Raw genomic sequence first — 55397 nt, 5'->3', positions numbered from 1 at the left:
ATATCGGTTTTTTCTCGTCATTACTGGACTGCGCCTTATCGGTGCTAACGCTCGCCCGTGCTGGTGGGCGGGGTAGCGTCTCTGAGCTGCCTCGGGCTTGCATATCAAGCCCCAGCATGCCGGCAACCTGTTCCGCTGCCGCCGTGACTGTCACGCCGCTGGCCCGCGCCAACAAGTCTAGGCCGTCGCCATGATTCGGTGTGTCGCATTGGCGGCAGTGCCACTCACCACCGTCGTGGTCGTCGATAAAGTGGAATCTGTCGGTGCCACCGCAAATAGGGCATGGCCCATGCTTACCGCGTTGAGGCGTAGTTACACCACACGAGGGGAGCAAGGTTGACCAGGAGCCAGCAGCACAGCGCTTCACCTCACGGATTAAATCGATATTACGCATACTCTCCCCTTAGTGCGCTGTTGGTGCTGGTGGTAAACCTTCATCATTCAACTGCAGGATAAAACCATCGTGCAAATCGGTTAGCAGCTCACGTCCTAGCGGTGAAAGCTCACCGCTAATGCCCAGCATGGCGGTATACATGAGTACGGCGTTATCGGTACCTTTCTCTTGGCCGTACTGCTCTATCAGTGCGCCCTCAATGTTATTTGCCATAGCAAAGCGCAAGGCATCTGGATAAACCGTCATACTGCCGTTCTTGCCGCGATAGATAACAGCCCGTTTTGTCCCACCTTCCGGTTGAACTACCTCGGCAAACCCATTGGCAGACGCTTGTTCGATAAGAAACGCCTGGGCAACATTCTGGCGCCAGCAAATCAGCAGCTCTCCAATAGTTGGCGAGTGGTAGCCGAGATCCATTCCCTCAGCCATTGCTCTAAAAATCCATGAGCCTAACGGGTTATCGTCTAGTTCCCCTACTTCCAATCGCGTTATGAGTTCGGCATAGCCCACCAACTCTTTGCTTTCATATTTTCCAGCACGGTTCATCAACCAGAATTTCACTCCCTCTGGTGCTGCTTCTATGTACTGCTTGCCGGAGTTCTCCGGCTGGTTAAGAGTGAAAATATTGTTCACGCGATGGCCTCCATTGTTCTGGCAACCACATCCTCAACAAGGCCTAGAAGCTCTGCTCGCATTTCTGTTTCTTCTTCCGTTGATGTTAGATGTTGGGCGGCAGACAGCAGGATTTGCACCTTACGCATGGCATCTCTGGCGTCGTTAAGTTTTTGCCGCTCGGTGCGCTGAGCCATTCCGTGTAACATTGGCTTATCCATGCGTCCCCTCCCGCAGTTGCTGTTCTTCCAATAACCAACACGCAGGTTCTCCCGACAAATCCAGCGCTAACGTGAGAAGTGTGTTTAATTCAACCGAACCGAGGTCACCGCCAGAGTGAACGATGAGATGCAGAAGTGAGCAAAGCTGATCCGCCTTCTTGGTTGCTTTTTTCAGGCCCTGTGCATGGCTCATGGTTTACCTCCGTCATAGGATTTTCCTTCCAGCTCGGCCAAATGGCAGCAAACTGGCTCGGCCAGATCGCTACACAGCGCAATCAGCTCTTGTACTTCAGTATCCTCCATGCTTGGCACAGCAATCTTCATAGCCACCAGCAGCGCACAAAGTCGTTCGCATTTTTCTAGCGCTTCGAAAGTTTCGTTATTGATCATCTCGTTCAGCCTCTATGCGGGTACTCATTGCAGGGTTGCTTGCTGATTGGTTCAGCGCATGAATAGGCAGGCGGCCAGCGAACAAAAGAATAAAATCAGATGCGAGCGCCTTCCGGGCTTCCCTTTCAGAAAATGCAGAGACATGGCGCATTTCCGGAGCTATTTCTGTCGAATTCCTGCGAATAGCTGCGAAGATAAAAACAAAGCGCTGGTGGCTTTGAGCATGTTGCTGGATGTGCGTATTCCGCCCAGCAATGGGTGTGGTATGATTTGACATAGCTACCTCGATACTTCTTCTATCGTTGGTGGTAAGGCGCCTCGGTAGTGTTACAGCACTCTGGGGCGTCGCTATTTTGTGCGTTTGTTGTGCCTTATCTGTGGATAAGGTGTTTAAATACCTTATCTCATGATGTTTAAACACGTCAATCAATTTATGTTTAAACACTTCACTTGTTTTTATCCTTCCTGTATTGTCACAAGAAATGGACATTACATAGGTTGACACTATGGCTACAGGACATAAAAACAATAGATCCTCGTACAAAGGCATACGATTTCCGCACGAGCTGCTCGACGAAATAGACGCAAGCGTAGAACGCGAGAAACCAGATAACCCCGGTGCTAACTTCTCCGCATGGGTGCTAGATGCTTGCGGGCGCAAGCTAAAAGCAGAACAGCGCAAGAAAGCCAAAAACTCATCCGAGGATGAAACAGAGTGACTGATAGCCGCCATGTTTTTCCACACAACGCCGGCGTTGCGTAATTGCTCTACACCACTATCTTTCCAGTTTGAAAGTTTCTGATTTTCCTCTCCATAAACAGGGCCACTATCATTGGCTCTGTTGCCAACGTCAGATAGCCACCAGCCTGCCAACGGAAAGGCTTCTTTCTGGCCGGCAGCGAAGTTATACATGGCTCACCCCCAATCGTTTAGCGAGCCAGCGTTGTGATAGGCGCGTCAATTCATTCTTGCGCTGGTGGTAGTCCTGCCCCAACTCAATCAGCGTGATGTTGGTTTGCTCCAGGTAAGAAAAGTGCTCCAGTTGCTCGGCGCTCATGCTATCGCGTGGATCACCATCAGTGCCGCTAGCCTGCGCCCACTGCTTGGCTGTTAGTCCGCACAGCACAATCCTGGCTATCATGTTGCTCTCGGTGGTGTAGTGGTGTGCCAGTGTCTTTTTACCCTGCTCAGTGCGTGCAAGAGCCAGAGCCTCGCACATCGGCTTAAAGTGACTGGCCGCGGTAATGCGTGCTTTAAGTTCCCGGCGAAATTTTGCAGAAACCTTTGGTGCGATGCGTTGTAATTCCGCCTCACAGGCAATGAAGTAACGGCGAATAGCACGACCTTGCGGGGTACGTTCCGCCATGCCTAATTCTTTGCCCATGTCGGCAGTGATCTGATAATCATATTCGACCTGCTGGCGAGATTTTGAGGACACCCGTTTGGGTGCGCTCAAATTTTCTACACGTACATAATCCACACCTTCGATAAAACCATACTGAGCTACTCGAGCATTAAACCAACTCGTAAATACGCGCCCAACGCCAAGTGCTTTATGGAATGATCGCGCACTCGCAACACCAGTTTCACGCTCACCAATTTGGCCCGGAATAATTGGCACAATTGCCGCGAAACCTGTGTGATCAATACTACTCTGGCTGTTTTCAGGCTGAGCGAATCCCTGCCCCTGTTCGGGCATACGTTTCTGCTTCATATTTCTGGCTCCGTTAAACTGCTTTGAAGGCGTCTGGATATAGGGTTAGGATTTCATTAACTTCCGACGGAGATAGGCCACAGTAACTACCAGCCTGGGCCGAGCTATTGACCAGTTGAATCACGCGTAAAACGTCAGCGCGGCAAGTGAAGCGGTAGCGGAAATGCCCTCCGATTCCATCAGGGTTCTTTTCTTCAATACGCTCAAGGTGGATATCTAGCCGGCGCTCCAGCTCTGAGGCATAGTTACGCCCCGACGATAGACGGCAATAACGGAGAATGTCGTTTTCCGTCCAACCTTCAATGCCAGTGCGCATCATATAAACACGGGCGCGATGCTTTTTAGGGGATGGTTTGTTTGCTGACGTAGCAGTATCATTAGAGGTGCCAACCTGTTCGATACCGCCCGCCTCAGTGCGGGTTTTGTTTTGCATTATGCAACCTCCCCGCGAGACTCGGCTATACGCTGACTAATCCAAGTGTCGACTTCGCTTTCAACGAAAGCAATTGCACGAGCACCTATTTTTACTGATGCAGGGAAACGCCCCTGGGACATAAGGCGATAAATCCAAGCTTTGCTATAACCAGTGCGACGTTGCACGTCCGCGATTCGAATAAATGTTTGTGACATCCTGTTGTTCTCCTGTGGGTGTGTAAGGTCTACAGGCAGGATGTTGCAGTTTTGATGATTTGATTTGGGTAATATTGCAAATTAGCAATGCAATATTTCAATTCTCAGAATGATGGGCATGGTAGCAAAAAACCGGCAGACAGCCTTACTGTTGCTCACCTAGTCCACATCGGAAAGCCAGTTTTCAACAGTAACCCCGCTCGGGCAGTGAAGCCCCTTAGCCTCCAGCTCGGTTCTAATCTGGGCAAGCTTACCGTCAATATGTTTTCTTGGGTTACTGGCTACATCTTCATCATACATAAGAGTCAGAAGGCTCTTGATAAACTTGGCCTGGGCATTCTCAGTTTTCTTTGACTGCTTGGGCTTGTTCGTTACTGGGGTGGAATTAAGCATGTCCACAAGCTTATCTAGGTTCGCCGTTCTCGCAACAAAATACACATCACTAGGGAAGGTGGGGACGGGTATGTATCTTTGGTGGGCATCAGGATCCCACATACTGATAGATTGAATGCTCTTGAACATAGAGATTATGTTTTGAAACGCGGGATGATTAACATCGCCGGTAACTGCCGCTGATTTGTAAAGATTCTCTAGCTCATAATCCACATCAATAAAACGTTGCAATTGGAACAATCCGGCTGGGCCGGCGTCAATCATTACGCCGCGAATTATATCCTGCTTCCTGGACGGTTTTGGTAAGCCCAGGCAAGCGCAGTATTGTTCTTCTGCGAATAGACGCTCAATGCCCAGCAGTGGGGTATCTTGGACGCCGCTCAAACTGGTAAGATCATTTCCTACAGGCGAAGCGAAATCTATCAATCTATTTGGGGAAAATGATTCTCCAATGTATACCCCCCAATTATCACGAACGTACACTTCTCTATGGGTGGCCGTGTCTCCCATTTTTAGTTTTTTTATCTCAACCTTTTTTGCTATTTTTGGCGACTGCAAGTTCACAGATAAAGTTAAATGCCCATCAAGCGCAAATCGCAGAACGTCAGTAACAGCCACCTGCTCTTCTATCTTCCTTTCAAGATATTTTGCTGACTCCTCAATACTGAGCCATTTCCTTAAGCAGTTTAATTTTGACAAAGGCACTCCCCAGCAGCCTCCCCCATATCTACGTGCTAGCACCAACCGATGGGGTATCGGCTTTCGGGAGCTACCCTAGGTGCTAGCTTATAGAGTATAACACGTCACAACTGTATTTATGTCCAGCACTAAGCAAGGTTGGCAAACTTCCCATGGATTACGTTACCGCGCCCCTCCAGGCTATCCATGTAATCCGCGTACCACTGGAGCATATCCCGGCGCCCATCCAGATACTGGGCATGGTTGTAGGTTCCACGAATACTGTTCTTATCGACGTGGGCTAGCTGCGTTTCAATCCAGGCAGTGTTATAGCCTTGTTCATGCAGAATGGTACTCATGGTATGTCGGAATCCGTGGCCCGTTACACGGCCTGCATAACCAATGCGTCGAACCAGCACATTCATAGCCATTTCACTTATTGGCTTGCTGTGGTGAATCCTGCCAGGAAACACGTAGCTGTAATGACCGGTCAGCGGTTTAAGCTGTTCCAGAATGTTGATAGCCTGCTCAGACAGAGGGACGCAATGAGGACGGCGTTTTTTCATGCGCTCCGGCGGTACTTCCCAAAGCCGGCTATCAAAATCAAACTCCGACCATTCAGCCTTTCGCAGCTCTCCCGGCCTTGTCCCTGTGATAATAAGCAAACGCATTGCCAGCTTAACGATCTGGCTGCCGGTATATGTGTTAAAGATGCGGAAAAACTCGGGCAACTCGGCAACTGACAAGAACGCATAGTGCTCTTTCTTATGCGGTGAGAACGCACTAGCGAGATCCGGGGCTGGGTTATATTCAGCCCTACCGGTGACGATGGCATATTTCCATACCTCTCCACACCGCTGGCGCACCTTGCGCAATTTCTCTGTTGCGCCGCGTTCATCCAGTTTGGAAAGCACCCCCATAAGCTCCATTGGCTTTATCTCGGCAATTGGACGATGGCCTATGTATGGAAAAACATCGCTCTCAAACGTTTTTATCATTTCTTCTGCATATGACTCTGACCAGCGATCACGCCGCTTGCCATACCACTCTCGCGCTATCCCCTCAAAGGTATTGCCAGCAACATCTTGCCGAGCTCGTTTCTGCTGTTTCCTGGCTTCGCTGGGGTTGATGCCCGATACCACCAGCTTTTTAGCTTCATCACGCTTCTGCCTTGCCTCAGTGAGTGAAACTGTGGGGTATGTACCGAGGGAAAGCATTTTGGGTTTGCCATCGAAACGGTAGCGAAAACGCCAACCCTTGGAGCCGTTCGGCTCAATGAGTATAGAGAGCCCACCGCCATCACTGAGTGTATAGGGCTTTTCTTGCGGCTTGGAGCGCCGTAGCTCAAGGTCTGTGAGGGGCATTGTGTATAGCTCCGAGATAAATCAAACGTCCTATACTCATTACTATACACATGGATGTATAGATTTGGGTAGATGTGCGTAGACGTTGGGATAACCAGATTTTACCGGGATACTTGTCGTTACTGGGTTTAGTAGGCTTTGGTAGACGTTGAGAGAAGTGTGTTTGGAGCGGGTGAAGGGAATCGAACCCTCGTATGCAGCTTGGGAAGCTGCCGTTCTACCATTGAACTACACCCGCATCGGTGTGCGACAGGCATTATAACCGGTTATCGGCGACGGGCAAGCGGAGATGGCGCGTAACTGTCGATGTTTTAAGCGGTTAAGTCCCGTAGACGAAAAAAAACCGGCGCAGTTGCCTGCACCGGTTGTTGCACGCTAAACGGGATTATTTCTGTGGGCGCATTGCCGGGAACAGAATCACGTCGCGGATGGTGTGGCTGTTGGTGAACAGCATCACCATGCGGTCGATGCCGATGCCCAGACCGGCGGTCGGCGGCAGGCCGTGCTCCAGCGCGGTGACGTAGTCTTCGTCGTAGAACATCGCTTCGTCGTCGCCGGCGTCTTTGGCGTTCACCTGGTCGGCGAAGCGTTGCGCCTGGTCTTCGGCGTCGTTCAGCTCGGAGAAGCCGTTGCCGATTTCACGGCCGCCGATGAAGAACTCGAAGCGGTCGGTGATTTCCGGGTTCACGTCGTTGCGGCGCGCCAGCGGCGACACTTCAGCCGGGTACTCGGTGATGAAGGTCGGCTGAATCAGATGGCTTTCCGCCACTTCTTCGAAGATCTCGGTCACGACGCGGCCCAGGCCCCAGCTCTTCTCAACCTTGATGCCGATGGATTCAGCGATGGCCACCGCTTTGCCCATGTCGGCCAGGTCAGCCAGATCGGTTTCCGGACGGTATTTCTTGATCGCCTCGGTCATGGTCAACTTCTCGAACGGCTTGCCGAAGTCGAACACTTCGTCGCCGTACTGCACCTGAGAGGTGCCCAGCACTTTCTCGGTCAGGGTGCGGAACAGGGTCTCGGTCAGCTCGATCAGATCTTTGTAATCCGCGTAAGCCATGTAGAGTTCCATCATGGTGAACTCTGGGTTATGACGCGGAGAAACGCCTTCGTTGCGGAAGTTGCGGTTGATTTCGAACACGCGCTCGAAGCCGCCGACCACCAGACGCTTCAGATACAGTTCCGGCGCGATGCGCAGGTACATGTCGATATCCAGCGCATTGTGGTGGGTGATGAACGGACGCGCGGACGCGCCGCCCGGGATCACCTGCATCATCGGGGTTTCGACTTCCATGAAGCCGCGTTCCACCATGAAGTTACGGATAGCGGACATCACCTGCGAACGCACCTTGAAGGTGTTGCGCGATTCTTCGTTGGCGATCAGATCCAGGTAACGCTGGCGGTAACGGGTTTCCTGATCCGCCAGGCCGTGGAATTTGTCCGGCAGCGGGCGCAGCGCTTTGGTCAGCAGACGCAGTTCGGTGCAGTGGATAGACAGTTCGCCGGTCTTGGTTTTGAACAGCTTGCCGCGCGCGCCGAGGATATCGCCCAGGTCCCACTTCTTGAACTGCTCGTTGTACACGCCTTCAGCCAGATCGTCGCGCGCGACGTACAGCTGAATGCGGCCGCCCACGTCCTGCAGCGTAACGAAGGATGCCTTGCCCATAATGCGGCGGGTCATCATGCGGCCGGCGACGGTCACTTCGACGCCCAGCGCTTCCAACTCTTCGTTGTCTTTATCGCCGTACGCGGCGTGCAGTTTGTCGGAGGTGGAGTCGCGACGGAAGTCGTTCGGGAACGCAATGCCGTTCTCACGCAGGCCGGCCAGTTTCTCGCGGCGGGACTGCAGTTCGTTATTGAGATCCAGCGCCTGATCGGCGCCCTGTACTTGTTGTTCAGACATTTCTATTCCTCATAACCCGGCTTTCAAACTTGCCTCAATGAATTTATCCAGGTCGCCATCCAGTACGGCCTGCGTGTTACGCGTTTCGACGTTGGTGCGCAAATCCTTGATGCGGGAGTCATCCAGCACGTAAGAACGGATTTGGCTGCCCCAGCCGATGTCGGACTTGTTGTCTTCCATCGTCTGCTTATCAGCATTTTTCTTTTGCATCTCAAACTCGTACAGCTTGGCTCGCAGCTGTTTAAACGCTTGATCCTTGTTCTTATGCTGAGAACGATCGTTCTGGCACTGCACCACGATGTTGGTTGGCAGGTGAGTAATACGTACGGCGGATTCGGTTTTGTTGACGTGCTGACCGCCCGCACCGGAGGCGCGGTACACGTCGATACGCAGATCCGCCGGGTTGATTTCGATATCGATATCGTCGTCGACTTCCGGGTAGATGAACACCGAGCTGAACGAGGTGTGGCGACGGCCGCCGGAGTCGAACGGGCTCTTGCGCACCAGGCGATGCACGCCGGTTTCAGTGCGCAACCAGCCGAACGCGTAGTCGCCGATGATCTTGATGGTGGCCGATTTCAGGCCCGCGACGTCGCCGTCGGACTCTTCGATCACTTCGGTCTTGAAGCCCTTGGCTTCAGCCCAACGCAGGTACATGCGCAGCAGCATGCTGGCCCAGTCCTGCGCTTCGGTGCCGCCGGAGCCGGCCTGGATATCCAGGTAGCAGTCGGCGCTGTCGTATTCGCCGGAGAACATGCGGCGGAATTCCAACTGATCCAGCTTGCTCATCAGTTGATCCAGCTCGGCGACCGCTTCGTTGAAGGTCTCTTCATCGTCGGCTTCTACCGCCAGTTCCAGCAGCCCGCCGACGTCTTCGCCGCCCTGCTCCAGCTGATCGATGGTTTCAACGATGGCTTCCAGCGCGGCGCGCTCTTTGCCGAGCGCCTGTGCGCGCTCCGGCTCGTTCCAGACGTCCGGCTGCTCCAGCTCGGCGTTGACTTCTTCTAGGCGTTCCTTCTTGGCATCATAGTCAAAGATACCCCCTAAGAACCGCAGTCCGCTCGGACAGGTCCTGAATTCGGTTTTTTACCGGGTTAATTTCAAACATGGTTTCGTTCTTTTACGTTGATGGCGTCGATGGCGGAATGCCATTGGAACCGCTAATTCTAACGGATCCGGGCGGCAGTTTATAGCGAGTTGGTCAGTTTTTGTGGCGATCGGGAAGGATGCCGGGGATTGGAGAGCCCAATCCCCGAATTGTGTTCAATTTCACTTCAGCGCGGCCAAAGATGCTGGATCAGCAGTTGCACGTTGCGGTTGCCGCGAAACTCGTTGACGTCGAGCTTGTAGGCCAGTTCCACTTCGCGCACGCTGCTGTCCGGCCACAGAGTGGTGTCCACGTTGAACGCGATGCCGTCGAGCAGCGGGCCGCCGCCGAGCGGTTCCACCATCAGCTTCAGGTGTTTCTCGCCCACCAGCCGCTGCTGCAGAATGCGGAACTTGCCGTCGAAGGTCGGTTCCGGGAACGCCTGGCCCCACGGGCCGCCCTCGCGCAGCAGCTCCGCCGTGGTCAGCGACAGCTCCTGCATCGCCAGTTCGCCGTCGGACCAGATAACCCCTTCCAGCATCGCCGGATCGAGCCATTCCCCCACCAGCTCGCCGAAACGCTGGCGGAACTCGTCGAATTTGGCCTCTTCCAGCGACAGCCCGGCCGCCATCGCGTGGCCGCCGAACTTCATCATCAGCCCGGGGTTCAGCATATCCAGCCGCTCCAGCGCGTCGCGCATGTGCAGGCCGGGCACCGAACGGCCGGAGCCCTTCAGGATGCCGTCGCCCGCCGGCGCGAACGCGATCACCGGGCGGTGGAAACGCTCTTTGATGCGCGAAGCGAGGATGCCCACCACGCCCTGGTGCCATTCCGGGTGATACATCGCCAACCCATAAGGCAGCTCGGTGCTGGTGCGCTCCAGCTGATCGCACAGCTGCAGGGCCTCCACCTGCATGCCCTGCTCTATCTCGCGGCGCGTCTGGTTCAGCGCATCGAGATCGTTGGCCAGCATGCGCGCCTGCGCAATGTCGTCGCTCAGCAGCAGCGCCACGCCGATCGACATGTCGTCCAGCCGGCCGGCGGCGTTGAGGCGCGGGCCGAGGGCGAAACCGAGATCGTTGGCCGCCAGCTGGCGGGCATCGCGGTTGGCCACCTCAAGCAGCGCGCGGATGCCCGGTCGGCATTTGCCGGCGCGAATACGGTTTAACCCCTGATACACCAGAATGCGGTTGTTGGCGTCCAGCGGCACCACGTCGGCCACGGTGCCGAGTGCCACCAAGTCCAGCAGTTCCGCCAGATTGGGCATCGCCAGCGCGCGCTGCTCGAACCAGCCGCTGTCCCGCAGGCGGGCGCGCAGCGCCAGCATCAGGTAGAACGCCACGCCTACCCCCGCCAGCGATTTGGACGGGAAGGCGCAGCCGCGCAGGTTGGGATTGACGATCGCTTCAGCCGCCGGCAGGGTCTCACCCGGCAGGTGGTGATCGGTCACCAGCACCTGCATGCCTTTGGCGTGCGCCACATCGACGCCGGCGTGGGAGGAGATGCCGTTATCGACGGTGACAATGAGTTCTGCGCCGCGCGCCGCCGCCTGCTCCACCACTTCAGGGCTCAGGCCGTAGCCGTCTTCGAAGCGGTTTGGCACCAGATAATCGACGGCTGCGCCGCCCATGCTGCGCAGCGCCAACACCGTCAGCGCGGTGCTGGTGGCGCCATCGGCGTCGAAATCGCCCACCACCATGATGCGGCGGCCGTCGGCCAGCGCCTGTTGCAGCAGGCTGACGGCGTCGTCGATACCGTCCAGCTGTTGCCAGGGCAGCATGCCCTTGACGCTGCGTTCCAGCTCTTGCTCAGCCTGCACGCCGCGCAGGGCGTAAAGCCGGCGCAGCAGCGGCGGCAAACTGGCGGGCAGATGCGTGTCGTCCGCCGCCGGGCGGCGGCGTAGTTGCGTTTTGATACTCACCGGCGATTAACCACCGGCTTTGGTGGCGGCCTGGTGCGCATCCAGCATGGCGGCCATCTCTTTCGGCCCCTGATAGCCCGGGATCATCATGCCGTTTTCCAGGATGATGGCCGGCGTGCCCTGAATGCCGAACTGTACGCCCAGCTCGTAATGCTTGCTGATGTCGGTTTTACAGGTCGCCGGAGAAACGGCGTCACCCTTCATGGCGGCGTCGAACGCCTTGGCCTTGTCGGCGGTGCACCAGATCGACTGCATGTCTTTTTCAGCCTGGGATGCCAGCCCCTGGCGCGGGAATGCCAGGTAACGCACGGTAATACCCAGATCGTTGTACTCTTTCATCTGCTGATGCAGCTTGTGACAGTAACCGCAGGTGATGTCGGTGAACACGGTGATCACGTGTTTCTCTTTCGGCGCCTTGTACACGATCATCTGATCTTTCAGCGCGTCCATCTTGCTGCTCAGCAGTTGGTTGGTCACGTTGACCGGCTCTTTGCCGCTGACGTCGAACAGCGGGCCCTGCAGGATGTGCTTGCCGTCTTCGGAGGCGTACAGCACGCCGCTGTCGGTCAGCACGGTTTTCAGGCCGTTGACCGGTGAAGGCTGCACGTCCGCCTGCTGGATGCCCAGGCTGGCGAGCGCTTTTTTGATCGCCGCGTCATCGGCATGGGCGGCGCCGGCCACCGAGGCCACCAGCAGTGAAAGCAGCATTAAACCTTTTTTCATTATTCCAATCCTTTCGAACCCGCCGCTCAGGCGCGCGGGTGATGCTGTTGATGTAGCTGTTTCAGTCGTTCGGTCGCTACATGAGTATAAATTTGCGTGGTCGAGAGATCGCTGTGCCCTAACAACATCTGTACGACACGGAGATCGGCCCCATGGTTCAGCAAATGGGTAGCGAACGCGTGCCGCAACACGTGCGGCGACAGACGCTCGCTGTCGATGCCCGCAAGGATGGCATAGTGTTTGATGCGATGCCAGAACGTCTGTCGGGTCATTTGCTGGCAGCGGGTGCTGGGGAACAGCACATCCAGCGTCTGGCCGTTGACCAGCCATGGGCGGCCGTGCTCCAGATAGTTTTCGATCCAGTAGACCGCCTCTTCGCCCAGCGGCACCAGCCGCTCCTTGTTGCCCTTGCCGATCACCCGCACCACGCCCTGACGCAGGCTGACGTCGCTGATGTTCAGCCCCACCAGCTCGGAAACCCGCAGCCCGGTGGCGTACAACACTTCGAGCATCGCCTTGTCGCGCAGCTCCAGCGGTTGATCGACGCAGGGCGCCTGCAGCAACGCATCGACCTGCGCCTCGCTCAGATCCTTCGGCAAGCGCTGCGGCAGTTTGGGAGACGCCAGCTGCGCGGTGGGATCGTCGGCGCGCAGCTTTTCGCGGTACAGATATTGAAACAGGCGCCTCATGGCGCTCAACAAACGCGCGGAGCTGGTGGCCTTGTAACCGCCATCCACCCGCTCGGCGAGAAACGCCTGCAGATCCAGCGCCTGCGCCTGCAGCAAATCGGTCTTCTGCTGGCCAAGCCAGGCGCCCAGGGCCTGCAAATCCAGCCGATAGGAGGCCAGCGTATTTTCCGCCAGATTACGCTCAAGCCACAGCGCATCCAGGAATTGTTCAATCAGCGCATTGTCTTGCTGTTGCACGCGGTCCTCTCTTTGTTGCATTTCCACCCGCGCCATTATGCCTTAAGCCGGCGCAAATCAGGTATACTCGCTGCAATTCTCTAAACAGCAACGTAACGGTTTACACATGAAGATTGGTCTGTTTTACGGCTCCAGCACCTGCTACACCGAAATGGCGGCAGAAAAAATCCGTGAGATTCTGGGTGAAGACCTGGTCGACCTGCACAACCTGAAAGACGTCTCGCCCAAGCTGATGGAGGACTATTCCATTCTGATCCTCGGCATCCCGACCTGGGATTTCGGCGAACTGCAGGAAGATTGGGAAGCGATCTGGCCGCAGCTGGCGGCGCTGGATCTGAAAGGCAAAATCGTCGCCATGTACGGCATGGGCGATCAGCTCGGTTACGGTGAGTGGTTCCTCGACGCGCTGGGCATGCTGCACGCTCACATCGCGCCGTTGGGCGTACAGTTCATCGGCTTCTGGCCCACTGAGGGCTTCGAGTTCACCAGCCCCAAACCGCTGAGCGCCGACGGCAAACACTTCGTCGGCCTGGCGCTCGATGAGGTCAACCAATACGATCTGAGCGAAGAGCGCCTGCAGCAATGGTGCGAACAGATCCTGTTGGAAATGGAGCCGCTGCTGTAGCCGCTATCGGGCGTTCCTCCCCAAACGCCGAGCGCCGGCGGCATGATTCGCGCCGGCGCCCCCTATCAACCTTGTTCGCCGTCACCCGCCGGCGGATACAGCAACAGCTGCCGCAGGTGGCGCCATTCCTCTTTGCTCATGCAGTCGGAAGCCAGCCACAGCCGGCGGCGCTTTTTGCCCTCCATAGGCTGTAGCGTCAACAGCATGCCGTAACCCGGCATCCACGGTTTTTTCGCCAGTCGCCACTCGCGGCCGTGCCAGCTGAAACGCCGATCCGCCAGCAGCCGCAGCTCGCCCTGCACCGCGGCGATGCGCTTCTGGCTGCGAATGCACTGAAACACCACCAGCGTCAGCAGCACCAGCCAGAGTGGGCCAAAGCCTTCCGGCCAGGGCGAAATCAGGATCAGCAGGATCAGAACACCGTGGGTTAACAGTGAAAACAGCTGGGTGCGCCAGGAAATGCGGATATCACATCGCCACTGGGCCACGGTCTTTATTTCGCGTTTGGATCAGGGTCACCATTCTTTGCAGCTCGCCGTCCTGCGGCGCGCCATGATTCATCAGCCAGTTGAACAAATCGGGATCGTCGCACTCCAGCAGGCGGATAAACAGCGCCTTGTCCGCGTCATTCAGGCTGTCGTATTCGTATTCGAAGAACGGCATGATGGAGATGTCCAGCTCGCGCATGCCACGGCGGCAAGCCCAGTGAATACGTGCTTTGTTGTTAATATCCATGTTGTTATGACTCACCTCTTTTCAGCGCGGCAGCGCCAGCGCAGGGTTCAAATGACACACTGTATGGCAACGCCGTCGCAATATAATTCCATCAGCCGGGGGTCTGTGTGCAAGTGTGCCCTGGCCGCAAGTCTATAGAGTAACAATTTGACATACACGCCGGGAAGGCGCTTTGTGGCGGAAAACGCAATAAAGCGCAAAATGCCAAAAAAAGCGCCCCCCGGCGCCGCGGCGCGAATAACAGTTTGCAAAGCCCGCCGCCTCTTTTACCATGGGTCCAATACCCTTCAGGTAAGCTAAACGTTGAGCAGGAACTTACTATGGCGCATAACATTCCATTCCCACCCCGTCAGCCCTCCGCTTCCACCCATCTGCCCCTGACGCTGATCTCGCTGGAAGATTGGGCGCTGGTGACGCTGAACGGGCCGGACACGGTGAAATATCTCCAGGGCCAGGTGACGGCGGACATCGACGCGCTGGCGGCCGATCAACACGTGCTGTGCGCCCACTGCGACGCCAAGGGCAAAATGTGGAGCAACCTGCGTCTGTTCCACCGCGGCGAAGGCTTCGCCTATCTGGAACGCCGCAGCGTGCTGGACAGCCAACTGGCGGAAATCAAAAAATATGCGGTGTTCTCCAAAGTCACCATCGCCGCCGATAATGACGCGGTATTGCTGGGCGTCGCCGGTTTCCAGGCGCGCGCCGCGCTGGCGGGCCTGTTCGCCACGCTGCCGAGCGCCGAGCACCCGGTGGTGCAGGACGGCGAGACCACGATTCTGCACTTCAATGCGCCGGCGGAACGTTTTCTGCTGGTGACACGCCCCGCCGTGGCCGAACAGCTGATCGGCAAACTGCATGACCAGGCGGAACGGAATGACAGCAGCCAGTGGCTGGCGCTGGAGATCGAAGCCGGTTATCCGGTTATCGACGCCGCCAACAGCGCGCAGCTGATCCCGCAGGCCACCAACCTCCAGGCGCTGGAAGGCATCAGTTTCAGCAAGGGCTGCTATACCGGTCAGGAGATGGTGGCACGCGCCAAGTTCCGCGGCGCCAACAAACGTGCGCTCTACTGGCTGGAAGGTAAAGCGGCTCGCGCCCCGCAGGCGGCGGAAGATCTGGAGCTGCAGCTGGGGGAAAACTGGCGTCGCACCGGCACCGTACTGGCGTCGAGCCAGTTAGCCGACGGTACGCTGTGGGTGCAGGTGGTGATGAACAACGATCTGGATGCCGACAGCAAGCTGCGGGTGCGCGACGATGCCGCCAGCCAGCTGGCGATCAAACCGTTGCCCTACTCGCTGGCCGAAGAGAAATAATCCGTCGGCCGCAGGCCCCCTGCCTGCGGCCATCTTCGTTACTCGTCCAACTCCCCGTCGCGCTGCACCAGATAGATCAGCACCAAGATGATGGTGACGAAGAAGCGAAACGCGCTCGGCACGCCGTTCCATTGCTGCGACATCCACATGCCGAACCACTCCCCTCCAATCGACATAAAACCGACCTGCCAGGTAAGGAAGCCCAACGTCAGCCCCGCTACCGCCCATTTTTTGCGGCCGTTGAAGGCGTTGGCGGGCAGTTTCAGGCCGCACAGCAGGCGCAGGCCACCAATCCAGCACAGCAGCGCGGTCAGACTCTCCAACGCAATGATGAAAATATAACCGGCGTGATGCAGCCACGGCGTCTGTATCGAGCGGTAGCCGATGGTGGCGTCGGGGAAAAGGGTATCCATCATAAAGACGTGGCGCACGAAGGCGAAATTGGAGCCGTAGTCGGTGAGGTTGCCGAAGGCGACCAGCGAAGCGAACAAGGCGATAGCGCAGACCAGCAGCGCTTTGGATAAGCGAACGATCATCTTGGTGAGTCCTGAACAGAGGTTAAAGAAACGGTATGCGGGCTCAGAAATGAAGGAACGGGCTTGCTGGATACCCGAAAGAAGCAAGCGCCTCTTTTTTAAAACAAAAGAGGCGCTAGTTCAATACGCATTCAGACGTAGCGGCAACGCTTAGACGTACAGGTAGATCGCCATGAAGTGGCAGGCGCTGCCGCCGAGCACGAAGCCGTGCCAGATGGCGTGGCCAAAGCGAATGCGCTTGGAGGCATAGAAAATCACGCCCAGGGTGTAGACCACCCCGCCGATCGCCAGCAGCGTGACGCCGCCGGCCTCCAGCCGCGTAACCAGCTGATAAATCACGATCAGCGACAGCCAGCCCATCGTCAGGTAGGTCACCAGCGACAGGGCTTCAAAACGGTGGGCGAAGGCCAGTTTGAACAGCACGCCGAGCAGCGCCAACCCCCAGATTACCGCCATCAGGCCCTTCGCCAGCGGCGAATCCAGCCCTACCAGCAAGAACGGCGTGTAAGTGCCGGCAATCAGGAGATAAATGGCGCAGTGGTCAAATTTTTTCAGCCAATGCTTGGCCTTTTGATGCGGGATCGCATGGTACAGCGTAGAAGCGAGAAACAGCAGGATCATGCTGCCGCCGTACAGGCTGTAACTGGTGATGGCCGTCGCATCGGCGCCGGTATTCACCGCCTGCACCAGCAGCAACACCAGGCCGACAATACCGAACACCAGCCCGATGCCGTGGCTGATGCTGTTGGCGATCTCTTCCGCCCACGGATAAGCCGCGGTGACAATCTTATTGTTCCCGGCTTTCACTACGTCCGTTTTCCCCATAACGCGCAACCCCTCAAAATGCCCTGCTTTGTGCGAAATTAACGCAAAGCAGCTTAACTGAGAATAATTCCAGTGTACACGTGTACGCTAAAATAAAAATGTGAACGCGTGTAACCATCGAAATCCCCCGCCCGCTGGTCTACAATCGTCAGGCTTCAACCCACCCACCTTGAGGTTTACACCATGTCATCCGCTGTACCCGCGTTAGATTTCGGTTCAATGACCCAGGCCATCCAGTTCCTGATGGAAATCGATAAGTTGAAAGGCGTGCAACGCCGCACCAAAGTGCTGGGCACCCAGCGCCAGGAAAACTCCGCCGAACACAGCTGGCATTTCGCCATCGCCGCCATGAGCCTGGCGCCCTACGCCGGTGATGACGTAGACATTCAGCGCGTGATCCAGATGGCGCTGCTGCATGACATCGTGGAAATCGACGCCGGCGACGTGCTGGTCTACGATCTGGCGGCCCGCGCGGCGATCCACGATCAGGAAGTGGCGGCGGCGCGCCGTCTGTTCGGCATGTTGCCGGAGGCTCAGCGCGAGTATTTCACCGCTTTATGGCAGGAATATGAAGACGGCGAAAGCGCCGATGCGCGCTTTGCCTTGCTGCTGGATCGCACCATGCCGATGCTGATGAATCTGCACAATGAAGGCCAGAGCTGGGTGGAAAACGGCATCAGCCTGGAGCAGGTGCTGGCGCGCAATGCGTCGATCGCCGACGTGCATCCCGAGCTGTGGCGCCATATGGAGCAACATCTGCGGGACGCGCAGCGCAAAGGCTGGTTGAAGTAAGGGAGCCGGGCTGCCGCCTCTGCGCCGCAGCCCGTCAACGTCAAGCGAACGCCTGCTGGCGTTCCAACGCCTCCTCATAACTCGGCATCGATCCCGCCGCCCCGGCGCGTTCCACGCAGACCGCCGCGTAGGCGGCGGCGAAGCGCGCCGCATCGGCTAACGGCACCTGATTCGCCAGCTGCGCCGCCAGAGCGCCGTTAAACGCATCCCCCGCGCCGGTGGTGTCTTTCGGCTGCGCCGGAAACGCCGGGATCAGCTCACTGTGTTCCCCGTCCGAGAACAACGCCCCCTGCGTGCCCAAGGTCACGATCAGCAAACGAATGCCCTTGGCGTGCAACACCTGCGCCGCCTGACGCGCCGAAGCCACATCCCGCACCGGCACGCCGGTCAGCAACGTGCATTCGGTGGCGTTGGGCGTCAGCAGATCGACCTGCGCCAGCAGGCTGTCCGGCACCGGCTGAAACGGCGCCGGGTTGAGAATGATGAACGTCCGCGCCTCGCGGGCGATGGCAATCACTTGTTCGATCGCCGGCAGGTTGTTCTCCAACTGGGTCAACAGAATATCCGCCGCGGCGATCGCCGGGCGGCACTGGCGCACCTCGTCCTCGCTGACCGTCAGGTTGGCGCCGGGATCGACGGCGATCATGTTCTCCGCATCCTCGCCGGCAACGTAGATAAGCGCATTGCCGGTCGGGCAATCGCCGGTCGAGAACAGCGTCACCGCATCGAAGCCGGCCGCGGCGAGATGACGCCGGGCGAAGGTACCGAAGTCGTCGCGCCCCACCTTGCCGATATAATGCACCCGCGCCCCGGCGCGCAGCGCGGCGGTGGCCTGGTTGGCGCCCTTGCCGCCCGCCCCCATCATACTGTTACGGGCGATCAGCGATTCGCCGGGCTGCGGAAAGCGCGCCATGCCGGCGACGATATCCAGGTTGAACGAACCGAACACGCAGACTTTGCCTTTCATTGCGGGTACTCCCTGCTCAATTGGAGGTGGCGCCGGGCTGCCAGACAGGCGCCTTTGCTGCCGGTTTCATCGGTCAGGCGGCTGATGGAGATCGCCAATCCCTGTGCCGGCTGGGGCCCGCGCAGATGACGGCGGATCTCTTGCTCCAGCCGCGCCAACGGAAAACCGCGCATGGCGATCACGCCGCCACCCAGGATCAGCCGTTGGGGGTCGATCACATTCATTTCGATGGCGATGGTCTGCGCCAATCGTTCAACGAAACGCCGCAAATCCGGATGATCGCCATGGCGTTCGAACAGCCGGTCGAACGGCGTTTGCGCCGCGTTGGCACGCGCCCAGCCGGTCAGCCAATGGCCGGAGGTCAAACTCTCGACGCAGCCCCGTTTGCCGCACGGGCACTCGCCCAGATGGCCCGGCCAGGGAATGTGCCCCAACTCGCCGGCGGCGCCATGCGCCCCGTGGTAAAAATCGCCGTTCAGCCACAGGCTGTTGCCCATGCCGGTGCCCAGATACAGCCCTACCGCCACCTGCGGCAGCGCCGGCAGCTGCTGCAAATCCCACCACAGCAGATGGTTGACGTCCTTGTCCATTCGCACCGGCAGCGCCAGCAAATCGGCCAACAGCGCCGCCACCGGCTGGGCATCCAGCGCCGGAATGAACGGCAGCGACAGCACCCGCGAGCGATCGCGGCTGAGGATCCCCGGCAGCCCCAGCATCACCTGCGCCACCTGACGATCCTCACAATGCCGGGCGATAAGATCGCCCAACGTCGCCAGCGGATCGGCCCGCTGCGCCCAATCGGCGGTCGCTATCTTGCGGTAACCGCTGAACTCGCCTTCATCATCCATCAACAGCAGACGGGTATTGGTGCCGCCGACGTCAACGCCAAGAAAATACCGCATCATATCCCCCGCCTCAGGCCGCCTGCCGCATCTGATCCAGCATCTTTTCCCACGCCGTTTCCAGATCCGGATCGAGGTTGAACAGCCCGGAACTGCCGACGATCAACACTTCCGCGCCGGCGCCCATCAGATCGCGGTAGGTGCGCTGGTTACAGGATCCATCTATTTCGATCAGATAGTTCAGATCCTGTTGGCGTTTCAGATCGCGCAACTGGCGGATCTTGTCCAGCATTTCGGGAATGAACGGCTGCCCGGCATAGCCCGGATCGACGGTCATGACGGTGACCTTGTCCAGCAGGTGAAGGTAGTGGCGAATAAACTCCACCGGCGTGGCCGGGTTCAGCACCACCCCCACTTTTTTGCCCAGCGCGCGGATTTGATTGATCACGCGGAACGCGTCGCGGTTGATGGTTTCGGCGTGCGGGCAGATAAAGTCCGCCCCGGCGCGGGCGATCGGCTCGATAAAATCGGTTGGGTTCTCCACCATCAAATGCACGTCCAGCAACAACGAGGTATGCGGGCGGATCTGTTCGATAAAGAACGGCGACAGCGTGATGTTTTTAACGTAGTGCCCGTCCATGATGTCGATATGCAGCATATCGGCGCGGCGATTCAGCACCGCCAATTGCTGCCGGATATCCATCAGGTTCATGCACATCAGTGAAGGTGAAATCTGGTATTTCATTAGCGTTATCCTGCGCAAAAGGGAAAAGGGATCAGTGGCCCGCCGCGATTCTGGCCTGGGCCGCGCTGCGGCGCATCGCCCGCCGCTGCTGATAGCGATGGCGGAAAAACTTCAGCGCCAGCACCGCGATCAGCACCGCGCCCCACATCGCCAGACTGAAATGCGGGCTGACGTTCATCAAGTTCAAACCGGTCGCGATCACCTGCAGCACGATCAGCGCCAACACCACGCCGCTGACCCGGCCAAAACCGCCGAACGGATCGGTGCCGCCCAGTATGATCGCCAGCACCGTGAGCAGCAGGTAGGAGTCGCCGTAACCCATGCGCGCCGAGTTGAAGCGCGCCATCATCACCAGCCCGGCAATGACGCACAGCAGGCTGGAGAGGGTGTAAATGGCGATCAACACCCGATGGGTATTCACGCCGCTGAAGTGGGTGGCGTTGATGTTGCTGCCGCTCATGTAGATGCATTTGCCGAGCCGGGTTTTCTGCAAGAACAGCGCCAGCAAGGCGGCGACCACCAGGAAGATCCACAGCGGTACCGGCACGCCCAGCACGCGCTCGGCGCCGATAAACCGCACGATCTCCGGCATGCCGCTCAGGGCCGCGCCGCGCGTCAGGTAAATGCCGATGCCGTTGACCGTCGTCATGGTGGCCAGCGTCACCAGAATCGGATGCGCGCCGACGTAGGTCACCAACGCGCCGGTCGCCGCGCCGATAAGCCCGGCCAACAGCATCGCCGCCGCCAGCGCCAACGCCAGCCACAGCGCCTGCAAGCCCAGCCCGGCATCCGCCGGCAGGTAGCTGATGAACAGCCAGGCCATCAGCAGGCTGGTCAGGTTGGCGCTGGCGATAATGCACAGGTTCAGGCCACCGCTGAGGATCGGGATGAACATCGCCAGCGTCAGCAGGCCCAGCTCCGGCAGCTGGAAGGCCACGCTGGTGAAGGTGGCGCCGCTGAAGAAGCGCCCCGGCATCAGCAGGCTAAAGCCCAGCACCACCGCCAGCAGCAATGCCAGCAGACCGACGGCGACCCCGTCCGGACGAAATTTCAGGTTGTTGCCCATCAGGCGCTCCTCAGGCGAAACCGACGTCGGTTTCTTTGCGTTTCTTGTAGTGAGTGACGGTGATCGCCGCGACGATCACCAGACCGATCACCACGTTCATGAAGTAGCTGGACACGCCGATCAGGTTGAGGCCGTTTTTCAGCACGCCGATCAGGAAGACGCCCATCAGCGTGCCGACCACGCTGCCCTTGCCGCCGTTCAGGCTGGCGCCGCCCAGCACCGCCGCCGCCAGCACGTCGAGCTCCCCGCCCACCAGCGCGTTGGGCACCACTTCCCCCATGCGGTACACCTGCACCAGGCCGCCGATCGCCGCCATCGCGCCCAGATAGCCATAGGCGAACAAATGCAGCAGGCCAACGCGGATGCCGATGCGCCGCGCCGATTCCGCATCACCGCCCACGGCAAACAGCTGGCGCCCGAGGTGCGTTTTGTTCAGCAGCAGCCAGGTCAGCAGCGCCACCGCCAGCATCACCAGCGTCGGCAAACCGAGCTGATAGCTCTGCTCACCCAGCTGGAACGGCAGCACGCTGCGCGGCAGCGTCCACCAGTCCGGCAATGCGTACAGGCTGCGGCCGTTGGTCAGCCACATCAGCATGCCGAACAACAACGCCTGCATGCTGATGGTGACGATGATCGAGACGATGCGCAGGCAGTAGATCAGCAGCGCATTGACCATGCCCAGCGCGGCACCGATCGCCAACGCCAGCAGAATGCTGCCCGCCGGGCTGGCCAGGCCGTAGTGGGTCGCCAGCGTGGCGATCAGGTACTGCACCACCGAGGCGACTGCGGCGAAGGAGATATCGATGCCGCCGGTCACCAGCACTACAAACAGGCCGAGGGCGAAAATACCGCTCACCGCATAGCTTTCGCTGAGATCGAGCAGGTTTTGCACCGTTAAAAACCGATCGCTGAGCAGTGAAAAGACCATGACCGTCAGCAGCAGCACCCAGGCCAGGTAGCCTTCGTTGCCGCGCGGTTTCAAACTGAATCTACGCATTGACCGCCTCCGCGAGCTGTTGCTGGCTCACCTGCCCCGGCAGGTATTCGCCGATCACGCTGCCGCCGCTGAAGTGCAGCACCCGATCGCAGTTGTAATACACCTCCGGCACCTCGTCGGAGATCAGCAAAATGGCGATCCCCTCCTGCGCCAGCAGATGGATCAGTTGATAGATGCTGGCCTTGGCACCGACGTCGACGCCGACGGTCGGCGAGTCGAGGATCAAGATCCGCGGCTGGGTCAGCACCCACTTGGCCAGCACGATCTTTTGCTGATTGCCGCCGGACAGCGTCGAAACCGCCTGATCCGGATCCGCCACCCGCACGCCGAGCTTGGCGATCCACTCCGCGACGATGCGATTCTTGCGGTAGTCGTCGATCAGGCGAAAACGCCCGCGCAGCTTATCGAGAATGGTCAGCACCGCGTTATCCGCCACCGACTGTTGCTGCACCAGCCCCAGCGTCAGGCGATCCTCCGAGACGTAGCCGATGCCGGCCTTGATCGCGTCCTCATGGCCGCGAAAGCGCACCGGTTTGCTGTCGAGGTAGAGTTTTCCGCTGTCCGGCCGGGTCATGCCGAACAGGCTCAGCGCCAGCTCGGTACGCCCGGAGCCGAGCAGCCCGCACAGACCGAGCACCTCCCCCTGATGCAGACGGAAACTCACATCCTGATACTGCCCAGCGCGGCTCAGGCGATCCGCCTCCAGCATCACCCGATCCTTATTCATGCTGGGCGCTTTCAGGCGATAGTCCAGCTTCAGACCGGTCATCAGCTCGGTCAGACGATCGCCGGTGATCTCCGCCGCCGGCCAGGTACCGACTTTGTTGCCGTCGCGGATCACCGTGACGCGATCCGAGATCTCCAGCACCTCGTCCAGCCGGTGGCTGACGAACACCACGCAGATGCCCTGCGCTTTCAGATAGTCCACCGTGCGCAGCAGTTGGTTGACCTCGGTGCGGGTCAGCGAAGCGGTCGGTTCGTCCATGATCACCAGCCGCGCCTGCGCCACCAGCGCACGGCAGATCGCCACCTGTTGGCGCTGCGCGATCGGCAGCTCCGCCACCCGTTTGTCGAGATCCAGATTGAAACTCAGCGATTGCAGCTGGCGTTCGGCGGCGCGCCGCAGCCGCGCCGGGCGGTGCCAACCCAGCAACCCGCGCAGGTTGTGTTCAAAGGCGATGTTTTCCGCCACCGTCAGGTTGGGAAACAGCGACAGATCCTGATAGATCACCTGAATGCCGAAGGCGCGCGCCTGATCCGGCGACAGCCGGCCGAAGGTTTGCCCATCGAGGGTAATGCGGCTGCCGTCGTCCGGTTGATAGACGCCGGCGATCGCCTTGATCAGCGTGCTCTTGCCGCAGCCGTTGGTGCCGGCCAGACAGTGCACCTCCCCCGGCATCAGCGCCAATGAAATATCGTTCAGCGCACGCTGCCCGCCAAAGGTCATCGACAGCTGTTGCAGTTCGATAAGCGGCGCGCCCTGCGTTGCCGTATTGCCGGAAATCGCCATGATTACAGCCCCATCTTCACCAGCTTCGGCAGGTTTTGCTTATCCAGGCTTTCGGTGGCGTTGCCGAGAATGGTGTGCTGCTGCGCATCCACCTGCACCTTGCCCATGCCTTCGATGGTCATGCCGTCGGTGATTTTCTCCCCCTTGTGCATCATGTCGGCGATGCGCACGAACACTTCGCCGGCCACCATCGGATTCCAGATGTAACCGCCCTTGATGGCGCCGCGATTGACCAGCGAAGCGCCCTGGCCCGGGCTGAACGGTCCGATGACGCAGATATCGTTGCTTTTGCCGCGGTTGAGCACCGCGCGCCCGGCGCCGATCGGCCCCTGCGAGCCGAACGCCAGCACGCCTTTCAGATCGGGATACTTGGCCATCAGATCGTTGGTGGTGCGCACGCTGTCATCCAGCGATTCCCCCACGCCGAACTTGTCGCCCACCAGTTGCATGTTCGGGTAGTGCTGCTTCTGGTAGTTGATGGCCGAGTCCGACCAGGTGATGTGCAGCGGCACCGTCAGGCTGCCGACGTATACCGCGTACTTGCCCTGCTCTTTCATGCAGGCGGCCAGCGCTTTCATGTGGTTGACCCCGTGCTGCGAGGCGTCCACCAGCTCAAAATCCCAGTCGGCGTACTTCTGGCCGGGGGATTCGTGCACGATCACCTTGATGCCCGCCTCCTGCGCGCGCTTGAGCACCGGCTCCAGCACCCGGGCGTCGTTCGGCACCACGCCGATGATGTCCACCTTCTGCGCGATCAGATCCTCGATGGCGCGCACTTGCAGCGCCGGATCCGCCGCCGTCGGCCCAACCATCCAGGCGTCGATGTCGCGTTTGGCGCTCTCGCTTTTGATGCCGGCCTCCATGGCGTTGAACCAGGGAATGCCGCCGATCTTCACCACCACGCCCATTTTCAGCTTGTCCGCCGCCTGCGCGGAGACCGACAGCAGCAGCGAGGCAAACAGACCGACCAGTACGGATTTTTTCATTGTTCTCTCTCCACAAGTGTTGGCTGTAATAAGGGTTTTCATTGTTGTTATCGCGCCGCCCTTTTCGCGGCGGGTGAAACTTCAATCACGTCGACGTTGTTCCAGGCCAGTTCCTGACGAAATTCGTCGTCGCTGAGCCTGTCGGTGATCAGCGTGTCTATTTCCCGGTAATGGCAAATGCGGGCGAACGAGCGGCGGCCGAACTTGTTGCTGTCCACCAGCAGGAACTTGCGTTCCGACGCCAGCAGCATCTGCTGCTTCAGCCGCGCATGGTGCTCATTGCTTTCGCGGATGCCGCCGTCCTGGCAGATGCCGTGGCAGGAGAAAAACAGCTTGTTGATCACGAACTCCTTCAGCATCTGCTCCGCCAGCACGCCGATAAAATCCTCGTACTTGGCGGAATACTCGCCCCCCAGGCCGATGGTGCGCACGTTGGCCTTGCAGGCCAGCGTCTGGATGATGTGCAGCGAGTTGGTCAGCACCACCAGCGAGATATCCGGCAGTTGGCGCGCCAAAAACCAACTGCTGGAACTGCTGTCCAGCAGCAGGCAGTCCCCCGGCGCGATAAATTCCAGCGCGCGTTTGGCAATGCGCGTCTTCTGTTCCGGCGCCTCGTTGCTGCGCTGGCGGAAAGATTCCCCCTGGTCTATCTCGGCGGGCACATAGGTTTTCTCCACCGCCGGCGGCTCGACGAACACTGCGCCACCGTGGCTGCGCAGCAGCAGGCCGCGCCGTTCAAGCAAGGCCAGATCACGCCGCGCCGTCTCGATAGAGATGTGGCACAGCTGCGCCACCTCCTGCACCATCACGCGGCCGCGCTGGCTCAAGACTTCGGTGATAAAGCGATGACGTTCTACAGGCAGCATGTTTCTTTTCTCCTCCACAACGTTGATTACGATATCGATTTGCCGCGCCGCGTTTTGCGCGCGGACGCAAAGCGCATCGCCCTGCGATCGGTCAACGATCGCGATGTGATAGTTGTCAAAAAAATCGGGAAGGAAATGAAATGAATAATTACGAAAGTGTGGAGTAACAGGCAGTTATGATGCGCGTACGCCTGAGGTAAACAGGAGAGAAACGGTAAACGGTCACAATTCCACGCTCCACAGCATGACCGTTAATGACCGTTTGTGTGGTTTTGACCGAGCGTCACAATTAGACCGCCGGCGTTGATAACGCATTACCTGAAAAAACAGCAAAAAAAATCCGGTGAGAACCTCACCGGATCGTTAGCCGCCTGGCACACATTATTCCCCGTGTTCATGCTCTTTCAACATCGCCTCACGCAACACGGCGTTCAGGCGTTTCTGATAGCCTTTGCCTGGCCGCTGAAGCCAGGCCAACACATCCGCATCGATGCGGATGGTTTTCGATACTTTCATCGGTTTATAAAAACGCCCCTGAACCGCAGCCTGCCACTTTTCCTCATCCAGTGCCGGCGCATCGGCATAATCGATGTCCTCGTCCGGCAACGCACTCAGTGAAGCAATTTGCGCTTTCTGCTCCTCCGTCAACGGCGGGAGTACGCTATGGGCCAGATTTTTGGCGGAATTTTTGCGCTTCATCTCTTCCCCTCTCTTTGGCATCGGCCTTGCGTGCTGAAATGATACGCACGATCTCTACTGTATCGCCTTCGACATCCGTTTCGATCGTCGTATGTGCCACCAGCAACAGCAAGCAGGATCCGACCATGCCGATCGTTTGCCAACGTTCTTCTCCACCCTCGATCCTTTCCAACACAGCCAAATGGTTGGGATCCAGAAAAACCCGTTGCGCAATCTCAAAACTGACACGGTGTTTGCGCTGGTTACTGTGATTTTTATCCTGATTCCATTCAAAATAAACATACATTTTTGTAACTACATTTTGATTGTTATTTAATCAAAACACCTCGCATCCGGAGGGATGTCAAAACCCTACGGATGCGTTCAACGCCCGCCTGCGGCCTCGATAAAGGTGCCGGTCACGTAAGATGCGGCGTCAGACAGCAACCAGGCGATCGCCTCCGCCACTTCCTGCGGCTGGCCGCCGCGCTGCATCGGCAAACTGTCCTTCACGCGATCCACCCGGCCAGGCTCGCCGCCGCTGGCGTGCATCTCGGTATAGATGAATCCGGGCCGCACGCCGTTGACGCGAATGCCCTGCGCCGCCACTTCCCGCGATAAACCTATGGTCAGCGTATCGACGGCGCCTTTCGAGGCGGCATAGTCGACGTACTCTCCCGCAGCCCCCAGTCGGGACGCCGCGGAGGAAACGTTGACGATGGCGCCGCCCCGTCCGCCATAGCGCAGCGCCATGCGCTTCACCGCCTCGCGGCAACACAGGAAGTAACCGGTAACGTTGGTGCCGAGCACCTGATTGATGCGCTCGGCGGTCAACTGTTCAATGTTCGCCTGCTGGAACAGAATGCTGGCGTTGTTGACCAGCGCGCTGAGCGTGCCCAGCCCGGCATCCAGTGCGCCGAACATCGCCATCACCTGCGCTTCGTCGGCCACGTCAGCCTGCAATGCCAGCGCCTTACCGCCCTGCGTCTCAATCTCCGCCACCACCTGCCGCGCCGCATTTTCGTCACGCAGGTAATTCACGCCCACCGCATAGCCCTGCCGGGCCAGCAGCAAAGCGGTCGCACGGCCAATTCCCCGGCTTGCGCCAGTCACCAATGCCACTTTCGTCATCGTATTTTTTCTCTGGTTGGCGATATAAAAATAACGGCCTGCGCACAGGCTCCCCGTTTGCCAGTCAGAGTATAGAGCGGCGCTCTAGAAAACGCTTCAGAGCTGAGCCAGGCGGCGCAGCAGCTTTTTAATCCGATATTTCGCGCAGCCGGAGGCGTCCGTTACCGCCACCTGATGGCCCCGCTGCAAACCGGAAGCATGCAGGCCTTTGTGAGCAGGGCTGTGCACATCGCCGCGAAACGACAGCATCAACAGCACGAGCAGCATCGCCACGCCTGAATACATCAGCCGCCGCGAGGCGCCCGCGAGCGGGGAACCGTCAGTCTGCATGTTTCGCTCCCTCAGCCATGATTTCGAATGGCAGCAAAATAACTGAAATTCCCCCTCGTTCCCTTAACGCGAGATTAAAGCCAGATTAAGGTTTGCTTAAGAACGTGCAGGCAGCGCAGGTTTCCCCGTTGTCTTCCCGTCAGCGTTATAGTTAGATAAGCGCGACTCAAGGATCTCAGCGGAAATAACGTGAACATACTGTTGGTGGAAGACGACCTGCAATTAGGCAAGGCGCTGTGCCGAGCATTGGAGCTGGCCGGCTTTAATTTGTGCTGGGTGCGCCTGCTCGTCGACGCGGAAAATAAACTTTCATCCGGTGGGTTCGATTTGATGCTGTTGGATCTCACGCTGCCGGACGGTGACGGTTTGCAGAGGCTGATCGCCTGGCGCGCCGCCGGGCAAAATATCCCGATCATAATCCTGACCGCCCGCGACCGCATTGAAAGCCTGGTGAACAGCCTGGATTCCGGCGCGGACGACTTTCTGGCCAAACCCTTTGCGCTGCCCGAACTCATCTCGCGCGTCAAGGCGGTCAACCGGCGCATGGCGGGCTTCGCGTCACAAACCTGGAGCCTCGGCGCGCTGTATCTCGATCCGGTCAACCATCAGGTCATGCTGGATAACGAACTGCTGATGCTGTCGAAAAAAGAGTATCACCTGCTGCACGAACTGATGCGCTGCGCCGGCACCGTGGTGCGCAAAGCGGTGTTGGAACAGCGGCTGTTCGGCCACGGCGACAGCGTGGAAAGCAACTCGCTGGAAGTGCACATGCATAATTTACGGCGCAAGATCGGTAAAGAAAGAATTATTACCGTGCGCGGCATTGGTTATTTGCTGAAGAAAGAGTAGCGAAATGATCGGTTTCAAATCCTTCTTTATGCGCACCATTATTTTCCAGGTGCTGGCCATTTTATTATTGTGGGGGATCCTCGTCGCCTGGGTGAAATATTGGTATTACCCCGACATGGAGAAATATTTCGATAACCAGCAACGCATCGTCGCTGCAGGCATCGCCAATATTCTCGACGAAACCGGCACTGACCATATCGATTACCGCGGCATCATCAAGACCATTGAAGACATGTACATTGATTCCATCAATAACGGCATGCAGGATGAAATCGACTATCACCCGCTGTTTGTGGTTTACGATCGAGACAACCGGGTGCTTTACAGTTCGCAAACGCAGGGAGAGCCGCTGCGCCTGCCGCCTTCGGTGCTGTCCGGCTCGGTCAATTACGCCGGCGCCAACTGGCATCTCGCCGGCAGCTGGAGCGAGAATCGCCAGTACCGGGTGATCGTCGGCGAATCGTTCAACGATCGCACCACGCTGTTCGGCAACCCGGCGGAGAGCACCGCCATGCCGCTGCTGGGCATTCTGGCGGCCATCATCATCACCTTGCTGTTTACGGCCTATTTCAGCCTGCGGCCGCTGCGCCAGATCGCCCGAACCATTTCCGATCGTCAGCCCGGCAATCTGTCGCCGATCAACGTCAGCGAGCAGTATCAGGAAATCCGGCCGGTGGTGATGGAGGTTAACAAACTGATGGCGCGCATCGACGCCGCCAATCAGCGCGAGAAACGATTTATGGCCGACGCCGCGCATGAGCTGCGCACGCCGATCGCCGCCGTGCTGGCGCAGCTGCATTTGCTGACCCAGGTCAGCGAGCAGCAGGAGCGCCGGGAAATCATCGGCGACATGCAGCAAGGGCTGGATCGGGCGGCGTCGCTGTCGCGCCAGCTGATCAACCTGGCCAAGCTGGAGGCGGAAGATTTTCCGCTGAAGATTGAGGCGGTGGACATCTACGCCGAAATTGGAAAATGCATCGCGCAGCACGTCCCCTATGCGCTGGAAAAAGATGTCGAACTGTCGCTCGACGGCAGCGAGGAGGTGGTGGTGAGTACCGACCGCCATGCGCTGATCGCCATCTTCACCAACCTGCTGGACAATGCGCTCAAGTATGCGCCGCCCGGCAGCCGCATCGAAGCCAATATCCGCTCGCTGGCGCCACTCGGCTGCTATATTACGTTGCGCGACAACGGCCCCGGGGTGAGCGAAGAGCACCTTCCGCGCCTGTTTGAGCGCTTTTATCGCGTGCCCGGCACGCAGCAGACCGGCAGCGGGCTGGGATTGGCCATCGCCCGCAACCTGGCCGACAAAATCGGCGCGCAGCTGCGCGTCACCGAAGGTCTCGACGATCGCGGCATCGGCTTTATCATCGATTTGCCGGAAAGTTACCGGCCACAGATTGAGAGTTAACCACGAGCATGATCGCCCCTGTACTGCTGCAACGGCAGCAACTCGACCGGCTGTGGGATATCGACCGCAGCGAAATTATCGACACCCTGTATCGCCTGCAGGACGGCAAGCTACACCCCTACCCGGACTACTACGATGTGCGCGGCTGGGATCCGCACGATCGGGAAACCTATACGCCGATCCACGAAGCGTGCTTCGATCGCGGCGGCGCGTTCTTCGCGCTGTTCGAAGGCGAGGAAATCGTGGCAGCGGCGGCGCTGGACACCGAACCGCGCGGCCCGCGGCAAGATCTGCGCCAGCTGCTGTTCTTTTACGTCAGCGCGCACCAACGCGGCCAGGGGTTAGGCAAGCAGCTGTTCCAGCTCTGTCTGCGGCAGGCGGCGCAAGAAGGCGCCGCCGGGCTGTACGTCTCCTCCATTCCCAACAAAAGCACCGTAGACTTCTATCTGGCGCAGGGCTGCCGGCTCATCGAACAGCCGGATACCGAATTGTTCGCCCGTGAGCCGGAGGACATTCACCTGGTCTGCCTCTGCCGCTAGCGGCCAGGGCTTAGCGGGCGATGCGTATCACCGAACGCACGTCGCTTTTCTTGTTCAGATCCCACACCTCGGCGATCTCCGCCAGCGCGTGCTCCTGCGTCTCGATAGTGAGCGCTCCGGTCGCCGCCAGCGCCAAAATCTCGGTCGCGTAGCGCTGCATCTCCGGGATCGGCGGGAAGTTGCCGGTGCCGCTGCCGAGGATCTGCAGCTGATTGCTGCGCAGCACCGCCGCCGGCAGCCGGATGTCCGGCGCGGCCATCGAGCCGACGTTGACCAAGCGAATGCCGCGCCCCCCGGCGTAAGACGAGAGATCGTGATTATTGAGCGTCGCCAGCAGCGCTTCGGTCGCCGGGCCCCAGATGTAATCGACAATCACCTGATAACCACCCGGCCCCGCCGCCGCCGCGAAGGCCTGCGCCAGCGCCTCGCCCTGCAGGCTCAGATCCACCGTGGCGTCCACGCCCAACGCCTCCAGCACGCTCAGGCGCCGACCGGCGGCAACGATGCGCCCGGCCCCCGCCTGACGCGCCGCCGCGACCGCCAGCTTGCCCGAGGTGCCGGTGGCGCCAATGATCAGCACCGTTTCTCCGGGCTGCAGATCCGCCCGCCAGCGCAGCGGCAGCCAGGCGGCGAAGGCCGGATTGATCAGCGCCGCCGCCGTGGCGTCGTCCACCGTCTCCGGCACCGGCACCGTCCAGGACGCGACGCTGCGCTCGGCCATCGCGCCGTAAGGGCGACGGAAAGAGGCGAAGTACACCCGTTGCCCGTCCGCCGTACGGCCCACGCCGTCGGTGCCGGGCACGATCGGCAATTGCTTCGGGCTGGAATAATGAGTGCCGGCGACGGTGGCGCGATCCAGCTGCTTGATGCCGGCAGCCAGAACGTCGATCGGCACTTCATTCGCCTGCGCCTGAGGCTCCTCAAAGGTGCCGAAAACCGGGGCTTGCCCCAGCGCTGTTACGATTGCCGCTTGCATGATGACTCCTCAAATCGTGGGAACGTACCGGAAAGAATAGGCCGCGATAAAATAAAAAGGGACACCGCATCATGCGGTGTCCCCCAAACACAAACTTTGCCGAACGTGTTATTCGTAATCGCTCATCGGCACGCAAGAGCAGAACAGGTTACGGTCGCCGTACACGTCGTCCAGACGCTTAACGCTCGGCCAGTACTTGTTCTCGCGTACGCCGGCCACCGGGAACACCGCCAGCTCGCGGCTGTAAGGGTGCTGCCAGTCGTTGACCAGCTCCGCCTGCACGTGCGGCGCATTCACCAGCGGGTTGTCTTCCAGCGGCCATTCGCCTTTGGCGACGCGGTCGATTTCGCTGCGGATCGCCAGCATCGCATCGATAAAGCGATCCAGCTCCACCTTGCTTTCCGACTCGGTCGGCTCGACCATCAGCGTGCCCGCCACCGGGAACGACATGGTCGGCGCGTGGAAACCGAAGTCGATCAGGCGCTTGGCGATGTCCATTTCGCTGATGCCGGTCTCTTCCTTCAGCGGACGAATGTCGAGGATGCATTCGTGCGCCACGCGGTGATCGCGGCCGGTATACAGAATCGGATACGCGTCTTTCAGACGGGTAGCGATGTAGTTGGCGTTCAGGATCGCCATCTGGCTGGCCTGCTTCAGGCCTTCCGCGCCCATCATGCGGATGTACATCCAACTGATAGGCAGGATGGAGGCGCTGCCGAACGGCGCCGCGGAGACCGCGCCCTGCTGGGTGGTCACACCGTCGATCTGCACCACGCTGTGGCCCGGCACGAACGGCGCCAGGTGCGCTTTCACGCCGATCGGGCCCATGCCCGGTCCGCCGCCGCCGTGCGGAATGCAGAAGGTTTTATGCAGGTTGAGGTGCGAAACGTCCGCGCCGATGTAGCCTGGCGTGGTGATGCCCACCTGGGCGTTCATGTTGGCGCCGTCGAGATACACCTGACCGCCGAACTGATGCACGATCTGGCACACTTCGCGGATGGTTTCTTCATACACGCCGTGGGTCGACGGGTAGGTCACCATGATGCAAGAGAGTTCTTCGCCCGCCTGCTCCGCCTTGACGCGCAGATCGTGCAGATCGATGTTGCCGTTCTTGTCGCAGGCCACCACCACCACGCTCATGCCCGCCATCTGGGCGGAGGCCGGGTTGGTGCCGTGCGCCGAGCTCGGGATCAGGCAGACGTGACGGCCCGCTTCGTTGCGGCTTTCGTGGTAGCGGCGGATCGCCAGCAGGCCGGCGTATTCGCCCTGCGCGCCGGAGTTCGGCTGCATGCACACCGCGTCATAGCCGGTCAGCTGCACCAGCCACTGAGACAGTTGGCCGATCATCTGCTGGTAACCGGCAGCCTGCTCCGGCGGGCAGAACGGGTGCAGTTCGGAGAATTCAGGCCAGGTGATCGGGATCATTTCCGCCGCGGCATTCAATTTCATGGTACAGGAACCCAGCGGGATCATCGCCTGGTTCAGCGCCAGATCCTTACGCTCCAAGCGATGCATGTAACGCATCATCTCGGTTTCGCTGTGATAGCGGTTGAATACCGGGTGGGTCAGGATCGGATCCTGGCGCAGCATGGCGGCCGGGATCGATTGACTGTTTTTGCTCACCGCCGCGTCCAGCGCGTCGATGTCCAGACCGTGATTGTCGCCCGCCAGCAGTGCGAACAGCGTTTGCACGTCTTCACGCGAGGTGGCTTCATCCAGCGTGATGCCCACGGCGCCGTGGATGTCGGTACGCAGGTTGATGCCGAAGCTCAGCGCGCGCTCCAGCACCGCCGCCTTGTCTTTCACTTCAACGGTCAGGGTGTCGAACCAGGTGTTGTGGCGCAGCGTCAGACCGGCCTTCTGCAGCCCGGCGGCCAGGATGTCGGTCAGGCGATGGATGCGCCCGGCGATGCGCTGCAGCCCTTGCGGGCCGTGATACACCGCATACAGGCTGGCGATGTTGGCCAGCAGCACCTGCGAAGTACAGATATTCGAGTTGGCCTTCTCGCGGCGGATATGTTGCTCGCGGGTCTGCATCGCCATGCGCAGCGCGGTGTTGCCGGCGGCATCGCGGGAAACGCCGATGATGCGGCCCGGCATCGAGCGCTTGAACTCGTCGCGGCAGGCGAAGAAGGCGGCGTGCGGGCCGCCGTAGCCCATCGGCACGCCGAAGCGTTGTGCGGAGCCGAACACCACGTCGGCGCCCTGCTTGCCCGGCGCGGTCAGCAGCACCAGTGCCATGATGTCGGCAGCCACGCTGGTGATGATTTTGCGCGATTTCAGTTCGGCCAGCAGCGCGCTGTAGTCGTGCAGTTCACCGGTGGTGCCCACCTGCTGCAGCAACACGCCGAACACGCCGTCCAGCTCCAGCACTTTTTCCGCTTTATCGACGATGACGTCGAAGCCGAAGGTTTCGGCGCGGGTGCGCACCACGTCCAGCGTCTGTGGATGCACGTCGTCAGCCACGAAGAAGCGGTTGGCGTCTTTCAGCTTGCTGGCGCGTTTGGCCAACGCCATCGCCTCAGCGGCGGCGGTGGCTTCATCCAGCAGCGATGCGGAGGCCAGATCCAGGCCGGTCAGATCGAGGGTCACAGTCTGGAAGTTCAGCAGCGCTTCCAGACGGCCCTGCGACACTTCCGGCTGATAGGGGGTGTAAGCGGTGTACCAGCCCGGATTTTCCAGCATGTTGCGCAGGATCACCGGCGGCGTCAGCACGGCGCTGTAGCCCATGCCGATGTAGGATTTGTAGCGCTGATTCTGCGAGGCGATCGCCTTCAGCTCAGCCAGCGCCTGGTGTTCGGTCGCCGCGTCGCCAACCGGCGGCGGCCCCGGCAGCTGAATGTCCGCCGGCACGATCTGTTGGATCAGCGCGCTGAGCGAGCGAGCGCCCACCGCTGCCAGCAACTCCTGGCGTTGTTCCGCAGAAGAGCCGATGTGGCGTTCGATGAACGCTTCGCTGTGTTCGAGTTGGCTGAGTGTCTGAGTCATTGCTACAAATTCCTGAATGCTTGCGTGATACGGGATATAGCTTGAACGGTAACTAAAACGCCCCGGCCGAAAGGCCTGGGGCGTGGGCACGATTACTCGTCGATCGAGGCCTGATAAGCCGCGGCGTCCAGCAGGTTCGCCAGCTCGCCTTCGTCGGAGGCTTTAATCTGGAACAGGAAGCCGTCACCGTAAGGTTCGCTGTTCACCAGCTCCGGGGAGCTTTCCAGCTCGGCGTTCACCGCCACGATTTCACCGCTGATTGGCGCGTAGATGTCCGACGCCGCCTTGACGGATTCCGCCACGGCGCAGTCTTCACCGGCGGCGACTGTGCGGCCCACTTCCGGCAGATCGACAAACACCATATCGCCCAGCAGTTCCTGCGCATGTTCGGTGATGCCTACGGTGTAAACGCCGTTACCTTCTGCGCGAACCCACTCATGAGAGGATGCGTATTTCAATTCTGTTGGCACATTGCTCATCGCCGGTTACTCCTTCGAAGAAATAAAAGAATCAATCAATAAAAAATCAATTTGTCAGCGGCTTGCCGGCGCGAACGAAACCAGGCTTGGTCACTTTGACCGGCATCTCGCGGTTGCGGATCTGCACGATGGCCTGCTCGCCGATACCCGCCGGCACGCGCGCCAGCGCGATGCTGAAGCCCAGCGTCGGGGAGAACGAACCGCTGGTGATCACGCCTTCGTGGGTTTGCCCCGCCGCGTCAGTGAAACGCACCGGCAGCTCATTACGTAATACGCCTTTTTCCGTCATGATCAAGCCGACCAGTTGCTCGGTGCCCTGCTCGCGCTGTTGTTCCAGCGCTTCGCGGCCGATGAAACGGCGATCTTCCGGCTGCCAGGCGATGGTCCAGCCCATGTTGGCGGCCAGCGGCGAAACGCCTTCATCCATCTCTTGCCCGTAGAGGTTCATGCCCGCTTCCAGGCGCAGGGTGTCGCGCGCGCCCAGACCGGCCGGCTTGACGCCCGCGGCCAGCAATTTTTGCCAGAAATCAGCCGCCTGCTCTTTCGGCAGCGCGATCTCATAGCCGGCCTCGCCGGTGTAACCGGTGGTGGCGATGAACAGCTCGCCGGCCTGCACGCCGAAGAATGGCTTCATGCCTTCGACCGCGCTTTTTTGTTCCGGGGTGAACAGGGTGCCGGCGCGCTCTTTGGCCTGCGGGCCCTGCACCGCGATCAGCGCCAGATCGTCGCGCACCGTCAGCGCGACGCCATACGGCGCGGCGTGCTCTTCGATCCAGGCCAGGTCTTTGTCGCGGGTGGCGGAGTTCACCACCAGGCGGAAATAGTCTTCAGTGAGGAAATAAACGATCAGGTCGTCGATCACGCCGCCGGAAGCATTCAGCATGCCGGTGTACAGCGCTTTGCCGGGTTGGGTCAGTTTGGCGACGTCGTTCGCCAGCAGGTAGCGCAGGAACTCGCGGGTGCGAGCGCCGTGCAGATCCACGATGGTCATGTGAGACACGTCGAACATGCCGGCATCCTGACGTACCGCGTGGTGCTCATCGAGCTGCGAGCCGTAGTGCAGCGGCATCATCCAGCCGTGAAAGTCTACCATGCGCGCACCGCACGCCACGTGCTGGTCGTACAGTGGGGTTTGCTTTGCCATCTTTTCCCTCTTTCCACTCGTCGCTAGAAGTTAGGGTGCTGCCACGCAATGCGGCGGAGCCTGGCTCGCGGCCCGATCGCCATGGCGCACTGACTGCTCAACACAAATGCTGCGCCGGGACGGGCGAAAACTGCGTGCAACCGCCGTGACGCAAACGATACCTTTCCCCCGAACTTATCACCGAACGACCACATTAACCATAAGTTAAAATAGGCTCATCGCCGTTCCGGGGCGGTAAAATGCCGGGCTAGTGTGCAGAGTTTTTCACTGGATAAATGCGCCTTAAGGCACAAAATTAACAATTAAAGCGGCAAAATGCCGAACTTATATAACAAACCTATGGCCGCACATGGGATCCGGACTTTTGATAACCGAACATGGAATTAGAAAAAGTAATGATAAAAAGCGGCTGAAATTAGATTATTTCAAATGAAGGGTTATATAAGGAAACGCGATGGCATAAGGCGAGAAGCGCGAGCCCGCTGCGGGCTCGCAGAAGGCAGGTGTCAGGCAAGCCACTCGGGCAGATCGTTCAGGCCCATCGCCTGACGCACCAGCTTAGGCTTGACGCCAGGCAGGCTGTCCGCCAGCCGCAGCCCCACGTCGCGCAGCAGCTTTTTGGCCGGGTGGTTGCCGTCGAACAGTTCGCGGAACCCCTGCATGCTGGCCAACATCACCGCCGCGCCGTGTTTGCGGCGGCGCTCATAGCGGCGCAGATAGAGGTGCTGGCCAATATCCTTGCCCTGCCGCTGCAGGCGGCGCAGTTCGGAAATCAGCTCGGCGGCGTCCATAAAGCCCAGATTCACGCCCTGTCCGGCCAGCGGATGCACGGTATGCGCCGCATCGCCCACCAGCGCCAGGCGGTGCGCCGCGAAGCTGCGCGCATAGCGGCCGGTCAGCGGGAACGCCAGCCGTTCGCTTTCCAGGCTGCAGGCGCCCAGACGCATATCGAAGGCCATCGCCAGTTCGCGGTTGAATTGTTCCGGCTCCAGCTGCTTGAGACGCTCAGCGTCTTCCGGCGCGACCGACCAGACGATGGAGCTCAAATGCGGATCGCTGAACGGCAGGAACGCCAGAATGCCGTCGCCGTGGAAAATTTGCCGCGCCGTAGCCTGATGCGGCTCTTCGGTGCGGATGGTGGCCACCAACGCGTGGTGGCGATAGTCCCAGAAGGTCAGCGGGATATCGGCATGCTGGCGCAGCCACGACTGGGCGCCGTCGGCGCCAATCACCAACCGGGCGGTCAGCATACGGCCGTCCTCCAGCGTGATGAAGGCGTCATTCTCGCCCCACGCCACCTGCTTGAGCGCGGCCGGGGTAATCAGCGTGATGTCCGACAGGCTTTCGGCGCGCTTCCACAGCGCCTGCTGGATCACCGAATTTTCGATGATGTGGCCGAGATGGCTGAAACCGCACTCGTCGCCGCGGAAGGCGATTTTGCCGAAGCTGTCGCGATCCCACACTTCCATCGCGTTGTAGGCGCTGGCGCGCTGCTGGAGGATGTCGTCCCACACGCCGATATGCTGCAGCAAACGCTCGCTGGCGGCATTGATGGCGGAAACGCGCAGCGCAGGCTGCTCCGACGGCGGCGCCATATCCGGCTGGCGCTGCTCCAGCACCGCCACGCGCAGCCCGCTGCCCTGCAGGCCGCAGGCCAACGCCAGCCCCACCATACCGCCACCGGCGATAATCACGTCAAATGATTGCATGCTGCTCGATTTCCTTAAATAACGCGCGACGCCTTGCTACGCCGCGTTTTTGGGCGCGCCACAGGGCGCCCGATTCTGTGTCTAACGTTCCACCCAGCCCAATGTGCGCTTGGCGAAGGCGTCGCGCACCGCCGGCAAACGCGCCATCGCCATCAGCCCCAGATTGCGGCCGACCACCAGCGGGGCATAACGGTTGGCGAACAGGCGAATCAATCCGTCGGTCACGCCGATCGTCGCCTGCTGATCGTTTTGTCGCCGCTGCTGATAGCGGCTCAGCAGCGCATAACCGCCGGCGTCTTCGCCGCTGTTCATCGCTTCCGCCAGCGTTTCCGCCAGCGACATCACGTCGCGCAGACCAAGGTTGAACCCCTGCCCGGCGATCGGATGCAGCGTCTGCGCCGCGTTGCCCACCAGCGCCAGCCGGTGGCTGACATGACGATCGGCGGTTAGCAGGCCAAGTGGATAACTGTGCCGCTTACCGGCCTTGAGGATGCGCCCCAGCCGCCAGCCGAAGGCCTGTTGCAGCTCGGCGATAAAACGCGCGTCGTCCCAGGCATCCACCCGGGCGCGATCTTCGCGCGCATGGCACCACACCAGCGAACTGCGCCCCTGTGACATCGGCAACAGCGCCAGCGGCCCATAACGGGTAAAGCGCTCGAAAGCTCGCCCCTGCGGATCTTCCGCCGTGGTGACGTTGGCGATGGTGGCGAACTGCGGATAGTCCTCCTGCCGCCACTGCACGTTGCAGGCCTGCGCCAGCGCCGAACGCGAGCCGTCGGCCGCCACCAGCAGCTGCCCGCGCAGACGCTGGCCGTTGTCCAGCAGCACTTCCGCCCGCTCCGCGGTGCGAATCACGTCCACCACCCGCGCCGGGCAGTGCAGCGTGACGCCAGGCGCCTTCGCCAGCAGCGCGAACAGCCGCTGCCCGGCGTCGTGCAGTTCGATCACCTGGCCGAGCGCATCGACCTGATAATCCTGCGCCTGCAGATTAACGAAACCGGCGTGACCGCGATCGCTGACGTGCACCTGAGTGATCGGCGTGGCGCAGTCGCGCAGCGCCGGCCAAACGCCGATGCGCGCCAGCTGTTGGCTGGTGCCCTGCGCCAAAGCGATGGCGCGGGCGTCAAAGCCAGGATGGCTGCGGTCGTCCGGCCGGGTCGCCTCGACCAAATCCACCGCCATTCTTCCCTGAGTAAGCGACGAAATGGCCAGCGCCAACGTCGCGCCCGCCATCCCGCCGCCAACGATAATAACGCTCATGCTACGACCTTGCCGCCGCCATCAAGGCCTCGATGGCATCGGCGTCTTTCACCACGGTGGCGGTCAGGTTTTCATTGCCGTCGGCGGTGATCACGATGTCGTCCTCGATGCGGATGCCGATGCCGCGGTATTCCTCCGGCACGTCCGCATCCGGCGCGATATACAGCCCCGGTTCCACGGTCAGCACCATGCCCGGCTCCAGCAGCCGATCGCGGCTCGGCGTGCCGTAGTGGCCGACGTCGTGCACGTCCAGGCCCAGCCAGTGGCTCAGCCCGTGCATAAAGAACTGACGGTGGGCCTGCTCGGCGATCAATTGATCGACTTCACCTTTCAATACGCCCAGCTCCACCAGCCCGACCACCATGATGCGCACCACTTCGTCATTGACTTCGCGGATGCTGGTGCCGGGCTTAAACAGCTCCAGCGCACGCTGCAGCGACGCCAGCACGATATCGTACACTGCGCGCTGCGGCCGGCTGAACTTACCGTTGACCGGGAAGGTGCGGGTGATGTCGCCGGCATACCCCTGGAACTCGCAACCGGCGTCGATCAGCACCAGATCGCCGTCGCGCATCTGGCTCTCGTTCTCGGTGTAGTGCAGGATGCAGCCGTTTTCGCCGCTGCCGACGATGGTGTTGTAAGACGGGTAGCGAGCGCCGAGGCGGGTGAACTCATGATGAATTTCCGCTTCCAGCTGATATTCGAACATGCCCGGGCGGCATTTTTCCATCGCGCGGGTATGCGCCAACGCGCTGATCTCACCGGCGCGGCGCATCACCGCCAGCTCTTCCGGCGACTTAAACAGCCGCATGTCGTGCAGCCACGGCCGCCAGTCGGTCACGGTGGCCGGCGCCTGCAGATTCTGGCGGAACCCCTTGCGCAGCTTGTCCAACGCGCCGAACAGGATCTGATCGGCATAGGCGTATTCGCCCTGCGCGTGGTAGACCACATCCAGGCCGTTGAGCAGCAGGTGCAGTTGGTCATTGATTTCATCGAACGGCAGCGCGCGATCCACACCCAGCTTTGCCGGTGCGGCGTCTTGCCCCAGGCGGCGGCCAAACCAGATTTCCGCCGTCAAATCGCGCACCCGGTTGAACAACACGCTGTGGTTGTGCGTTTCGTCGCTTTTAATCAGCACCAGCACCGCTTCCGGCTCATTGAAGCCGGTCAGGTACCAAAAATCGCTGTTCTGCCGGTAGGGATAGTCTGAATCTGCACTGCGCGTCGTTTCCGGCGCAGAGAAAATAACCGCCGCGCTGGCCGGCGCCATTTTCGCCAACAGCGCCTGGCGGCGGTTGTTGAATTCCTGCTGAGTCATTACCTTCTCCTGAAATCATGCCATCCGCACCGCCGGCGGAGGGGCGATAGAACGTTTAGTGCAGCGTCGGTTTGATATTTTCCGGCGCCGTCGGTTTGTGACGGGTGAATTCGCCGTGGCACATGATGGCGGCGACCCGCACATACTCCGCCACTTCTTCCAACGACTGTTCCAATTCTTCCTGATCTTCGTCTTCGTCGTAGCCCAGTTGCGCGATGTTGCGCAGATCGTCGATCGCTTCACCGACTTCGTCTTTCACCTGAGCCAGCTTCGGCTGCATCATGCCCAGACCGAGCAGGAAGTGGTTGACCCAACCGGCCAGCGCGTCGGCGCGATCGAACACGCTGACGATCTCCCCTTCAGGCAGCATCAGTTGGAACAGGAATTCGTCATCTTCCAGCGTGTCACGCGTCGCTTCATACAGCTGCTGCAACGGTTGGCTGAGCGCCTGTGGGAAGGCGACGCCTTCGTTGGTCAGATCGTGCACCAGCGCCTGCCAGCCGGCGTCACGGCTGCCGCCACACAGCAGGCCGCTGATCAGGCCGTGCATTTCTGCCGCGGTCAACGCCACCGACTGCTGGTTGAGGGCCACGGTTAAAGATTGGTAACTTGGAAATGTATTCTGTATAGACATGCGCATTCGTCATCGTTGGCAGGATAAGTTCGTGTTATGCTACCACCAAGGTCCGTCGCTATACCAGATAAGCGCGACACCTCAGTGGCTAGTTATAATCGCGATGTGGCAGGTTTCACACTGCGCCGGCGGGTGACGAAAGTGCGGTAAATACGCATTTTGAAACCCTTTTTTGACTGGCAATGTGCGCCACAGTAGATTACAACCAGGTACTGAAAAAGGGGTTGTATCTTGGTACCGAGGTATATATAGTGGCGCCCGCTTTGACGGCCCGGCCAGGGCGGACAAGGCTGGCGCGAAATTTAGGCAGGAAGGTGGCATGTCTGCACAACCGGTAGATATTCAAATTTTTGGCCGCTCGTTAAGAGTCAATTGCCCGCCAGAACAACAAGATGCGTTGAATATGGCGGCGGACGATCTTAACCAACGGTTGCAAGATCTTAAAGTTCGCACTAGAGTCTCCAATACTGAGCAACTGGTTTTCATCGCGGCATTGAACGTCTGTCACGAACTTGCTCAAGAACGGTTGAAAACCCGTGACTACGCGTCCAATATGGAACAACGCATACGGATGCTGCAGCAGACCATTGAACAAGCGCTGCTTGAACAAGGTCGCATCTCTGAACGTCAGGATGCACAATTCGAATAACTTAAGTTGTTGAAATCAAAGTTTCGGCAACGAGTACAAAATTTCTCTGAGATGTTCGCCAGCGGGCCAGTCCCCTGAGCCGATATTTAGTACAAACAGAATGTGTTGCTCCGCGATCGGTGAGCACGCTCGGTGCGCCGAGAAGCCTTAAGATTGCGACGGCACGTTCACCTTGAACCATGGGTTCAAGGGTTACAGCCTGCGACGGCATCTCGGAGATTCCCCTTCTCAGCGGTTTATGTGTGCTGAACACCACACAGAGCAAGCCTGATACGATGCCTTTTCAACCCCAATTTGCGCAGCAGCGCCAAACCATTCGTCAACTCATTCGCCAACGTCGGCGCGAGCTTACGCCGGGCCAGCAACGCTTTGCCGCAGAAAAGATAGCCGAACGCCTCGTCACGCATGAACGCATTCAGGCGGCGCACAGCATCGCGGTGTTTTTGTCGTTTGACGGCGAACTCGATACCGGGCCGCTGATCGAGCGGCTATGGACGCTCGGCAAACGGGTTTACCTGCCGGTGCTGCATCCGTTCAGCCCGGGCCACCTGCTGTTCCTGCGCTATGCGCCGGAAACGCCGCTGGTGCGCAATCGCTTCAATATTCTCGAACCGCGCCTCGATGTGCGCAAGGTGTTGCCGCAGGGTGAACTGGAGGTGGTGCTGACACCGCTGGTGGCGTTCGATCATACCGGGCAGCGTCTGGGCATGGGCGGCGGCTTTTACGATCGCACCCTGCAAAACTGGCGCAGCGGCGGCCCCTATCCCATCGGCCTGGCCCATGATTGCCAGCAGGTGGAGCATCTGCCGACCGAACACTGGGATATCCCGCTGCCGGAAATCCTCACCCCGCTCTGCAGCTGGGCGTGGCACGAGCCAAAATAGCAAAAGGCCGGATCGCTCCGGCCTTTTTCGTTGCGGCATGCCGCCGAATCAGAACAGCAGGCGGGCGCGGATGGTGCCGTCGATGGCTTTCATACGCTGCAGCGCGGCGTCGGCGCGCGCAGTTTCCGCTTCGATGTCGATCACCACATAGCCGATTTCCGGCCCGGTTTGCAGATACTGTGCGGCGATGTTAACTCCCTCTTCGGCAAAGATCTGGTTAATCTGCGTCAGCACGCCCGGACGGTTTTCGTGGATGTGCAGCAGGCGGCTGGCATTCGGGCCATGCGCCGGCAGCGACACTTCCGGGAAGTTGACGGCGGACAGAGTCGATCCGTTGTCGGAGTATTTCGCCAGCTTGCCGGCCACTTCGTCGCCGATGTTCTCCTGCGCTTCCTGAGTGGAACCGCCGATGTGCGGCGTCAGCAGCACGTTGTCGAACTCACACAGCGGCGAGTTGAACGGATCGCTGTTGGTCGCCGGCTCTTCCGGGAAGACGTCGATCGCCGCGCCCGCCAGGTGATTGCTGGCCAGCGCGTCGCACAGCGCGGGAATATCCACCACGGTGCCGCGCGAGGCGTTGATCAGAATGGCGCCCGGTTTCATCAGCGCCAGTTCTTCCGCCCCCATCATATTTTTGGTCGACGGCGTTTCCGGCACGTGCAGCGTCACCACGTCGCTCATATTGAGCAGATCGGACAGATGGCGCACCTGCTGCGCATTGCCCAGCGGCAGCTTGTTCTCGATGTCGTAGAAGAACACCTTCATGCCCAGCCCTTCGGCCAGAATGCCCAGTTGGGTGCCGATATGGCCGTAGCCGATGATGCCCAGCTTTTTGCCGCGCGCCTCATAGGAGCCCACGGCCAGTTTGTGCCACACGCCGCGGTGCGCCTTGGCGTTGGCGGCCGGAATGCCGCGCAGCATCAACAGCAGCTCGCCCAGCACCATTTCGGCCACGGATCGGGTATTGGAGAAGGGGGCGTTGAAGACCGGAATACCGCGTTTGGTCGCCGCTTTCAGATCAACCTGGTTGGTGCCGATGCAGAAGCAGCCCACCGCCACCAGTTTTTCTGCGGCGGCGAACACCTCTTCAGTCAGATGCGTACGCGATCGGATGCCGACGAAGTGTGCATCGCGGATGGATGCCTTCAGCGATTCGGTATCTAACGCACCCTTGTGGTATTCGATGTTGGTATAACCGGCGGCACGCAAATTATCGACCGTGCTCTGATGAACCCCTTCCACCAACAGGAATTTAATCCTGTCTTTCTCCAATGATACTTTTGCCATTTACCCGACCCTATGTTCAGACTTCAGAAGCGGCTGTGACGACACAGCTCCCATCCAACATAACAAAAATAACGCAGGCGGCAATACAAACGATTGCCTGCCCGGCAGGACAAGGCGCAGCGTTGATGGCGGTTTACGGCAGAAAATGCCATAGGGAAAGTTTTCGGCAGAAGCTTTGGGGAGTCAGTTTTCACAATGTGACATAAGTCACCAAATTTGCCGCTTTTCAGAAAAGATGTTTTAACCGAAGAATTATGCGGCCCGGCACAGCCGGGCCACAGGCCGCAGAGGCTTATTTGACCACTTTCACGCCTTCCGGGGTGCCGACCAGCGCCACGTCCGCGCCACGGTTGGCGAACAGCCCCACGGTCACCACGCCGGCGATGCCGTTGATCTTGTTCTCCAGCGCCACGGCGTCGGTAATGCTCAGGTTATGCACATCGAGGATCACGTTGCCGTTGTCGGTCACTACGTTCTGGCGATACTCCGGCAGGCCGCCCAGTTTCACCAGCTCACGCGCCACATAGGAGCGGGCCATCGGGATCACTTCCACCGGCAGCGGGAATTTGCCCAGCACGTCCACCTGCTTGCTGGCGTCGACGATGCAGATGAATTTCTTGGCGATAGCGGCGATGATCTTCTCGCGCGTCAGCGCCGCGCCGCCGCCTTTGATCATCTGCATGTGGCCGTTGATTTCGTCCGCGCCGTCCACGTAAATATCGAGCGAGTCCACTTCGTTGCTGTCGAACACGTGGATGCCGAGGCTTTTCAGCTTGGCGGTGGAGGCATCGGAGCTGGACACCGCGCCTTCGATCTGGTGCTTGATGGAACCCAGCGCGTCAATAAAGTGGGCGGCGGTAGAGCCGGTGCCGACCCCGACGATGGTGCCCGGCGTCACGTATTCCAGCGCCGCCCAGCCCACCGCTTTTTTCAGTTCATCCTGCGTCATAATATGTCCCTTGCCTCTGTACGAAAACGTGTGCGTATTATAGGGTAAAACGCTGTTTTTCACGCCGGCAGGATCACACTTATTTACCGCAGCCCGCATTTTTACCCGCCTGGCGGCGAGCTGGGAGCGTGATTTTTCCACCTGCGCCATGCGTAAAATGTGGCATAGTGCCGGTATCATTCTAATTTAAGGGATATCTTTCCGATGAAACGCCCAGACTATCGTACGCTGCAAGCGCTGGACGCGGTGATCCGTGAGCGCGGCTTCGAGCGCGCCGCGCAAAAACTCTGTATCACGCAATCGGCGGTATCCCAACGCATCAAACAGCTGGAAAACCTGTTCGGCCAACCGCTGCTGGTTCGTACCGTGCCGCCGCGCCCGACCGAACAAGGGCAAAAGCTGCTGGCGCTGCTGCATCAGGTGGAGCTGCTGGAAGAAGAGTGGCTGGGCAACGACACCGGCGTCGATACGCCGCTGCTGCTGTCGTTGGCGGTCAACGCCGACAGTCTGGCGACCTGGCTGCTGCCGGCGCTGAAGCCGGTGCTGGCGGACTCCCCCATTCGCCTGAATCTGCAGGTGGAAGATGAAACCCGCACCCAGGAGCGGCTGCGCCGCGGTGAAGTGGTGGGCGCGGTGAGTATTCAGCCGCAGCCGCTGCCGAGCTGCCTGGTGGATCGGCTGGGGGCGCTGGACTACCTGTTTGTGGCCTCCAGCGGCTTCGCCGAGCGCTATTTCCCGAACGGCGTCACCCGTTCCGCACTGCTGAAAGCGCCGGCGGTGGCCTTCGACCATCTCGACGACATGCACCAGGCATTCCTGCAGCAGAACTTCGATCTGTCGCCGGGCAGCGTGCCCTGCCACATCGTGAACTCATCGGAAGCCTTCGTGCAGCTGGCGCGTCAGGGCACCACCTGCTGTATGATCCCGCATCTGCAGATCGAAAAGGAGCTGGCATCCGGTGAACTGATCGATCTGACGCCGGGGCTGTACCAGCGCCGCATGCTGTACTGGCACCGCTTCGCGCCGGAGAGCCGCATGATGCGTAAAGTGACCGACGCGTTGCTGGAGCACGGTCACCAGGTGCTGCGCCAGGATTAAAACGAAAAAAGGTTCGCCGCGGCGAACCTTTTCTTCAATACCACACCCTTACTGCGCGGCGTTACGCTGCAGCTCAAACACCACATCCACCTGATCGTCGAAGTGAATGCTTTGCTGTTCATAGGTTTGCGCCGCGTCGTTTTCCGCCGCCGCGCCGGCCGCCTTATACATCCGCGCCACCGGCATCGGCTGGTAGTTGGCGACCCGGTAGCGAATGCTGTACACCGGCCCCAGCTTGGCGTGGAAGCCTTTGGCCAGGGATTCTGCCTGCTGAGTCGCGTTCTCGATCGCTTTTTGCCGCGCCTGCTCGCGATACACGTCCGGCTTGGCGACGCCCAACTCCACCGCGCGGATCTCGTTCAGGCCGGATTTCAGCGCGCCGTCCAGCAGCTCGTTCAGTTTGTCCAACTGGCGCAGGGTGACCTGCACCTGGCGCACCGCCCGGTAGCCCTTCAGCACCGACTCGCCGGTTTTCAGGTAGTCGTATTCCGGCTGGGTGCGCAGGTTGGCGGCGCTGATGTCTTTCTTCTCGATGTTGTTTTTCTGCAGGAAATCAAAGTACTGCGCCACGCGCTCGTCTACCTGCTTCTTCGCCTGGGCGGCGTCTTTGGAGGAAACGCTCACTTCGATCGCCAGGGTGGCGATATCCGGCGTGGCGTCCACGCTGGCGGTGCCGGAGGTGACGACGTGCGGCCCTTCAGGCAATTCAGCCGCCTGCAGCGCCATCGGTAACGTCCCTAATCCGACCATTGCGGCCATAGCCAATGCTTTTAGCTTCACAGTGTCTCCTTAATGACAGGCTGTCTCTGATCGCCGGCTTTTCCCTGCGAGAACCGCCGGATTCCTGGCATCAAACGTAGCATATCGCACGGCGTTTTGAATTCGGATTAGTGACAAATTCTTATAAATTTGCCCCCTGCCAGGCCAGCTGCAGCGCGATGCCCCACATCACCAACCCGACCAGCGCATTGATGATGCGCTGCGCCCGCTGCGTATTCAGCCACGGCGCCAGCCAGGAGGCCAGCAGCGCCAGGCCGAAGAACCACACCGCCGACGCGCTGACCGCGCCAAGCGCGAACCAGGAACGCACGTCCGCCGTCAGCTGTCCGCCCAGGCTGCCGAGCACCACGAAAGTGTCCAGATAGACGTGCGGATTCAGCCAGGTGACCGCCAGCATGGTGACCACGATGCGCCAGCGGCTCTGCGCCAGCTCCTGCGCCGCGGCCTGCGCCGGTTGCGGGCTGAAGGCGGAACGGAACGCGCCCCAGCCGTACCAAAGCAGAAACGCCACACCGCCCCAGGTGACTAGCGCCAACAGCAGCGGCGAGCGGGTCAGCAACGCACTGCCGCCGAAAATACCGGCGCAGATCAGCACGATATCGCTCAGTGCGCACAATGAGGCGATCATCAAATGGTACTGACGGCGAATGCCCTGATTCATCACGAATACGTTCTGCGGGCCCAGCGGCAGGATCATGGCGGCGCTCAGGGCAAAACCCTGCAGGAAGACGGCTAACATGGGAAATTCCTCGAATGATAAAAGGCGCCGGACGTGGGCGCGTATCGGTCAACACGCGCATCATACGAGGAAGCGATCATTAGGTGAAATTGATGTTTCTAATCCAGTATCAGAAGCACTAATACTCCAAGCGGCGGGATTGCGCCGTCAAATTCGCTCATCGACGCGAAATTCGCTATCATCTGCCCCCACCCTCCAGCCGGCCACCCGATGTCTACGATCACCGATACCTTTATCGCCCCGCCATGCCATGACCAGATAGAGATCCTCTATCAGGACGATCATCTGGCGCTGATCAATAAGCCGGCCGGGCTGCTCAGCCTCTCGGGCAAAAATCCGCAGAATCTCGATTCGGTACACCACCGGCTGGTACAGCTGTTCCCCGGCTGCGCCCTGGCGCACCGCCTGGATTTCGGCACGTCCGGTTTGATGGTGGTGGCCCGCAACAAGGCCGTCAACGCCTCGCTCTGCCGGCAGTTCAGCGAACGCACCGTCGGCAAAGTGTACAGCGCGCTGCTCTGCGGCCATCTGGCGGATAACGAAGGGGTAATAGACGCGGCGATCGCCAAAAATCCGGCGCTGTTCCCGCTAATGTCGATTTGCGCCCTCCACGGCAAGCCCGCCCGCTCCCGCTATCGGGTCGTCGAACGTTTTTATCGTGAAACGGAAGGCGGGATCTCGCTGCCGCTGACGCGGGTGCAGCTCACCCCGGAGACCGGACGCACCCACCAGCTGCGTATTCACAGCCGGCAATTGGGCCATCCTATTTTAGGTTGCGATCTGTATGGCGGGCGCCTGCTGCCGGGTACCGAACAGACGCCGCGGCTGATGCTGCACGCCAGCGAGCTGGACTTTGTGCACCCCATCAGCGGAGAGCGGATAGCCGCTCGTCACGCCGCGCCGTTCTGAACGCGGCTTACCACATCAAATCGTCGGGCACTTTAAAGTCGGCGTACGGATCGTCTTCATCCTGCTCTTCCTGACTCAGCGCACTGTGCAGCACTATGCTGGCCGCATCGCGCTGCGCGATTTTATCGGCGACGCTCGCGGGGATAATCGCGTATTCACACTCTTCGCGGCTCTCGACAACCAAGCGGGCAATGGCGAGGCGGCCATTGATCAGCTGCGTCTGGGTCGCTTTATCCACCAGGATTTTCTTGATCAGGTTACCGTCGGTGAAGTTGAAACCGATATCGCCTTTCGCCAGGACGATGCGGTTCATCTCGATCAGCTGCTTCACCTGCGCCTTGTATTCTTTGGACAGCGCGGCCTGCTTTTGCTGCTCGCTCAATTGCTTATCGCGCTCAAGCTGCGCCTTTTTATTCTCTTCCACCGCCTCTCTGGCCTCGCGCGCCTGAACGCGTGATTTTTTAGCCGTTCTCTGGACTTTGGCCATTTTCTTGCTGGTTACCAAGCCCGCTTTGAGCATCTGCTCTTGTAAGGTGAGTTTTGTCATGTTCGTGTCTGAAGCCGTGGGGTCATGGTGGGATTATACCCGTAATTTTTCAGGCTGCACCAGCTTGCCGGGCGGCTTGCACCGCAGAGCAACGGCGGCAAACCCACCTGAACCCCAGATCATGAATGTGGCTCATGTGGTAATGAAATTAAGTCTCTTTCACTCCCACCGGGACTCTGGCAAAAATAGACCTCATTAACGACAGACAATATGAAATCGGCTGAATGAAAAAATAGAAAAACAAGCCATTGAAATAAATGGATAAACCCAGCCTTCATATCATATAACAGGATGCTATAAGACGATGAATAGAGACTTTACCTTTACGATTAAGAGCAGTTCTTTCGATGAAGATTATAACCCTTCTGAAAATACGCGTATCACCACCAACTTCGCCAATCTGGCCAGAGGGGAAAATCGCCGGGAGAACCTGCGCAACACGCTGGTGATGATTAACAACCGCTTCAATTCGTTGGCGCATTGGGATAACCCCAAGGCCGATCGCTATGCGGTCGAGCTTGAAATCATTTCGGTTGAGATGCGCATTGAAGATCACAGCGCCAGCTTCCCGGTGATAGAAATCCTGAAAACCAACATCCTTGATAAAAAAACGCAAACGCGTATCGAGGGCATCGTCGGGAACAATTTCTCCTCTTACGTGCGCGATTACGACTTTAGCGTCTTGCTGCCGGCGCACAATAAAAACACGGCGGAATTTACCATTCCGGATGATTTCGGCGATTTGCACGGCAATATCTTTAAGCACTTCGTCAATTCAAACGAATACCATGAGAATTTCAGCAAACCGCCGGTGATCTGCCTCAGCGTGTCCAGCAAAGACACCTATCATCGGACGGGCAATCAACACCCGGTCTTGGGCGACGAGTATCGGCAAGACGGCGCTTCGCTGACCGACCGGTATTTTAAAAAAATGGGCCTGCAGGTGCGCTATTTCATGCCGAAAAATAGCGTCGCCCCCCTGGCGTTTTATTTCCCCGGGGATTTGCTGAGCGATTACACCGATCTGGAGCTGATTGGCACCATCAGCACGATGGAGACCTTCCAAAAAATCTATCGGCCTGAAATTTACAATGCCAACTCGGCGGCGGGGCAATGCTATCAGCCAAGCCTGAATAACCAGGATCATTCATTAACCAAGATTGTTTACGATCGCGAAGAGCGTAGCCAGTTGGCGATTGAGCAGGGGAAATTTACGGAAGAGCAATTTATCAAACCCTACAAGCCTATTCTTGAGCAATGGTCTGCCCACTACGCGCTTTGATTCACTTAAATACAGGTCACCTATCATGAAAATATTGCTCCCCACATCGACCGCCGGCAGCTTACCCAAACCGGTCTGGCTGGCCCAACCGGAAACCCTGTGGTCGCCCTGGAAATTGCAAAATGAAGAATTAATCGAAGGCAAGCAAGACGCCCTGCGTTTATCGCTGGCAGAGCAACAACAGGCCGGCATCGATATCGTCAGCGATGGCGAGCAAACCCGTCAGCACTTCGTCACGACGTTTATCGAACACCTCAGCGGCGTCGATTTCGAGAAACGCGAAGTGGTTAAAATCCGCAATCGCTACGAGGCGAGCGTGCCAACCGTGGTGGGGGCGGTCTCGCGTCAAAAGCCCGTTTTCGTTGAAGACGCCAAATTTTTACGCCAGCTGACCCAGCAGCCGATTAAATGGGCCCTGCCGGGGCCGATGACCATGATCGACACGCTCTATGACAACCACTATAAAAGCCGCGAGAAATTGGCCTGGGAGTTCGCCAAGATCCTCAATCAGGAAGCCAAAGAGCTTGAGGCCGCCGGCGTCGACATTATTCAGTTTGATGAGCCCGCATTTAACGTATTCTTTGACGAGGTGAATGACTGGGGCATCGCCGCCCTGGAAAGAGCCGTTGAAGGGCTTAAGTGTGAAACGGCCGTACATATCTGCTATGGATACGGCATTAAGGCCAATACCGACTGGAAAAAGACGCTGGGCTCTGAGTGGCGGCAATATGAAGAGGCGTTTCCCAAGCTGCAAACGTCGACTATCGATATTATCTCGTTGGAGTGCCATAACTCGCACGTGCCGATGGATCTGCTTGAACTGATTCGCGGTAAGAAAGTGATGGTCGGCGCCATTGACGTGGCGAATCATACCGTTGAGACGCCGGAAGAAGTGGCCGCTACGCTGCGTAAGGCGCTGCAGTTTGTCGATGCCGACAAGCTCTATCCGTCGACCAACTGCGGCATGGCTCCTCTGCCCCGTCAGGTCGCCCGCGGCAAGCTGAATGCCTTAAGTGCAGGCGCCGAGATCGTGCGCCGAGAGCTGTTGGCCAAATAACCGCGCCAGCGCCCGCCGCAGTAGCCTCCTGCGGCGGGCGATTATCAATCGACTCCTTCTCCCCGCAACGCCCCCGCGCTGGTGTATACTCGGATTTCTACGCGATGCCAGCCACAGCGGCCTGAACGGCCCCTCAGCCAGCCCACACCAGCTTAATAACAGTGGAACCCTCATGAGCCCAGATACCGCTCGCATCAGCGAAATCATCGATCGCGCCAGGATCTCACCCTACCAAATCCTGATCCTGACCTTATGTTTCCTCATCGCCCTGCTGGACGGCTTCGATACCGCCATCATCGGCTATATCGCCCCGGCGCTGCGCGAAGAGTGGGGCCTGCAGCCAGCGCAGCTCTCCCCCGCCTTCGGTGCGGGATTGTTCGGTCTGCTGATCGGCAGCCTGCTGTTCGGGCCGATCGCCGACGCCATCGGCCGCAAACGCGTGCTGCTCGTCGCGGTGCTGGTGTTTGGCGGCTGCACCCTGGCTTCAGCCTATGCGCATTCGATCGAATCTCTGACCTGGTTGCGCTTTATCACCGGCATTGGCCTCGGGGGCGCGATACCGACCTGCATCACCCTCAGCTCTGAGTACTCACCGGCGCGCCGGCGCATGCTGCTGGTCACCCTCAGCTGGAGCGGCTTTACCGCCGGGCTGGCCCTGGGCGGCCTGCTGGCCGGGCAGATCATCCCCGCGTTCGGCTGGCGCGGCCTGCTGCTGGTCGGCGGCATTGCACCGTTGGCGCTGCTGCCGCTGTTGGCCTGGCAGATGCCCGAGTCGGTGCGCTTTATGGCCGCCAGCGCCAAACATGCCGATCGGCTGCGCCGGGTGGTCGAGCGTATCACCGGCCAGCGTTGGACGGGGGGACCCATTGTCGATGACGAGCGCCCGGCGCAGGCCAGGTCGCCGATCTCGCACCTGTTTATCGAAGGGCGCGCCGTGCGCACCCTGCTGCTGTGGGCGGCATTCTTCTGTTCGCTGTTCGTGTTCTACCTGCTCACCAGTTGGCTGCCGACGATCCTCAAAGACGCCGGTTTCGATATCGCCCACGCCTCACGCATCGGCGCGATGGTGCCGCTCGGCGGCACCCTGGGCGCCATCCTGATGGCGCTGCTGATGGATCGGGTCGGGCCCTATCGCGTGCTGGCCGTCTCCTACCTGGGTGCCGCGCTGGTGATCGGCGTGACTGGTTACCTGATGGGCGACGCATACACGCTGGCCGCCGTCGTGTTCCTGATAGGCTTCGGCGTGGCCGGCGCGCAAAACGGCCTGAATCTGGTTTCCGCCACCCTTTACCCGACTGCAGCCCGCGTGACCGGCGTCAGCTGGGCCATGGCCAATGGCCGCTTCGGCTCGATCGTCGGCTCGATGCTCGGTGCCTGGATGATGACCGCCGCCGGTTCGCCGGAAGTGTTCTTCCTCTGGCTTGCGCTGCCGGCGCTGCTGGGCGCAGCCGCCATCTTCCTGCTTTATCGCCTCAGCCTGCACCGCCGCGCGCCGCTCACCGAACCGGCGGCCGGCATCTGAACTCGCGGAAAATAAAAGGCCGAGACGCCATCAGTGACGTCTCGGCCTGCAATAAAAAAGGGGGCCAGGGCCCCCTTCTCTGTTATTCCGCCTTGGCGGAAACGTCTTCGGTGCGATACAGGTGCACGTCCATCTGCGGGAACGGAATGCCGATGTTGTGGGCATCCAGCGCGCGCTTGAAGTTTTCCATCAGATCGAAGTACACGTTCCAGTATTCCGCGTTGGTGGTCCAGGAACGGGTCACGAAGTTCAGAGAGGACGGTGCCATCTCGTTCAGACGCACGGTCACGCCTTTAGCGTGCATAATGCGCTTGTCGGCGGCGATCACGTCGCCCAACACCTTCTTCACCACGTCGATATCGGCGTTGTAGGCCACGCCTACCACGATGTCCACGCGGCGGTTCGGTTCGCGGGAGTAGTTGATGATGTTGCCGGCGATGATTTTACCGTTCGGCACCACGATGGTTTTGTTGTCTGCGGTACGCAGGGTGGTGGAGAAAATCTGCACCTGATCGACGGTACCGGCCACGCCGCCCAGATCGACATACTCACCCACGCGCAGCGGGCGGAAGATCACCAGCAGCACGCCGGCGGCGAAGTTGGACAGAGAGCCTTGCAACGCCAGGCCGACGGCCAAACCGGCGGCACCCAGCACGGCGATCACCGAGGTGGTCTGCACGCCGACGCGCCCCAGCACCGCGATGAAGGTGAACGCCAGCACGCCGTAACGTACGATCGCCGACAGGAAGTCTGCCACCGTGGCGTCGATGCCGCGCAGTTTCATCACGCGGTTCAGCGCATTGCCGACCACGCGGGCCACGATCGAACCGATGATCAGGATAACGATGGCGGCGACGATATTCACCGCGTACTGGATCAACAGATCCTGGTTCTTCACCAACCAGTCGCCGGCACCGTTGATGCCGTCTACTACATTCAAATCTTTCATTCGTGTCGTCCTAACTCAGTCCCTAACGGGAGAAACTCGCAAAAATACACTGGCTTCGGCAGCCAGTAGGAAACCACCGCCTAAGGGTAACCAACATTAAAGGCTCATGCCAACCGTCAGCGTTAAAAATAGCCGAAACCGCCCGCCGCTTCTTCTATGCTGAGAACAGCGCGTTGGCCATTTCACGACAAGGGATCCGTTCTTCATGCACATTCGCTCTTCGCTCAAACACTATTGGCAAGTGCGGCCCAGGCTGCTGTTTTCCGTCGGCGCCGGGCTGTTGTGCTTCCTGCTGCTGCCCGCCCAGCTCTCGTTGCTGCAGCGTTTGATGATCGGCTGGAATACGCTGGCCTGGCTCTATCTACTGTTTCTCTGGCGGCTGATGCTGGTCAGCACGCCGCAGCACATTCGCCAGATCGCCCGGCGGCAGGACGAAAGCGCCAGCACGGTGTTGGCGCTGGTCAGTTTCGGTTGTCTGGTGAGCATTCTGGCGATCCTGTTCGAATTGAGCAGCGCCAAACAGGCCAGCGACTCGCTGAAAACCCTGCATCTGGCACTAACCGGCGGAACGCTGGCGGTTTCCTGGCTGCTGCTGCCGACCGCCTTCACCATGCACTATGCTCATCAGTTTTATCGCCAGGGCGCACAGCAGGATCCTTTGCCGCTGCTGTTCCCCGGCAACCTCACCGAGCCGACCTATCTGGATTTCGCCTACTTCTCCTTCACCATCGCGGTCGCGTCGCAGACCGCCGATGTGGCGGTCGGCGCGGCAGAGGTGCGCAAGATCACCCTGTTGCAGTCGGTGATCTCCTTCGCGTTCAACATGCTGATCCTGGGCCTGTCTATCAACGTCGGCGCCGGCTTGCTGAGCTGAAAACGAAAAAGGCTCCCCGCAGGGAGCCTTTTAATCACAAACAAAGGAGGAAAAAACGTGGTTTTTCCTCCTTTGTGATCATCAGCCGAAAATCAATAAATTGATTTTCCTTATTTTTTATATTTTGCCAACGGCGAGCCAGGCAACGCCATCAGGCTTGTCATAAACAACAAGGCTCCCCGCAGGGAGCCTTTTGCATAGTGCAACAGCTGGCGAAGATTACAGAACGTCTACCGCGTTCAGATCTTTGAAGGCCTGCTCCAGACGCGTCACCATGCTGGTCTGCGCTGCGCGCAGCCAGACGCGTGGATCGTAGTATTTCTTGTTCGGCTGATCGGCGCCTTTCGGGTTGCCCAGCTGGCCCTGCAGGTAAGCTTCGTTCGCTTTGTAGTACTGCAGGATGCCGTCCCAGGTCGCCCATTGGGTGTCGGTGTCGATGTTCATCTTGATCACGCCGTAGCTGACGGACTCTTTGATTTCCGCATCGCTGGAACCGGAACCGCCGTGGAACACGAAGTTCAGGCTGTTATGCGGCAGGTTGAATTTCTCGGAAACGTATTTCTGAGAATCGCGCAGGATGGTCGGAGTCAGCTTAACGTTACCTGGCTTGTACACGCCGTGCACGTTACCGAACGAGGCTGCGATGGTGAAGCGCGGGCTGAT

General features: G+C 59.3%; 62 protein-coding genes, 1 tRNA gene and 1 other RNA gene (2 of these 64 cut by a window edge). 16 read left to right on the top strand and 48 right to left on the bottom strand.

Annotated features, from left to right (window positions below; translation table 11 throughout):
- The 6 genes in view from L085_RS08555 to L085_RS25500 are tightly spaced (at most 9 nt apart) and all read right to left on the bottom strand, a layout consistent with a single transcriptional unit that may run on beyond the window.
- Positions 1–394, bottom strand: partial view of a TOPRIM and DUF927 domain-containing protein gene (locus L085_RS08555; RefSeq protein ID WP_044030551.1) — the 5' end (the start) only. The gene continues 2357 nt to the left of window position 1, outside the view; only the first 394 of its 2751 coding nucleotides appear in the window; it begins with the start codon at positions 392–394; the stop codon falls past the left edge of the window.
- Between the two features lie 9 nt (positions 395–403).
- On the bottom strand, positions 404–1027 hold the full coding sequence (locus L085_RS08550) for a hypothetical protein (RefSeq protein ID WP_044030550.1): 624 nt from the start codon (positions 1025–1027) through the stop codon (positions 404–406).
- Positions 1024–1227, bottom strand: coding sequence for a hypothetical protein (locus tag L085_RS08545; protein WP_044030549.1), 204 nt, complete (start codon positions 1225–1227; stop codon positions 1024–1026). Before L085_RS08545 ends, L085_RS08550 begins: the two co-directional genes overlap by 4 nt.
- A complete protein-coding gene (locus tag L085_RS08540) occupies positions 1220–1420 on the bottom strand; it encodes a hypothetical protein (RefSeq protein ID WP_044030548.1) in 201 nt (66 codons plus the stop codon). Before L085_RS08540 ends, L085_RS08545 begins: the two co-directional genes overlap by 8 nt.
- Positions 1417–1617, bottom strand: a complete 201-nt coding sequence (locus tag L085_RS08535) for a hypothetical protein (RefSeq protein ID WP_044030547.1) — start codon at positions 1615–1617, stop codon at positions 1417–1419. Before L085_RS08535 ends, L085_RS08540 begins: the two co-directional genes overlap by 4 nt.
- Positions 1607–1894, bottom strand: coding sequence for a host cell division inhibitor Icd-like protein (locus L085_RS25500; RefSeq protein WP_158499084.1), 288 nt, complete (start codon positions 1892–1894; stop codon positions 1607–1609). Before L085_RS25500 ends, L085_RS08535 begins: the two co-directional genes overlap by 11 nt.
- A 229-nt stretch (positions 1895–2123) precedes the next feature.
- Here L085_RS25500 and L085_RS24570 point away from each other — a divergent pair, with 229 nt between their 5' ends.
- Positions 2124–2336, top strand: a complete 213-nt coding sequence (locus L085_RS24570; RefSeq protein WP_071841616.1) for a YlcI/YnfO family protein — start codon at positions 2124–2126, stop codon at positions 2334–2336.
- A 186-nt stretch (positions 2337–2522) separates the two neighbouring features.
- On the opposite strand, the gene L085_RS08530 is transcribed toward L085_RS24570, so the two are convergent.
- The 11 genes from L085_RS08530 to xerD all read right to left on the bottom strand — a co-directional run bounded on the left by L085_RS08530 (position 2523) and on the right by xerD (position 12957).
- On the bottom strand, positions 2523–3332 hold the full coding sequence (locus L085_RS08530; RefSeq protein ID WP_044030546.1) for an antA/AntB antirepressor family protein: 810 nt from the start codon (positions 3330–3332) through the stop codon (positions 2523–2525).
- 13 nt (positions 3333–3345) lie between these two features.
- Positions 3346–3765, bottom strand: a complete 420-nt coding sequence (locus L085_RS24565) for a hypothetical protein (protein ID WP_071841615.1) — start codon at positions 3763–3765, stop codon at positions 3346–3348.
- Positions 3765–3962 (bottom strand): AlpA family transcriptional regulator, encoded by a 198-nt coding sequence (locus L085_RS24560; RefSeq protein ID WP_071841614.1) that lies wholly within the window; start codon positions 3960–3962, stop codon positions 3765–3767. Before L085_RS24560 ends, L085_RS24565 begins: the two co-directional genes overlap by 1 nt.
- A gap of 159 nt (positions 3963–4121) precedes the next feature.
- Positions 4122–5060 carry a hypothetical protein gene (locus L085_RS08525; RefSeq protein ID WP_226988580.1) on the bottom strand — a complete coding sequence of 313 codons (939 nt, stop codon included), beginning with the start codon at positions 5058–5060 and terminating at the stop codon, positions 4122–4124.
- A gap of 122 nt (positions 5061–5182) precedes the next feature.
- A complete protein-coding gene (locus L085_RS08520) occupies positions 5183–6397 on the bottom strand; it encodes an integrase arm-type DNA-binding domain-containing protein (RefSeq protein ID WP_044030544.1) in 1215 nt (404 codons plus the stop codon).
- Positions 6398–6561: 164 nt separating this feature from the next.
- Positions 6562–6635: transfer RNA gene (locus tag L085_RS08515), tRNA-Gly, on the bottom strand.
- Positions 6636–6782: 147 nt separating this feature from the next.
- Positions 6783–8300, bottom strand: a complete 1518-nt coding sequence (lysS, locus tag L085_RS08510) for a lysine--tRNA ligase (protein ID WP_004931697.1) — start codon at positions 8298–8300, stop codon at positions 6783–6785.
- A 9-nt stretch (positions 8301–8309) separates the two neighbouring features.
- A protein-coding gene (gene prfB / locus L085_RS08505; protein ID WP_096242572.1) for a peptide chain release factor 2 occupies positions 8310–9408 on the bottom strand; the annotation gives its coding sequence in 2 pieces (ribosomal slippage) (positions 8310–9332 and positions 9334–9408; 1098 coding nt in all).
- Positions 9409–9574: 166 nt separating this feature from the next.
- The gene (gene recJ, locus L085_RS08500; RefSeq protein ID WP_015378966.1) at positions 9575–11308 is read right to left on the bottom strand and encodes a single-stranded-DNA-specific exonuclease RecJ; all 1734 of its coding nucleotides are present in this window, start codon (positions 11306–11308) and stop codon (positions 9575–9577) included.
- A 6-nt stretch (positions 11309–11314) separates the two neighbouring features.
- A complete protein-coding gene (gene dsbC / locus L085_RS08495) occupies positions 11315–12031 on the bottom strand; it encodes a bifunctional protein-disulfide isomerase/oxidoreductase DsbC (protein WP_004931688.1) in 717 nt (238 codons plus the stop codon).
- A 26-nt stretch (positions 12032–12057) separates the two neighbouring features.
- Entirely contained in the window at positions 12058–12957 is a 900-nt protein-coding gene (gene xerD, locus L085_RS08490) for a site-specific tyrosine recombinase XerD (RefSeq protein WP_004931685.1), read from the bottom strand.
- Positions 12958–13063: 106 nt separating this feature from the next.
- On the opposite strand from xerD, the gene fldB reads away from it, so the two are divergent.
- Positions 13064–13582 (top strand): flavodoxin FldB, encoded by a 519-nt coding sequence (fldB, locus tag L085_RS08485; protein WP_044030543.1) that lies wholly within the window; start codon positions 13064–13066, stop codon positions 13580–13582.
- Positions 13583–13647: 65 nt separating this feature from the next.
- Here the strand turns inward: fldB and L085_RS08480 are convergent, their stop codons facing one another.
- Both L085_RS08480 and sdhE read right to left on the bottom strand, forming a co-directional pair.
- Positions 13648–14070: a protein YgfX gene (locus tag L085_RS08480; protein ID WP_004931681.1), complete on the bottom strand. Its 423-nt coding sequence runs from the start codon at positions 14068–14070 to the stop codon at positions 13648–13650.
- Positions 14051–14317 (bottom strand): FAD assembly factor SdhE, encoded by a 267-nt coding sequence (sdhE, locus tag L085_RS08475; RefSeq protein ID WP_004931679.1) that lies wholly within the window; start codon positions 14315–14317, stop codon positions 14051–14053. Before sdhE ends, L085_RS08480 begins: the two co-directional genes overlap by 20 nt.
- A 320-nt stretch (positions 14318–14637) precedes the next feature.
- Between sdhE and ygfZ the strand changes: the two genes are divergently transcribed.
- A complete protein-coding gene (ygfZ, locus tag L085_RS08470; protein ID WP_044030542.1) occupies positions 14638–15630 on the top strand; it encodes a tRNA-modifying protein YgfZ in 993 nt (330 codons plus the stop codon).
- 38 nt (positions 15631–15668) lie between these two features.
- Here the strand turns inward: ygfZ and L085_RS08465 are convergent, their stop codons facing one another.
- Positions 15669–16166, bottom strand: coding sequence for a DUF2165 domain-containing protein (locus tag L085_RS08465; protein ID WP_044030541.1), 498 nt, complete (start codon positions 16164–16166; stop codon positions 15669–15671).
- 150 nt (positions 16167–16316) lie between these two features.
- Complete coding sequence (locus tag L085_RS08460) at positions 16317–16991, bottom strand: hemolysin III family protein (protein WP_021505704.1); 675 nt, start codon at positions 16989–16991, stop codon at positions 16317–16319.
- 183 nt (positions 16992–17174) lie between these two features.
- On the opposite strand from L085_RS08460, the gene L085_RS08455 reads away from it, so the two are divergent.
- Positions 17175–17783, top strand: a complete 609-nt coding sequence (locus L085_RS08455) for an HD domain-containing protein (protein ID WP_004931670.1) — start codon at positions 17175–17177, stop codon at positions 17781–17783.
- Between the two features lie 40 nt (positions 17784–17823).
- Here L085_RS08455 and rbsK read toward each other — a convergent pair whose 3' ends face one another.
- From rbsK to L085_RS08395, 12 genes are all read right to left on the bottom strand, one after another.
- A complete protein-coding gene (rbsK, locus tag L085_RS08450; protein ID WP_021505706.1) occupies positions 17824–18750 on the bottom strand; it encodes a ribokinase in 927 nt (308 codons plus the stop codon).
- Positions 18747–19655, bottom strand: a complete 909-nt coding sequence (gene alsK, locus L085_RS08445) for an allose kinase (RefSeq protein WP_044030540.1) — start codon at positions 19653–19655, stop codon at positions 18747–18749. The genes rbsK and alsK overlap by 4 nt, the downstream gene beginning before the upstream one ends.
- Before the next feature lie 10 nt (positions 19656–19665).
- A complete protein-coding gene (alsE, locus tag L085_RS08440) occupies positions 19666–20337 on the bottom strand; it encodes a D-allulose 6-phosphate 3-epimerase (RefSeq protein ID WP_015378973.1) in 672 nt (223 codons plus the stop codon).
- A 31-nt stretch (positions 20338–20368) separates the two neighbouring features.
- Entirely contained in the window at positions 20369–21403 is a 1035-nt protein-coding gene (locus L085_RS08435; protein ID WP_044030539.1) for an ABC transporter permease, read from the bottom strand.
- A 10-nt stretch (positions 21404–21413) separates the two neighbouring features.
- Positions 21414–22400, bottom strand: coding sequence for an ABC transporter permease (locus L085_RS08430; RefSeq protein WP_004931660.1), 987 nt, complete (start codon positions 22398–22400; stop codon positions 21414–21416).
- On the bottom strand, positions 22393–23910 hold the full coding sequence (locus L085_RS08425) for a sugar ABC transporter ATP-binding protein (protein WP_044030537.1): 1518 nt from the start codon (positions 23908–23910) through the stop codon (positions 22393–22395). The genes L085_RS08430 and L085_RS08425 overlap by 8 nt, the downstream gene beginning before the upstream one ends.
- Before the next feature lie 2 nt (positions 23911–23912).
- A complete protein-coding gene (locus L085_RS08420) occupies positions 23913–24896 on the bottom strand; it encodes a substrate-binding domain-containing protein (protein WP_015378977.1) in 984 nt (327 codons plus the stop codon).
- Between the two features lie 47 nt (positions 24897–24943).
- Positions 24944–25762, bottom strand: a complete 819-nt coding sequence (locus L085_RS08415) for a DeoR/GlpR family DNA-binding transcription regulator (RefSeq protein WP_044030536.1) — start codon at positions 25760–25762, stop codon at positions 24944–24946.
- A 381-nt stretch (positions 25763–26143) separates the two neighbouring features.
- Positions 26144–26461: a BrnA antitoxin family protein gene (locus tag L085_RS08410; protein ID WP_004931651.1), complete on the bottom strand. Its 318-nt coding sequence runs from the start codon at positions 26459–26461 to the stop codon at positions 26144–26146.
- A complete protein-coding gene (locus L085_RS24555; protein ID WP_015378978.1) occupies positions 26424–26747 on the bottom strand; it encodes a BrnT family toxin in 324 nt (107 codons plus the stop codon). The genes L085_RS08410 and L085_RS24555 overlap by 38 nt, the downstream gene beginning before the upstream one ends.
- Positions 26748–26824: 77 nt before the next feature.
- Positions 26825–27571 carry an SDR family oxidoreductase gene (locus L085_RS08400; RefSeq protein WP_044030535.1) on the bottom strand — a complete coding sequence of 249 codons (747 nt, stop codon included), beginning with the start codon at positions 27569–27571 and terminating at the stop codon, positions 26825–26827.
- Positions 27572–27667: 96 nt separating this feature from the next.
- Entirely contained in the window at positions 27668–27901 is a 234-nt protein-coding gene (locus tag L085_RS08395) for a hypothetical protein (RefSeq protein ID WP_004931645.1), read from the bottom strand.
- Between the two features lie 189 nt (positions 27902–28090).
- On the opposite strand from L085_RS08395, the gene L085_RS08390 reads away from it, so the two are divergent.
- Genes L085_RS08390 through L085_RS08380 form a run of 3 tightly spaced genes read left to right on the top strand, consistent with a single transcriptional unit; the run spans position 28091 to position 30700 of the window.
- Positions 28091–28750 carry a response regulator gene (locus tag L085_RS08390; RefSeq protein WP_004931642.1) on the top strand — a complete coding sequence of 220 codons (660 nt, stop codon included), beginning with the start codon at positions 28091–28093 and terminating at the stop codon, positions 28748–28750.
- A 4-nt stretch (positions 28751–28754) separates the two neighbouring features.
- The gene (locus tag L085_RS08385) at positions 28755–30161 is read left to right on the top strand and encodes an ATP-binding protein (protein ID WP_044030534.1); all 1407 of its coding nucleotides are present in this window, start codon (positions 28755–28757) and stop codon (positions 30159–30161) included.
- 11 nt (positions 30162–30172) lie between these two features.
- Positions 30173–30700, top strand: coding sequence for a GNAT family N-acetyltransferase (locus L085_RS08380; protein ID WP_031300620.1), 528 nt, complete (start codon positions 30173–30175; stop codon positions 30698–30700).
- A gap of 10 nt (positions 30701–30710) precedes the next feature.
- Here the strand turns inward: L085_RS08380 and L085_RS08375 are convergent, their stop codons facing one another.
- The 8 genes from L085_RS08375 to L085_RS08340 all read right to left on the bottom strand — a co-directional run bounded on the left by L085_RS08375 (position 30711) and on the right by L085_RS08340 (position 41208).
- Entirely contained in the window at positions 30711–31676 is a 966-nt protein-coding gene (locus tag L085_RS08375; protein WP_044030533.1) for a zinc-binding alcohol dehydrogenase family protein, read from the bottom strand.
- Positions 31677–31784: 108 nt separating this feature from the next.
- Positions 31785–34664, bottom strand: coding sequence for an aminomethyl-transferring glycine dehydrogenase (gene gcvP, locus L085_RS08370; protein ID WP_004931634.1), 2880 nt, complete (start codon positions 34662–34664; stop codon positions 31785–31787).
- A 92-nt stretch (positions 34665–34756) separates the two neighbouring features.
- A complete protein-coding gene (gene gcvH, locus L085_RS08365) occupies positions 34757–35143 on the bottom strand; it encodes a glycine cleavage system protein GcvH (protein ID WP_004931633.1) in 387 nt (128 codons plus the stop codon).
- Between the two features lie 46 nt (positions 35144–35189).
- Entirely contained in the window at positions 35190–36287 is a 1098-nt protein-coding gene (gcvT, locus tag L085_RS08360; RefSeq protein WP_004931631.1) for a glycine cleavage system aminomethyltransferase GcvT, read from the bottom strand.
- A 506-nt stretch (positions 36288–36793) separates the two neighbouring features.
- Complete coding sequence (ubiI, locus tag L085_RS08355) at positions 36794–37996, bottom strand: FAD-dependent 2-octaprenylphenol hydroxylase (protein WP_004931629.1); 1203 nt, start codon at positions 37994–37996, stop codon at positions 36794–36796.
- An 81-nt stretch (positions 37997–38077) separates the two neighbouring features.
- Positions 38078–39256 carry a 2-octaprenyl-6-methoxyphenyl hydroxylase gene (ubiH, locus tag L085_RS08350; RefSeq protein ID WP_044030532.1) on the bottom strand — a complete coding sequence of 393 codons (1179 nt, stop codon included), beginning with the start codon at positions 39254–39256 and terminating at the stop codon, positions 38078–38080.
- Position 39257: 1 nt separating this feature from the next.
- Positions 39258–40574 (bottom strand): Xaa-Pro aminopeptidase, encoded by a 1317-nt coding sequence (pepP, locus tag L085_RS08345; protein WP_044030531.1) that lies wholly within the window; start codon positions 40572–40574, stop codon positions 39258–39260.
- A 55-nt stretch (positions 40575–40629) separates the two neighbouring features.
- Positions 40630–41208 carry a YecA family protein gene (locus L085_RS08340; RefSeq protein ID WP_004931622.1) on the bottom strand — a complete coding sequence of 193 codons (579 nt, stop codon included), beginning with the start codon at positions 41206–41208 and terminating at the stop codon, positions 40630–40632.
- Positions 41209–41527: 319 nt separating this feature from the next.
- Between L085_RS08340 and zapA the strand changes: the two genes are divergently transcribed.
- From zapA to L085_RS08330, 3 genes are all read left to right on the top strand, one after another.
- A complete protein-coding gene (zapA, locus tag L085_RS08335; RefSeq protein WP_004931621.1) occupies positions 41528–41857 on the top strand; it encodes a cell division protein ZapA in 330 nt (109 codons plus the stop codon).
- Positions 41858–41897: 40 nt separating this feature from the next.
- Positions 41898–42080: non-coding RNA, 6S RNA (ssrS, locus tag L085_RS24550), on the top strand.
- 52 nt (positions 42081–42132) lie between these two features.
- A complete protein-coding gene (locus L085_RS08330) occupies positions 42133–42741 on the top strand; it encodes a 5-formyltetrahydrofolate cyclo-ligase (protein ID WP_044030530.1) in 609 nt (202 codons plus the stop codon).
- A gap of 48 nt (positions 42742–42789) precedes the next feature.
- Here L085_RS08330 and serA read toward each other — a convergent pair whose 3' ends face one another.
- The gene (serA, locus tag L085_RS08325; protein ID WP_004931617.1) at positions 42790–44028 is read right to left on the bottom strand and encodes a phosphoglycerate dehydrogenase; all 1239 of its coding nucleotides are present in this window, start codon (positions 44026–44028) and stop codon (positions 42790–42792) included.
- Between the two features lie 292 nt (positions 44029–44320).
- Positions 44321–44977, bottom strand: a complete 657-nt coding sequence (gene rpiA, locus L085_RS08320; RefSeq protein WP_004931614.1) for a ribose-5-phosphate isomerase RpiA — start codon at positions 44975–44977, stop codon at positions 44321–44323.
- Between the two features lie 204 nt (positions 44978–45181).
- On the opposite strand from rpiA, the gene L085_RS08315 reads away from it, so the two are divergent.
- Positions 45182–46075 carry a LysR family transcriptional regulator ArgP gene (locus L085_RS08315; protein WP_004931613.1) on the top strand — a complete coding sequence of 298 codons (894 nt, stop codon included), beginning with the start codon at positions 45182–45184 and terminating at the stop codon, positions 46073–46075.
- A 48-nt stretch (positions 46076–46123) separates the two neighbouring features.
- Here the strand turns inward: L085_RS08315 and L085_RS08310 are convergent, their stop codons facing one another.
- Together L085_RS08310 and argO are read right to left on the bottom strand one after the other, a co-directional pair.
- Positions 46124–46855, bottom strand: coding sequence for an oxidative stress defense protein (locus L085_RS08310; protein ID WP_031300626.1), 732 nt, complete (start codon positions 46853–46855; stop codon positions 46124–46126).
- 121 nt (positions 46856–46976) lie between these two features.
- Entirely contained in the window at positions 46977–47594 is a 618-nt protein-coding gene (gene argO, locus L085_RS08305; protein WP_004931603.1) for an arginine exporter ArgO, read from the bottom strand.
- Positions 47595–47804: 210 nt separating this feature from the next.
- On the opposite strand from argO, the gene L085_RS08300 reads away from it, so the two are divergent.
- On the top strand, positions 47805–48503 hold the full coding sequence (locus tag L085_RS08300) for an RluA family pseudouridine synthase (RefSeq protein ID WP_044030529.1): 699 nt from the start codon (positions 47805–47807) through the stop codon (positions 48501–48503).
- Between the two features lie 7 nt (positions 48504–48510).
- On the opposite strand, the gene L085_RS08295 is transcribed toward L085_RS08300, so the two are convergent.
- Positions 48511–49050 (bottom strand): DUF2058 domain-containing protein, encoded by a 540-nt coding sequence (locus L085_RS08295; protein ID WP_004931599.1) that lies wholly within the window; start codon positions 49048–49050, stop codon positions 48511–48513.
- 304 nt (positions 49051–49354) lie between these two features.
- Here L085_RS08295 and L085_RS08290 point away from each other — a divergent pair, with 304 nt between their 5' ends.
- The 3 genes from L085_RS08290 to L085_RS08280 all read left to right on the top strand — a co-directional run bounded on the left by L085_RS08290 (position 49355) and on the right by L085_RS08280 (position 52911).
- Positions 49355–50332 (top strand): DUF1852 domain-containing protein, encoded by a 978-nt coding sequence (locus tag L085_RS08290; RefSeq protein WP_033632135.1) that lies wholly within the window; start codon positions 49355–49357, stop codon positions 50330–50332.
- A 25-nt stretch (positions 50333–50357) separates the two neighbouring features.
- Positions 50358–51389 (top strand): methionine synthase, encoded by a 1032-nt coding sequence (locus L085_RS08285; protein ID WP_044030528.1) that lies wholly within the window; start codon positions 50358–50360, stop codon positions 51387–51389.
- 172 nt (positions 51390–51561) lie between these two features.
- Positions 51562–52911 (top strand): MFS transporter, encoded by a 1350-nt coding sequence (locus tag L085_RS08280; protein WP_044030527.1) that lies wholly within the window; start codon positions 51562–51564, stop codon positions 52909–52911.
- 82 nt (positions 52912–52993) lie between these two features.
- Here the strand turns inward: L085_RS08280 and mscS are convergent, their stop codons facing one another.
- Positions 52994–53860, bottom strand: a complete 867-nt coding sequence (gene mscS / locus L085_RS08275) for a small-conductance mechanosensitive channel MscS (protein ID WP_004931590.1) — start codon at positions 53858–53860, stop codon at positions 52994–52996.
- Between the two features lie 205 nt (positions 53861–54065).
- On the opposite strand from mscS, the gene L085_RS08270 reads away from it, so the two are divergent.
- Complete coding sequence (locus L085_RS08270; RefSeq protein ID WP_044030526.1) at positions 54066–54734, top strand: DUF1345 domain-containing protein; 669 nt, start codon at positions 54066–54068, stop codon at positions 54732–54734.
- Between the two features lie 219 nt (positions 54735–54953).
- Here the strand turns inward: L085_RS08270 and fbaA are convergent, their stop codons facing one another.
- On the bottom strand, positions 54954–55397 hold the end of the coding sequence (fbaA, locus tag L085_RS08265) for a class II fructose-bisphosphate aldolase (RefSeq protein ID WP_004931586.1). The gene runs 636 nt beyond the window's last position; the window shows 444 of its 1080 coding nt (coding positions 637–1080); its start codon lies beyond the right edge, outside the window; its stop codon occupies positions 54954–54956.

Source organism: Serratia sp. FS14, assembly GCF_000695995.1.
Taxonomy (GTDB): Bacteria; Pseudomonadota; Gammaproteobacteria; order Enterobacterales; family Enterobacteriaceae; genus Serratia; species Serratia nematodiphila.
Note: the sequence above shows the minus strand (reverse complement) of the source record. Positions and strands in the feature narration are given on the sequence as shown.

Excerpts from the sequence above, each read along its gene's own strand:
- L085_RS08375 (WP_044030533.1), bottom strand. The coding sequence starts at position 31,676 with ATGCAAGCGGCAATCGTAACAGCGCTGGGGCAAGCCCCGGTTTTCGGC.
- fldB (WP_044030543.1), top strand. The coding sequence starts at position 13,064 with ATGAAGATTGGTCTGTTTTACGGCTCCAGCACCTGCTACACCGAAATG.
- dsbC (WP_004931688.1), bottom strand. The coding sequence starts at position 12,031 with ATGAAAAAAGGTTTAATGCTGCTTTCACTGCTGGTGGCCTCGGTGGCC.
- L085_RS08340 (WP_004931622.1), bottom strand. The coding sequence starts at position 41,208 with ATGTCTATACAGAATACATTTCCAAGTTACCAATCTTTAACCGTGGCC.
- L085_RS08420 (WP_015378977.1), bottom strand. The coding sequence starts at position 24,896 with ATGAAAAAATCCGTACTGGTCGGTCTGTTTGCCTCGCTGCTGCTGTCG.
- L085_RS08455 (WP_004931670.1), top strand. The coding sequence starts at position 17,175 with ATGTCATCCGCTGTACCCGCGTTAGATTTCGGTTCAATGACCCAGGCC.
- L085_RS08395 (WP_004931645.1), bottom strand. The coding sequence starts at position 27,901 with ATGCAGACTGACGGTTCCCCGCTCGCGGGCGCCTCGCGGCGGCTGATG.
- L085_RS24560 (WP_071841614.1), bottom strand. The coding sequence starts at position 3,962 with ATGTCACAAACATTTATTCGAATCGCGGACGTGCAACGTCGCACTGGT.
- lysS (WP_004931697.1), bottom strand. The coding sequence starts at position 8,300 with ATGTCTGAACAACAAGTACAGGGCGCCGATCAGGCGCTGGATCTCAAT.
- gcvP (WP_004931634.1), bottom strand. The coding sequence starts at position 34,664 with ATGACTCAGACACTCAGCCAACTCGAACACAGCGAAGCGTTCATCGAA.
- ubiI (WP_004931629.1), bottom strand. The coding sequence starts at position 37,996 with ATGCAATCATTTGACGTGATTATCGCCGGTGGCGGTATGGTGGGGCTG.
- L085_RS08315 (WP_004931613.1), top strand. The coding sequence starts at position 45,182 with ATGAAACGCCCAGACTATCGTACGCTGCAAGCGCTGGACGCGGTGATC.
- mscS (WP_004931590.1), bottom strand. The coding sequence starts at position 53,860 with ATGAAAGATTTGAATGTAGTAGACGGCATCAACGGTGCCGGCGACTGG.
- L085_RS08285 (WP_044030528.1), top strand. The coding sequence starts at position 50,358 with ATGAAAATATTGCTCCCCACATCGACCGCCGGCAGCTTACCCAAACCG.
- alsE (WP_015378973.1), bottom strand. The coding sequence starts at position 20,337 with ATGAAATACCAGATTTCACCTTCACTGATGTGCATGAACCTGATGGAT.
- L085_RS08530 (WP_044030546.1), bottom strand. The coding sequence starts at position 3,332 with ATGAAGCAGAAACGTATGCCCGAACAGGGGCAGGGATTCGCTCAGCCT.
- L085_RS08520 (WP_044030544.1), bottom strand. The coding sequence starts at position 6,397 with ATGCCCCTCACAGACCTTGAGCTACGGCGCTCCAAGCCGCAAGAAAAG.
- ubiH (WP_044030532.1), bottom strand. The coding sequence starts at position 39,256 with ATGAGCGTTATTATCGTTGGCGGCGGGATGGCGGGCGCGACGTTGGCG.
- ygfZ (WP_044030542.1), top strand. The coding sequence starts at position 14,638 with ATGGCGCATAACATTCCATTCCCACCCCGTCAGCCCTCCGCTTCCACC.
- L085_RS08535 (WP_044030547.1), bottom strand. The coding sequence starts at position 1,617 with ATGATCAATAACGAAACTTTCGAAGCGCTAGAAAAATGCGAACGACTT.
- L085_RS08400 (WP_044030535.1), bottom strand. The coding sequence starts at position 27,571 with ATGACGAAAGTGGCATTGGTGACTGGCGCAAGCCGGGGAATTGGCCGT.
- argO (WP_004931603.1), bottom strand. The coding sequence starts at position 47,594 with ATGTTAGCCGTCTTCCTGCAGGGTTTTGCCCTGAGCGCCGCCATGATC.
- pepP (WP_044030531.1), bottom strand. The coding sequence starts at position 40,574 with ATGACTCAGCAGGAATTCAACAACCGCCGCCAGGCGCTGTTGGCGAAA.
- sdhE (WP_004931679.1), bottom strand. The coding sequence starts at position 14,317 with ATGGATATTAACAACAAAGCACGTATTCACTGGGCTTGCCGCCGTGGC.
- alsK (WP_044030540.1), bottom strand. The coding sequence starts at position 19,655 with ATGATGCGGTATTTTCTTGGCGTTGACGTCGGCGGCACCAATACCCGT.
- L085_RS24565 (WP_071841615.1), bottom strand. The coding sequence starts at position 3,765 with ATGCAAAACAAAACCCGCACTGAGGCGGGCGGTATCGAACAGGTTGGC.
- L085_RS08270 (WP_044030526.1), top strand. The coding sequence starts at position 54,066 with ATGCACATTCGCTCTTCGCTCAAACACTATTGGCAAGTGCGGCCCAGG.
- L085_RS08300 (WP_044030529.1), top strand. The coding sequence starts at position 47,805 with ATGTCTACGATCACCGATACCTTTATCGCCCCGCCATGCCATGACCAG.
- L085_RS08540 (WP_044030548.1), bottom strand. The coding sequence starts at position 1,420 with ATGAGCCATGCACAGGGCCTGAAAAAAGCAACCAAGAAGGCGGATCAG.
- L085_RS08465 (WP_044030541.1), bottom strand. The coding sequence starts at position 16,166 with ATGATCGTTCGCTTATCCAAAGCGCTGCTGGTCTGCGCTATCGCCTTG.
- L085_RS08330 (WP_044030530.1), top strand. The coding sequence starts at position 42,133 with ATGCCTTTTCAACCCCAATTTGCGCAGCAGCGCCAAACCATTCGTCAA.
- rpiA (WP_004931614.1), bottom strand. The coding sequence starts at position 44,977 with ATGACGCAGGATGAACTGAAAAAAGCGGTGGGCTGGGCGGCGCTGGAA.
- L085_RS08410 (WP_004931651.1), bottom strand. The coding sequence starts at position 26,461 with ATGAAGCGCAAAAATTCCGCCAAAAATCTGGCCCATAGCGTACTCCCG.
- L085_RS08460 (WP_021505704.1), bottom strand. The coding sequence starts at position 16,991 with ATGGGGAAAACGGACGTAGTGAAAGCCGGGAACAATAAGATTGTCACC.
- L085_RS08435 (WP_044030539.1), bottom strand. The coding sequence starts at position 21,403 with ATGGGCAACAACCTGAAATTTCGTCCGGACGGGGTCGCCGTCGGTCTG.
- rbsK (WP_021505706.1), bottom strand. The coding sequence starts at position 18,750 with ATGAAAGGCAAAGTCTGCGTGTTCGGTTCGTTCAACCTGGATATCGTC.
- L085_RS25500 (WP_158499084.1), bottom strand. The coding sequence starts at position 1,894 with ATGTCAAATCATACCACACCCATTGCTGGGCGGAATACGCACATCCAG.
- L085_RS08545 (WP_044030549.1), bottom strand. The coding sequence starts at position 1,227 with ATGGATAAGCCAATGTTACACGGAATGGCTCAGCGCACCGAGCGGCAA.
- serA (WP_004931617.1), bottom strand. The coding sequence starts at position 44,028 with ATGGCAAAAGTATCATTGGAGAAAGACAGGATTAAATTCCTGTTGGTG.
- gcvH (WP_004931633.1), bottom strand. The coding sequence starts at position 35,143 with ATGAGCAATGTGCCAACAGAATTGAAATACGCATCCTCTCATGAGTGG.
- L085_RS08280 (WP_044030527.1), top strand. The coding sequence starts at position 51,562 with ATGAGCCCAGATACCGCTCGCATCAGCGAAATCATCGATCGCGCCAGG.
- zapA (WP_004931621.1), top strand. The coding sequence starts at position 41,528 with ATGTCTGCACAACCGGTAGATATTCAAATTTTTGGCCGCTCGTTAAGA.
- L085_RS08430 (WP_004931660.1), bottom strand. The coding sequence starts at position 22,400 with ATGCGTAGATTCAGTTTGAAACCGCGCGGCAACGAAGGCTACCTGGCC.
- L085_RS08385 (WP_044030534.1), top strand. The coding sequence starts at position 28,755 with ATGATCGGTTTCAAATCCTTCTTTATGCGCACCATTATTTTCCAGGTG.
- L085_RS24570 (WP_071841616.1), top strand. The coding sequence starts at position 2,124 with ATGGCTACAGGACATAAAAACAATAGATCCTCGTACAAAGGCATACGA.
- L085_RS08290 (WP_033632135.1), top strand. The coding sequence starts at position 49,355 with ATGAATAGAGACTTTACCTTTACGATTAAGAGCAGTTCTTTCGATGAA.
- L085_RS24555 (WP_015378978.1), bottom strand. The coding sequence starts at position 26,747 with ATGTATGTTTATTTTGAATGGAATCAGGATAAAAATCACAGTAACCAG.
- L085_RS08295 (WP_004931599.1), bottom strand. The coding sequence starts at position 49,050 with ATGACAAAACTCACCTTACAAGAGCAGATGCTCAAAGCGGGCTTGGTA.
- gcvT (WP_004931631.1), bottom strand. The coding sequence starts at position 36,287 with ATGGCAAAGCAAACCCCACTGTACGACCAGCACGTGGCGTGCGGTGCG.
- L085_RS08425 (WP_044030537.1), bottom strand. The coding sequence starts at position 23,910 with ATGGCGATTTCCGGCAATACGGCAACGCAGGGCGCGCCGCTTATCGAA.
- L085_RS08415 (WP_044030536.1), bottom strand. The coding sequence starts at position 25,762 with ATGCTGCCTGTAGAACGTCATCGCTTTATCACCGAAGTCTTGAGCCAG.